This is a genomic window from Thermonema sp. (assembly GCF_026003375.1).
Lineage (GTDB): Bacteria > Bacteroidota > Bacteroidia > Cytophagales > Thermonemataceae > Thermonema > Thermonema rossianum.
Genome location: NZ_BPHD01000001.1, coordinates 1 through 57,671, shown reverse-complemented (window position 1 = coordinate 57,671; position 57,671 = coordinate 1). Strand labels below are relative to the sequence as shown.

The window sequence follows — 57,671 nt, the reverse complement described above, 5'->3', positions numbered from 1 at the left end:
GTAGCCCCGTAGAACACCAGCGTAGCAGCCGGCTTCATTGTTTTTAACAGCAGGTTAAAACCATCGCCCCCGGCGCTGTCAATAATCACGTCGAAGCCGCCGGACATCTTTAAAAGCGCTTTGTGCCATCCTTCTTGTTTGTAGTTCACCCCGCCGGCTACGCCCAAGCTTTTCATCTTTTCAATTTTGGCATCGCTACCCGAAGTAACATACACCTCTGCACCCAAGGCAAGGGCAAACTGGCAGGCAAACTGTGCCACGCCCCCGCCAATGCCCGTTACCAACACGCGATGCCCTTTTTGCACTCCTCCTTTGCGACGCACCGCCCTGTAGGCTGTCAATCCGGCTAAGGGCAAAGCAGCAGCTTCTTCGTGGTTGAGGTGTGCAGGCTTGGGGTGCAAACGGTCAACGGGCACACACACATATTCAGCCAAAGTGCCATCGGAAGGCATGCCCAAAATGGTATATCGCTCCGATTGATATTCAGGATGGTCGCCCCAATTTTGATTAGGGTTAATCACCACCTCTTTTCCTATCCATGCTTCATCCTGTGGGCTGCCCACTGCTTCCACCGTACCACAAGCATCCGAGCCCAAAATGCAATCATAGGTCATGCCCGGATAAAGCGCCACACGAATCCATTGGTCGCGGTGGTTGAGCGCGGCAGCCGCTACTTTTACCAAAGCTTCACCTGCTTTGGGCATAGGCTTGGGGCGCTCGGTAAAAACAATGTCTTTCTTTTCGGAAGATAAAAAAATGGCTTTCATGCTTGATTAATTTGTTTTTTCGAAAAGTTAAGAAAAATAAACGTCTATCATGAAAGAGATGAGGCTAAGAGCGGAAGCCTTTGTTTGTTGTTTTATGCTTGCCGGGCAACGGCACACCCACCGCCCGGTATATCTCCTGCCTGCTTAGCAGGCGCACCTCGCCGGCTTCCTTCATTTGCAGACGGGACAAAGACAAACTGCCGACGGCTGCCCGCACCAAGCGAAGCGTAGGGAAGCCCACGGCGGCGGTCATACGGCGCACCTGCCGGTTTTTGCCTTCATGCAAGCCAATAGACAACCACGAAGTAGGCACCGACTTGCGAAAGCGTATGGGGGGCACACGTTCGGGCAAGTCCGGTGCTTCGATGCGCGCCACACGGGCAGGCAGCGTTTGATAAGGCTTGCCTTTCAAGCGAATGCTTACCCCCTGTTTTAACTGCTCAATAGCTTCGTCCGTTACGATGCCTTCCACCTGTACCCAATACGTTTTCTCTACCTTGAAGCGGGGCGAGAGCAAACGGCTCTTCAAAAAGTTGTCGTTGGTAAGCAACAGCAGCCCTTCGCTGTCTTTATCCAGGCGTCCGACCGGGTAAACATCCGGCGGAAAGTCATACAGGCATGCCAAGGTGAGATCTCCCTCCTGCTCGACTGTGAATTGGCTAAGCACCCCGTATGGCTTGTACACCACAAAATAATAGAACTGCCCCCGGCTATTCTTCATCCGCTTCAATGTCTTTTATTACCTCTTCGAAGTCATCGGTTGCCTTCAGGACTTCCCAAGTGTGATCTGAAAGCAAGCGTGCCGTGGCGCAGTAGGCTTCGTAAGGGATGCTTTTGCCCCACTCTTCCGGCGCAATCAAGGATAAAACATATTGCTCACCGCTGCGACGGTACAGATGATATTCCTTGCCTACGATGGGCTCGAAGCCCATTTCTGCAGTATAAATCAATTCCGATATACGTTTGCGCACTTGCAAGGCTTTGGCTTGGCGCAACAGCACTTCTACCTGCTCATAGATTTGCTGCATCTGCCGTTCGGTTTGGTCATACATAGCCGCCAAGGCACGCCCTTTCAGCTTGCCTTTGTCTTCGGGCTTGATGACCACCCCACCCCGTGTATGGGCATAAGGCAAGGTACCCGGTCTGTCTGTGATATGGTCGGGATTGATGGGATTGACAAACTCCTCCCCTTCTGTTTTTTTCTTTTGCTTTGCCATGAAAACCACTCCTTTATTCAACATTCAAAACAGCTGTAAAGATACAATGGTTTAGCTACAAACAGAGAAAAGTACGGGCATTTGCCTGCTGCAAGCTTGTAAAAACCACCACCCAAGTTTAACTTTAGTTAAGTTGCCGCTGATAATCAAAGCATTAAAACTCTTTACGCCATGAAAAAAAGCCTGCTGTATATGTGGCTGCTCGTGATTTGCAGCCCCCAAGTCTTTGCCCAAAAGGCATATGAGGAATTTATCGATAAAGCATATGCCCATGCAACAGAAGAGCGCTACGATTCTGCCATTTTTTACATGGAACGGGCACTGCCCCTGCTCAAACAAGATACCGATGCCTCGCCGGAGGTGCTCATTGAAGCCTACCACAAACTCGGGGAATTTTACTACCTGCTAAAAGAGTACGAAAAAGCCATTGAGGTCTTAGAGGAAGGCTTGCAAGCATGCCATCAACACCTCGGGGAGTACACAATCGATTGCGCCGTACTGAGTGAAAATACCGGCTATTTGTATTGCAACCTTTTGTTGTATGAGTCGGCATTGCCCCCATTGCTGCACAGCCTTGAATCATATGCACGGCTCTATGGCAAAAGCAATTATGAGTACCTGAGCACAAGCCTCTATACCATACAAGGCGCGCTGAAGTCCGGCAATTTCGACTTGGCGAAGACTCTGGTGCAAGAAGCAGATTCTCTACTGCAAGGCATTACCATGGAGTCATGGAATAGCGAGCCCGAAGTGCTCTATAAACTGCAAATTAACCAACAGATAGCGCAGGCCATATTGTATGAAGCAGAAGGGCAGTATGAGCGGGCACAGGAAATATATCCTAAATTGGCAAGCCGGGTGTATAATTTGTATCAATCCCCCTATGAATATGCTTTGTCTATTAAAACAGACTATACCCTTGCCAGGGACCGGACGGGGCGCTACATAGCCTCGCCGGCGGTGGCGCCTGCCAATCTTGTCTCTTGGCATTTAATGGCTGCGCTGATACAACAAGATTTCCCCGCCAATCCCCCCGTCGCCCTGGGCGAGGTGTACTTAAACCTGAGTGAGTGGTATGCCAGTGAAGATATCAACAACGCAACACAAGCCGCCTTGTACGAAGAAAAAGCAGTTGTTGTTTTTCGCGCCAACCCACCCAGTCACTCTTACGCTTACTTTCTTGCCCGCAAAGGCTCCAATTACCGGAAACAAGGGAACTATGAACTTGCACTAAAATACACGCAACAAGCTTTAAAGGTATCCGAAGCAAGCATGCCCTTGGACCGCCCCAACCCAAAAGAAATCCAAAAAGCCGAAATGAAAGTGCTGGAAACGGGGATTCCATTGATGGGCAAAAACGCCAGATACTTTCTTCGGAAAAAAGAAAACTTCAGCTCCTACGAGGGCTTCTATTATAAAACGCACCTCGACATACTCATGGAACTTTACCATACCGGCATAGAAGCGGGAAATAATGATATAGCCCTGCACAGCATAAAAGAAGCGACTCGTTTCACTGCAAAATATTATGGCAAACAACATCCCAAATACGCCGACTGCTTATATGAGCAAAGTGTCTTGCTTTACTTCCTTCTGAATCAGCAGAAGAAAAAAGCCATCCGGCTTGCCAAACAAGCACTCAAGGTCTATGAAAGAGCCTACAACCTCAGCCCGGAGGCACCAAGGTTTGTTTCCGATAATGACTACTTGAACGTATTGAGACAGCTTGCCATTTACATGCATAATGAAGAGCGGCAACAGGCAATGATAGAATACCGGAAACGTATTTTGGACTTTTATGAGCAACACCAAGAGCAAAGCGGCTGGAACAACAATATAGCAATACCGGAAAGCTACTTGGAATTGGCAAAGGTTTACCTCGAAAACGGCGAGCTGCCAGCCGCCAAAAAGTACGCCCTGAATGTCATAGAATACCTCAATAAACACCCTTTAAAAGGTGAAGACACCCCCACCCCGGACTATTACTATGTCACCCCATACCTTCTGTTGGGCAACATACACACTCAAGAGCAGGACTATGAAGCAAGCTTCCGGTGCTATCAAAAGGCAATTACACTTTTAGACTCGCTCAACACTCCGGAATCGAAATATGTGGAAGTGCTGTTGAAAGCAGGCGAAAATTTTCTGGCATGGGGCAAGCCCGACGAAGCCGGACGCTGTTATGCTTCCGCCTATCAAATCATTGAAGAAGAAATAGGAACCGGCAGCTACGACTATGCGAACTACTGTTATCATATGGGCTTGTGGCACCAAGCAAAGGGCGAATACCGCAAATCAGAAGAGTTTTTGCAAAAGGCAAAAAAGCTCACAAAGCAGTTAAATGTCAAAGATATTCATGAGTTGCAACGAAAAATAGAAGAAGCGATGGGCACCAACCGGCGCCTGTCGAGCGCCTCTCAAAACTAAAAGCAAAGAGGGATTTGCTGCCGCTTCCTCACTCATTCAGGAGGAGCGGCAGCATCCTAAAAACAAAGTTCATTCAGGCAGGTTTTACGCATGGATGACTCCGGACCCCAGCAGCTCATTGCCTTCATACCATGCCACAAACTGCCCGGGCGTGATACCACGCACCGGTTTTTCGAAAGTAACATACAAGCCCTCTTCGCGCATGTGCAGCTGTGCGGGCATCAAAGGCTGGCGATAGCGAATGCGCGCCATATAGCTTCGCGACTCGCCCGGCTGCATGCGCAAGTCTTCACGCAGCCAATGCACCTCATCGGCGCGTACAAATAAGCCTTTGCGGTGCAAACCCGGATGGTCGTCGCCTTGCCCTACATATACGATGTTCTTTTCCGTATCAACAGAGAGTACAAACAAAGGCTTTTCCTTTCCGCCTATACCCAAACCCTTGCGCTGCCCTACGGTGAAGTAGTGGGCGCCTATGTGCTCACCTACAGGCTCGCCCATCTCTTCTGAGAAGACATAAGGGGCACAAAGGACATCAAGCGCAGTTGCTTGTCCGTTGGTGGCAAACGCAGGGGCACCGGCCGGAATTTCTATCACCTTGCCTTTTTTAGGTTGAAGTTTTTGCTGAAGGAACTCCGGCAGTTTTATTTTTCCGACAAAGCACAAGCCCTGCGAGTCTTTTTTCTTGGCAGTTACGAACCCTTCCCGTTCGGCAATGGCGCGCACTTCTTTCTTTTGCAGATGCCCAATGGGAAACAAAGCCTTACTTAGCTGTTCCTGATTGAGCTGACACAAGAAGTAGCTTTGGTCCTTGTTGGGATCGGCCCCCGCCAGCAGGCGATAGATGGTTTTTCCGTCTTTTTCGATGCTATCTTTTTGACAATAGTGCCCTGTTGCCACAAAATCGGCGCCCAGCCGCATGGCAGCTTGAAGAAAAACATCGAACTTGATTTCCCGGTTACACAACACATCGGGATTGGGCGTGCGCCCCCGCTCATACTCGGCAAACATATAATCCACGATGCGCTTTTTATACTCGGCACTCAGGTCTATCACATGGAAAGGAATGCCCAAAGCTTCGGCAACCAACAAAGCGTCGTTGCTGTCTTCTACCCAAGGGCACTCGTCGTGCAGGGTTACGCTCTCGTCATGCCAGTTGCGCATGAACATACCAATGACTTCATGCCCTTCTTGCGCAAGCAAGTAAGCCGCCACACTGGAATCTACACCGCCCGACATGCCCACTACGATTCTTGCCATAGTTCTTTCTGATGATGGTTTATGGTGGTTCTACAATGCAAAAATACCATTTTAAAACGTCCTGTATAAAATAACTGTTCCCGTTGCTTAGCCGGGCAGAAAAAAAAATAGGGCTGCCTCTTGGAAGCAGCCCTATGGTTCATACTTAATCAATACCTTATGAATCGGCTTTTTCTTGTTTGCGGATAGAGAGCTCCAATTCGTCTCCTTCTCCTTTATAGTCTGCCACTAAGGTATCGCCTTCTTCTATTTCGCCTTTCAGTATTTCCTCAGCAATAGGATCTTCCAGGTATTTCTGAATGGCTCGTTTCAACGGGCGTGCCCCATATTGCGGGTCGTAGCCTTTTTCGCTGAGGAAGTCTTTGGCAGCTTCGGTAAGCTCTATGTGGTATCCCAGCTCTTCGATACGCTTGAAGACATCCTTCAATACAATATCGATGATTTGATGGATGTGCTCTCTTTCCAAAGAGTTGAACACAATCACATCATCCAGGCGGTTCAAGAACTCAGGCGAGAAGGCTTTCTTCAAGGCACTTTGAATGGTGGACTTCATGATTTCGTCCATGCTTTCGGCTTTTGCCTTGGTAGTAAAGCCAATGCCTGTACCGAAATCTTTCAGGTCACGCACCCCAATGTTGGAAGTCATGATGATGATGGTGTTTTTGAAATCCACACGGCGTCCCAAGCCGTCGGTGAGCACCCCGTCATCGAGTACTTGCAACAAGATGTTAAATACATCGGGGTGTGCTTTTTCGATTTCATCGAGCAGCACTACCGAATAGGGCTTGCGGCGTACCTGTTCGGTCAACTGACCACCTTCTTCATAGCCCACATAGCCGGGAGGCGCACCAATCAAACGGCTTACCGAGAATTTCTCCATGTATTCGCTCATGTCGATGCGGATGAGCGCATCTTCACGGTCGAAGAGATATTCGGCCAAAGCCTTGGCTAATTCGGTTTTACCTACCCCGGTAGGACCCAAGAAGATGAACGAACCGATAGGACGTTTGGGGTCTTTCAAGCCTACACGCGTACGGCGGATGGCACGCACCAGCTTGTCTATAGCCGCATCTTGCCCTACGACTCGTTTTTTCAATTCATCAGCCATATGCAACAACTTCTGGCTTTCGGCTTGTGCCACACGGGTCACCGGGATGCCCGTCATCATCGCTACCACCTCGGCCACATGCTCTTCGGTTACGGTGTAGCGCTTGCGCTTGGCTTCTTCTTCCCAAGCAATCTTGGCTTTTTCAAGCTGCTGAATCAGCTTTTTCTCTTTGTCGCGCAGTTGAGCCGCCTCTTCATATTTTTGGCTTTTCACCACGCGGTTTTTCTCTTCTTTTACCTTTTCTATCTCTTCTTCCAACTTCAAAATGTGCTCGGGCACGTGAATGTTGGTGATATGCACCCGTGCACCTACCTCATCGAGCACGTCAATGGCTTTGTCAGGCAGGAAGCGGTCGGTAATGTAGCGATCCGACAACTTCACACATGCCTCTATTGCCTCGGGCGTATAAATCACGTTGTGATGCTCTTCGTAGTGCTCTTTGATATTGTTCAATATCTGCAAGGTCTCTTCCGGCGTGGGCGGGTCAACCATTACCACTTGGAAACGACGCGCCAAGGCACCGTCTTTTTCAATGTATTGGCGGTATTCATCCAAGGTAGTTGCGCCGATGCATTGGATGTCGCCCCGTGCCAGCGCGGGCTTGAACATGTTCGAAGCGTCGAGCGAACCTGAGGCACCACCGGCACCAACAATGGTATGCAATTCGTCGATGAACAAAATCACATCGGGCGATTTTTCCAGTTCGTTCATGACGGCTTTCATGCGCTCTTCGAACTGGCCACGGTATTTGGTGCCTGCCACCAGCGAAGCCAGGTCCAGTGTTACGATACGCTTATTGAAAAGCACACGCGACACTTTGCGCTGCACGATGCGCAAAGCCAAGCCTTCGGCAATGGCTGTCTTACCTACCCCGGGCTCACCAATAAGCAAGGGGTTGTTCTTTTTGCGGCGGCTGAGTATTTGTGCCACACGCTCTATTTCCTTTTCCCGCCCAATGATGGGGTCCAGCTTGCCTTGTTCGGCCATTTTGGTCAGGTCGCGCCCAAAGTTATCCAATACGGGGGTTTTGGATTTTTCCCCGCCTTTGGACTCGCGCCCTCCGCCAAACATGCGGCTTTCTTCATCAGGATCATCCGATTCCAAGGATGCCTTGGGTTGATTTTGGTATTCAAGCATTTCTCTTACTATCTCATAAGTGACGTTGAACTGATGCAGCACCTGGCTTGCCAAGGTGTCTTCATCGCGCAAAATAGACAACAGCAGATGCTCGGTGCCTATAATGTTGGTTTTAAAAATTTTGGCTTCGAGATAAGTGATTTTCAACACCTTCTCCGAAGCACGGGTAAAGGGAATATTGGCAATATTCTTCACGTTGTTTACTGCGGTACCACGGGTAGCCCGTTCGATGGTAGCACGCAGCTCGTCCAACGGAACACCCAGTTTTTTCAATATGCTAATGGCTACGCCTTCGCCTTCACGAATCAAACCCAGCAACAGGTGTTCCGTGCCTATATAGTCGTGCCCCAAGCGCAATGCTTCTTCGCGGCTTAGGGAAATGACCTCTTTTACTCGATTTGAAAATTTTGCTTCCATGTGCTTGTCCTCCGGAACAATTTAATGTTGTAATATACGTTTTCACGTCCAATTTATCAAATTAAAAAGCTACTCTTTCGCTGAGCGGTAGCTGCACCCCTTGCCGCAGGTACAACCTGGCGGCGGGTCCCATACAAAAGAGTACATCTAATATACTTAAATTTGGTACAAATTTAGCACCAAAGTTTTGCGTATAAGGCTCACAAGTGATGTTTAAATGCTGTTTTTTCTTGGGATGCAACACATTTCTCATATCAACGAGTTCTAAATCAGTAACTTGCTGCCCATCATAATAGGCTGTGCTGTATGTAAAACGATTGGGCAGCTGTAAAAGTTTGAGACAAGTTGTCAGAATTTCCTGCTGCAGCTGCAGCAAAGTTGTCATGGGTTTCTCCAAAATTGTCAGTATTTCGGGGGCAAAGTATTCAAAGAAAGGGGCTTTTCTATAGGCTGCCTCTATGGCACGTATATGGTCTTTTTGCCATGCGTGGCGGTTGTCTATTTCTATAGTATGCAAAGGGCGCTTCCACGGTTTACACACCGGCACCGACAAGCTCCACACACCTTTATCGGTCAGTATCTCACAGCGGTTACGGTAAGATTGTTTTTCATAATGAGCATGAATATCCAGCAGCACCTCTTCTGCCTGCATGTACAACACCCAAAACGCAACGGACGGAAAATAATGCGGTTCAATAAGGACTCTTTTCATAAAGGCACAATCATCTGATTTACAAAGGCAAATTTCTTCTTTTTGAGGCTACCTTGCAAATTTAGCTTCAAGTTATTTGTATTTATTCTAAATAAACATTTACTTTGTGGCGTTATCTAAAACAAGTCTAAATTAAAACAACAATATCTATGAGAAAGATTCTCCTTGCTGCAAGCATCGCATTTTTGGGGTTGAGCGCCTGCAAAAAAGACGATGAGAAGTCTCCTTTGCAAGTTCCCTCCACTTATGAGTCGGCCAATTACGACGCCAATGTGGCTGCCGAAAAAGCCATCTTGGAAGACTTGGCTGCCCTGAAAGCAGCCATCAAAGCTGCTTCGGAAAGCAACCCCTTAGATGAAGCAAGCTTAAAAGCTATTTATGAAGGAAGTGATTTACAGGCGGCTACCTCTGCTTACTACAACACACAGGTGCTCAGCTACTTGAAAGAAGTGGCAGATGCCAGCACGGGGGGCGCCTACGACATGAAAACAGAGGGCAAAGCCCAAAACGGCAAAGGCGGCTTCTTCGGTGGACGTCTGTTTGAAGAAGGTGGTTTGGAATTGATAGAGCTGATTGAAAAAGGTCTGTTTGAAGCAGCACTCTACAATCATGCCTACAGCATCACCCAAAAAACCGAACTGACTGCTGCCGATATTGACCGTCTGGTAGCCATTTTTGGCGCCCATCCTTCTTTCCCCAATAGCAGTGACGGAAGCAAACACGAGCATCCTGACAGCTATGCTGCCAAGTACGCTGCCAAGCGTGACAAAAACGACGGCAATGGTTTCTATACCAACATTAAAAATGCTTTGTTAACTGCCCAAGCGGCCGTAAAAGCAGGCAAAGCGTATGATGCAGAGTTGCGTGCAGCCCTGAAAATTTATTTGACCAACTGGGAAAAATCTTGTGCAGCCACTGTCATCAACTACCTGTACAGCGCGCAAAGCAAGCTGACTGCCACCAATCCTTCGGACAGTGACTTGGCAAGTGCCCTTCACTCTTATGCCGAAGCAGTTGGTTTCTTGCACGGATGGCGCCAATTGCCTCAAGATGCACGCACCATTACCGACGCGCAAATTGATGAAATATTGAACATATTGAAAGCACCTGCACAGGGCGAAGCTTCGGCTTACCTCTTTGTAACCGACACCTTTAACCAGGTAGGCAAGCTGACCGAAGCCATCAACAAAGTAAAAGAAGTATATGGCTTCACCGATGCAGACTTGGAAGACTTCAAAAAAGACTGGGTGGCAGAGCAAGGCAGATAGTTTTCTCCGCTCTTTTTCACCGCTTGCCAAAGGCGTGCTTTATAGCATGCCTTTGGTGCATTTTGATTTTACATATCTTTTCTTTGCTTTAAAGACAAATAAAACGACCTGCTCATGAAAAAGTTTCCCCAACAAATAAGCCTCGCAATCATAGTGCTTGCCTGCTTGCTTGGACTTACTGCCTGCAATTCGAAAAAAGAGAACAGTCCGCAGAATTTTGACCGGCGGGGCTTGCTGGAAAATGTAGCCAACAATTTGATAAGCCCTGCTTTTGACAGCCTGCATAGCGAAGCCACAGCGTTGCAAGCCGCTACACAAAACTTTGTGAATGCGCCCTCGCTTGGCACACTCGAAGCCTTGCAAACGCAATGGATACAAACCTACACCACGTGGCAGTCTGCCAACATGTATAACTTCGAATTTCTGATTGAGCCCAATACACTCGATAAAAGTTTATTCGAAGAGATAGGCGCATTTCCGGTAGATAGTGCACTGATTGAGCAATACATCAGTCAAGGGGATTACAGCTTTGCCAACTTCAACCGGGATACACGTGGCTTTTTGGCAATGGACTACCTGCTCTTTCGCACCGACGGCAACCAACAAGCCATTGTTGATGCTTTTACCAATGACAACAAGCGTGGCTTGTACTTAAAAGCAGTAGCAGACCACCTGCTGGCTAAGATAGAGCAGAGCCGTAACCGATGGCTCGAAGCCAAAGCCTCGTTCATTGCCAACGACGGCACGGATGCCGGCAGTTCTCTTACTCTCCTGTTCAATCAATTCAACCTGGGCTATGAACGCATCAAAAACTTCAAACTGGGCATTCCATTGGGAAAAAGAGCCCCACAAACCTCACCCGCACCTATGTACGTAGAGGCATACTACAGCGGCATATCGCTGGATATGATTCGTGCCAACATGAAAGCCATAGAGAATATTTGGCGGGGCGTAGGCGCTGACGGGCAAGACGGCTTGGGCTTTCAGGACTACCTGCTGGCTGTACCGGGCGGCAAAGAGTTGTCGGACAATACCGAAGCGCAACTGTCAATTATTTATCAAAAGCTGGATGCACTGGACAGGCAAACAAGACTCTCCACACTCATCGACACACAGTATCAAGCTGTAGAAGCGCTCCACAACGAAATGCTCAAGCATACGCGCTATTTCAAAAGTGACATGAGTTCCTTGTTGGGGCTGTATATCACCTACGACAGTGGCGACGGCGATTAAAATGCCTTTTCAGTATTTTCATTTCTTTAAAGGGCAACCTTCCTCCGGCTTGCCCTTTTCTTTTTAGTTTATTTCGAACCCAATGGCTATTTTTTTGTTCTCTAAAAAGAGAAAGCAAAAAAACGCACAAAAGTGCCGGATTCAATGGAAAACAAACGCTCTTTTGTAGAAAAAATAAGCCAAAGGCGCGAACCACTCAGTTTCATGCTATGGTTGGGACTCATTGGCATTTCCATCATGTTCGTATTTCTTAGCGCCATTTTTTTGAAATACCGCCTTGCCCTGCCGACGCTTCCTTTTGAAGTACCACGCCTGTTGGGCATAAGCACCTTCGTTATTCTTTGCAGCAGCCTTACACTGCAACAGGCATACAAGGCCTTTTTACAAGATGCTTATTTTGCCTATCGCTATCTGCTGGGCACCACCTTTTTGCTGGCAATGGCTTTTGGCGTCTGTCAATGGATGGGCTGGGAAAGTCTTTACCAACAAAACCTTGAACTCATGCGCAGCACGCCCCTGCATAGCCTGTTCTTTGTGATGGTGTTGCTGCATTTGGCACATGTGGGCATAGGTGGCTTGGTCTTGCTTTATTTTTTTGGCATTTCACTGCTTAAACTCAACTACGTGGACGCCTTTATTTACGCCATGAATCCCCCCAACCGCCTTTTTCTGCGCTTATTGGTGGTCTATTGGCATTTTATAGGGGGAATTTGGCTTTACCTTTACATCTTTTTTCAGTTTATGTAAAAAGGCAAAGCAACAAGGAACTTTTCTTATCAAGAAATTCTTACTATATTTGCCATATAAGCAAACAGTTTACATGTTTCACCCTAAAAATCAATTATCACTATGGAAAAAGTATTGGAAAACAATATCGGACTGGCAAACGAAGCAACTACGGCTGTTATTGAAAAACTGAACACACTACTTGCCACTTATCAAGTTTATTACCAAAACCTGCGTGGCTTTCATTGGAACATAGAAGGCGAAAACTTCTTCACTTTACATGCCAAGTTTGAAGAGCTTTACACCGGCGCACAGGCGATGATTGATACCATTGCCGAGCGCATTTTGACATTGGGCGGCACTCCGCTCCACACTTTTGCCGATTATATGGAACATGCTACCATTCAAGCAGCTAAAAATGTGCGCAGTGACAAAGAGTCTGTATCTACGCTCATTGAAAACATACAGGCTTTGGTAGCTCTTGAACGGGAAACACTTAAAGCAGCTGAAGAAGCCGAAGACGAAGGGACCATCGACATGTTGGCCGGCGACATCAAAGCCAAAGAAAAAGACTTGTGGATGCTGCGTGCTTTCCTCAAACGGCAGTGAGCATTTACTTATTCCTTTCGGCTTATGCAGAAGAGAAGCTCACCGGCAGCTTCTCTTTTTTTCATTCTACAAGGTGCTAAATAGACAAAAAAACAAAAGCCACCCCATGAAAGGTGGCTTTTTGTGGACCCTGCTGGGCTCGAACCAGCGACCCCCTGATTATGAGTCAGGTGCTCTAACCAGCTGAGCTAAGGGTCCGCATCGCACTTCGTTGCGCGATTTCGATTGCAATTTTACGCATTCCTGTCTGAACTTGCAACAATAGCAGCAAAAAAATAATGCCCTATGCATTTAAAAAGCGGTATATCAAGCGTTTAAAGCGCGAAAAAATAGATATAAGCCGGCATGGCTATATATTAGCAAATACAAGCATTGTTTTAGATATTTGCAAGACACAAATAAAAGAAAACGGACGTGCAACTACCTTCGTATTTACTTTTTGACTTGGGCGGGGTGATTATCAATATCGATTTTGAACGCAGCATGCAAGCTTTTTATCCCCTCCTGCTGCCCGAATACCAACCACAGCTGCAATCGTGGAATGATTTGGCGCAACGCCCTTTCTTTCATGATTACGAATGTGGCCAAATAGATACGCCTACTTTTTATTCGCATCTAAAACAGTATATGCGTCCGGGGGTTTCTATTGAAGAAATAGAAAATGCCTGGATGGCTCTGCTGCTCGACATCCCTGCCGGGCGTGTACGGTTGTTGCAAAGATTGCGCACCGCCGGCTACCGCCTGATGCTGTTGAGCAACACCAATCCTGCGCATATCGAACGTATAGAAGCGATGTTCAACCGGCTTCATGCCACTTCTTTTTACAAGCTGTTCGACGACTTGTTTTTCTCCTATGAAATAGGCTACACCAAGCCGGACAGCCGGGCATTTCAATATGTGCTCGATAAAAGCAAGGCGCAAGCAAATGACATCCTTTTTATTGATGATAGCGCAGCCAATACAGAAGCGGCAGCCCAAGTGGGCATGCATACTTATCTTGTACCACAAAACCAATTGGATATAGCCAAGTTTTCAGCCTATGAAATACAGAAATCGTAAGACAAAAGGAAGCATACATTTGCTTTTGTTTGTACTGACATTTATTACTACCACCATTGCCGGCGCTGAATGGATACATGGCAAGCCGCTCATCGACTGGAGCAAAGGCAGTCTGGCCGAATGGGTCAATAGCCGCACCATTGGCAGCGGCTTGCATTATTCGCTTCCTCTGTTGCTGGCGCTTAGCTTTCATGAGTTCGGGCATTATTTCACCGCCCGGCATTATCATATCCGGGTTACACTCCCTTACTATCTCCCTTTTTGGTTTTTCGACTTCAGCAGCAGTATTGGCACCATGGGTGCTTTTATCCGGATAAAAGAGCGCATGCGAAGCCGCAAGCAGTTCTTCGATGTGGGCATTGCCGGTCCATTGGCCGGTTTTGTCGTGGGCTTGGGCATTTTGTACTATGGCTACACGCACCTCCCCCCCCGCTCTTATGTGCTGGAAATACACCCGGAATATAAGACCATGCCGGGCTACCAAGTGTATGGTGACGACTACAGCAAGTATGCCTACCAAGCCGACAGCAGCGGAACGCCCAAGTTGCTGGTGAGCTTACAGAAGCCTTTGTTGTTCATGTTGGCAGAGCACTATTGGGTAGAAGACAATAGCCGCATTCCGGATCCAAGAGAAATGATGCATTATCCTTACCTTCTGGCTGCCTACATCGTCATGCTCTTCACGGCACTTAATTTGGTACCCATCGGCCAACTCGACGGCGGCCATATCCTGTATGGGCTGCTAGGACCCAAAGTATTCAACCGCATAGCACTCATTCTGTTTTATGGCTTTTTGTATTATGCAGGTCTGGGGCTGGTCAGCCCTTATACTCCCTTTCCTCGTTTATTTGTTCACTTGGGCTTGTACGTTTATTTCCTGTATTTATGCTTCTACTCAGCTGCACCCTTGCCAAGTCACAGGCTCACACTGGCTCTGTCGGTGGTATTTCTGCAATTTGCTACTCTTTGGCTTTTTCCAAAAGCCCAAGGCTATAACGGATGGTTGGTTTTCATTTTTATTTTAGGGCGCTTTTTGGGGATTTACCACCCCACGGCACGCGTAGAAGCCCCCATAGGCACAGGAAGGCAGCTGCTGGGCTGGCTTAGCCTGCTGATTCTGGTATTGTGTTTTTTGCCCGCCCCTTTCCAAATAGAAGTAATTGGTTCATAAGATGACACACCCGCTTGTTTATTGGTTACGCCGCACCGTTGGCTGGTTATTTGTGCCTTTGTATGGCCTCGCAGTATGGCTACGCCATCAATTATATGACCGGCATTTATTGAAAAGCAAAAAAGCACCGGTTCCTACTTTGTGTATTGGCAACCTTACGGTGGGTGGTACAGGAAAAACACCTCATACAGAATACTTTATAGAAACATTCAGCCGGCAGTACCGGGTAGGGGTGGTAAGCCGGGGATATAAGCGCCAAAGCCGGGGGATAGTAGTAGCCCATGCCGCCACCACGGCCGAAGAGATAGGTGACGAGCCTTATCAAATTTGGATGAAATATCAAAAAAAAATAAGCGGATTGAGTGTGGGCAGCCGGCGGGTGCAAGCCATCCGGGCACTGCTCCGGGCACATCCGGAAACCGGGCTCGTCATACTTGACGATGCCTTTCAACATCGCGCCCTTAAAGCCGATGTGTATGTACTTTTGTGTGATTATTATCGTCCCTTTTACAAAGATTATTTACTTCCGGCTGGCAATCTGCGCGACTTGCGCAGTCAAGCCGAAAGGGCTCACCTCGTGGTTGTCAGCAAGTGTCCGGCTCAGCTTTCAGTGCAAGAACAAACATACATAAAACAACAGATAGGACGCTATGCCCCCGGTAAGCCGGTGTTTTTTTCTACCTATGCTTATGGTCCGGCAAGGGCTATCTGGCAAACAGACCTTCCGTGTGGTCCCCCGGTAGTCCTTCTCTCGGGCATTGCCACGCCCGGGCTTTTCGAGAAAGCAGCAATAGATTGTGGCTTCTTGGTAAAAGAGCATATCGCCTTCCCCGACCATCATCATTACGATGAAGCGGCACTCCGGAAAGTGCTTCACAGCTTAAAAAAGCATGGGACGACCTCGTTGCTTACCACAGAAAAAGATTTTGCCAAAATCAAGAATCTACCTTTATGGAAACAAGAACTGCAGGGCACCGGCTGCTATTACCTCCCGCTCGAAATACGCTGGCTTGGCACCTCCCCTGTTGAGCCGGTGCGGCAGCTACTTCAATTGACGTAGCTGTTCTTCCAAATGACGTTTTTCTTGCTCCAGTTTTTCAATCTGCCGGCGATATACTCCTATTTGCTGCTGAATTTCGTCAGACACAAAAGGCGAGTCTTGCTCCCCTGTCAGATCGCAATCAACCAAGTGTGCCCAATACACCCCAAACAGTTCGCCTAAGCGCATCAAAATGGCCAAGTTGGGCTCAGTGACACCTTTTTCATAATTGCCGATGATGCTTTTCTTTTTTCCGATTCGGTTGGCGAGCTCTTCTTGTGTCCAACCTTTTCTTTTTCTCAAAAAGCGAATGTTTTTGCCTAAATAAAACATACGTTTTCCCATTTTAACAGTGATGTTACTCCCAAAAATTGCCGAGTAGTTTTAAAAGATTGTTTTTTTACTTATTTTCCAATAAATTTGGATGCCAGTTATTACTTTATGAGGTTAAAAGAAATCATTATTAATACTGCATATTTTATGGTTTATTTAGTATGCAAATGTAAAAAAATATTTGTCAATTAAAAATAGTGCTGAAAGCGCACCATTACGAAACTTATTCACCTTATGCAAAAACGTCTTGATAACATACCTCCCAAACGTTACGAAGTAGATCCCGGCTATGCCTTATGGGTACGCGCACTGCTGGAAAGCGGTGACCAAAAAGATATTGCAGACAGGCTTGGCCTACAGTACGTTTACGTAAAGCAGGTGCTTGGGGGAAACAGAAACAAGCCTATTCGTAGCACCAATGCCATCCGCATTATAGAGGAGGCAGAGAATTTGATTTTACAGAGGCTGGATCTTATATTGAAAGAAAAAAGAGAAATCATAGAGCGCATATTGACGCGCCGTTCTCTGCAACTGAGTTATGCTATGAATGGAGCTGCCAAACACCCCAAAACTGCCGAGGAAAAGCTCGACAACATTTATACGTTGCTTCGAGCCATCAATCACGACATGAAGTCGCCGCTCAATTCATTTGCGGCATTCATTCAACTTGTGGAGCATCTCGACGAAATCAAAGCTTTGGTTCCCCCAAGCATGCTGCATGAAATGCAGCACAACATACAGTACCTGGTAGAGCTGTGGAATGCACTCAATGACTGGCTCACCAAAATGGTGAAGGAAGAGAGTATAGAAAGCGTTTTTTCACTCCACGAAGCCATTACACACAGCATTCAGCTATTAAGCGCAATGGCTGAGCACAAAAGTATTCAAATAGAGTACCGGGCAAGCCCGGAAGACATAGAGCTGCGCTCCGATATACACATTACTAAATTTGTCATCAGAAACTTGCTGCATAACGCCATCAAGTTCACACCGGAAGGTGGGAAGGTATATGTGCAAAGCGGTTTGGCAACGCCCGGCAAGGCGGCAGTTAGTGTTAAGGATGAAGGCAGCGGCATTTCAGAAGAAGTGCTTCCTACGCTTTTTGATTTAAGTATCAAGAAAAGTACTTATGGTACCAAAAACGAAAAAGGCACGGGGATTGGCCTGGCACTTTGTAAAAAAATGCTCAATGAAATAGGTGGCGATGTTGAACTGGTTGAAAGCTCGCCGAAAGGCAGTGTATTCACAGCTTTTTTCCCGCTAAATCATGGATAGTATGAAAGACAGTACTTACATGCAAAATAAAGAACGGGGCCCCCTATGGGTGCCCCGTTTCTGTTCTGAAATAATCTTTTTATTAACGGCGTCCAATAGGATCGGCTTTGCCGTCAGGGTCATTCTTCACGTAGCCGTCGATATACACTTTCCCGTTGTTCACCAACATGATGCCGGCAATATGAGGCGTAGCCATAGAAGTTCCGCTTAAGGTAGCGTATCCACCACCTTTGTAAGTCGAATAGATAGATACGCCGGGCGCACATACATCAATAGGCGGATTGGCATAGTTCGAGAAGCTGGCATAACGATCCCGGCTGTCCATTGCCGATACGGTCAATACCTTACCGCCATTCGAGGAGTTGTAATAGTTCACGCGGGCAGGTGAATAGTAGTTAGAGTTAGCGGCATCGTTGCCGGCTGCCACTGCTACATACACCCCTTTGGAAGCCAAGTTTTTCACGGCATTGTCAATGGAGGTAGAAGCACCACCGCCCAAGCTCATGTTCACTACATCGCCTTGCAATACTACCCCGGCAGTATAGTCCACACCGTTGATGATAGTTGCATTAGAGCTTTGTCCACTGGCACCAAACACACGCACTGACACCACGGTAGCACCGGCAGCCACCCCTACTACACCATAAGAGTTGTTTTTGGCGGCGATGGTACCTGCCACGTGGGTGCCGTGTCCGTTGGCATCATCGGCAGAGCCACCTACAAAAGAGCGGCTGTATTGAGTGTTCACGTTCAAGTCGGGGTGGTCCAAATCAATGCCCGAGTCAATGACGAAAGCCCAACGAGACAGCCCGGTAGACTCTACCGCACCACCTACACGGGTGATTCCCCAAGGTGTGCTTTGTGCCGCATTCGTGCTTTCTTTTACCTCTACGGGCTCCAAGAAAACCGGACGGTCAGGCTCTACGATAGCCACGCGGCTGTCTTGGCGCAAGATGCGCAACTCCTCGGCAGAAAGCTGGTCGGCAAAGCCCAAGAACACATGTCCATACACGTTGTCGAGGGTCGATTTGTCGCGTTGAATGCCCACCTCTGCCAGCAAGCGGCTTACTTCTTCACGCGCCAACTCTTCTACGCGGCGAGCATACTCCAGCTTGCCTTCACGACGGGCGGGCGCTGCCGGAATGCGGCTACGGAAAGTGGCAGCTGCCTCGTCTTTAAAGACTACAATGTAGCGCCCTTCGTAGGCATCGCCACTCTCCACTACTTGTTGAACATCGGGGGTGGCAGCAGGCGTCATGGTTTCCTCCTGCTGTTTGCAGCCTGTTAAGCAAGAAGCTGCCAAAAATGCAGCCAAGCCGGCCGCGGTGAAAAGGTTACGCTTGTTCATAAGAACGTAATTTTTGGTTAAACTTTTAATAAGCATGATGTACCGTAGTACGCTGCAATCTTATAAAAAGTTTCGCTATCAAGCAATATTTTTTTACAAAAATTTTACAAAACCACAAAAACACACAATATATTATAACCTTTATACAAAAAATTAAAGTAAAAAGTCTTTAACCCCTTGTGCAGCCGTGTAGGCGGTCGTCCATGCCGCTTGAAAGTTAAAACCACCGGTGATGCCATCTATGTCGAGTACTTCGCCGGCAAAAAACAGCCCCGGCAGCTTCTTACTCATCATGCTCTTGGCAGATATTTCGCGCAAATCCACTCCTCCACAAGTCACAAACTCTTCTTTAAAAGTCGTTTTTCCAACTATTTCGTACTCATCGGCACAAAGCACATGCAGCAAGGCATTTAACTGCCTGCCCGACAACTCTTTCCATGTAACATCTTGTGATAACTTTGCCCTTTGACACAAATACTCCCAAAGGCGTTTGGGCAGTTGCACCGGTGTGTTTTTCAGTTTTTTCCCGGGAAAAGATGTAGTTAACTCCTGCAACCGGGCTTCGGTAGCAGGATGCGAGGCACCGGTCCAATTGATTCGCACTTTCGTTCGATAATTGACCTCATGCAACAGCCGTGCTCCCCACGCAGACAAGCGCAATACGGCGGGACCACTCACCCCCCAGTGCGTAATCAAGAGTGGTCCTGTTTCCGTCATCTTCCACCGGGGCAGGCTTACCATGGCTACCGGCACACTAATGCCCTGCAGCGCCCTCAAGGACTCATCTCCTATGTTGAAAGAAAACAAAGACGGAACCGGCGGTACAATGGACAAGCCAAGTGTTTCGAGCCATGCATAATGCTTGGGCTTGTTGCCGCCCCCCGTAGTCACTACCACCGCTGCCGCCTGCAGCACTTCCCCGGAAGCAAGCGCAACCGCCCACTGTCCGTCGTTTTGCGGCTCGAGCGCCACCACTTCGGCACGCGTGCGTATCTGCACGCCTGCTTTTTGTGCCGCCTGCATCAGGCATTGCACAATGGTTTCAGAGCTATCGGAAACAGGGAAAACCCGCCCGTCGGCTTCTGTTTTGAGCGCCACTCCACGATGCGAAAACCAATCATAGGCTTCCCGTGCGCCAAATTCGTAGAACAGCTTGCGCAAAAAACGCCCACCCCGGGGATAGTGCCGGTACAGCTGCTCTATGTCATAGCAGGCAGGCAGCACATTGCAGCGCCCGCCTCCCGAAATACGCACCTTGCTTAACAGTTTGGGGCTTTTTTCAAGAATGGTCACGGGCAAGCCGGACTCTGCAATATGGATAGCCGCAAAGAAACCGGCGGCGCCTCCCCCGACAACAAGCACTTGTTTGTTCATCTGTTTTTAAAGGCAAACTTAAGCATTTGTTAAGAGAGACATTGCCCGGCGGCTGCTTTCTGTGAAACTTCGTACCTTTGCAGCCGAGCTGTCAAGCCTTTGCTTTATGAATATTCAGGAAAAAGATATTCTGCACAAACTAAGCCCCAAGCGCACCTTCATTCCTTTATTGATTGGTTTACTTGCAGCAGTGGCTATTTTTTACTGGACGTATGAGCCTTCGCAGTGGCAATATTTTCGCGAGGCTTCCTTGCCGGCCCTGTTGGGCGCCATCATGGTGTTGCTCATACGCGATGGCGGTTACACTGCCCGCATTCGTTATTTGTCTCAGAAAGAACTTAGTTGGCAAGGAAGCCTTTACAGCATCTTGCTTTGGGAATTTGCTTCGGCGGTCACGCCCTCGGTAGTGGGCGGAACAGCCGTTGCCATTTTTATACTCAACCGCGAAGGCATTCGCTTCGGCAAAGCCCTTGCCTATGTATTGCTTACAGCAGTGCTCGACAATGCCTTTTTTATTCTTGCGGCTCCGCTTTCTATCTGGTTTTCCAAGGGTGAAGTGTTTGTAGGCAGCTTCAACGAAACCATGCGCTGGACTTTTCTGCTAAGCTATGCGCTCATAGCCCTATACACTTTCTTCATGGCATTCGGGCTATTGGCGCGTCCACGTTTGGTGAAATGGCTGCTCATGAAAGCTACCACCTTCCGGTGGTTCAAGCGCTGGCGCAAGGCAGCCTATCAAACAGGCAATGACATTATCCTTGCTTCACGGGAAATCAAAGGAAAACCCTGGCGTTACTGGCTACAAGCAGCCGGCTTCACCCTGTTCATCTGGATTGCCCGCTATGCCACTCTCAACTTTTTAATGGAAACGTTCATTGACTTGTCGTTTCAAGACCATTTGCTTGTTTTCGGCAGACAGGTTGTGCTCTGGATCAGCATGCTCATATCACCCACGCCCGGCAGCACCGGCACTGCCGAGTATTTCTTCACAGAACTATACTCCGAATTTTTGGGCAGCTTCAGTGGCACGGTAGGCATCCTCTGGCGCCTGCTTACCTACTATCCTTATCTGCTCATAGGCATCTTTATTTTGCCCATGTGGTTACGTCGCACCCAACAGAAACTAAAAACGCACAAGTAGTTTTTTTAAAAAAACGGTAAAGCTATGAAGTTGAAAGACAGAATGGAAGTGATACAAGGCGATATTACACGCCTGAAAGCAGATGCCATTGTCAATGCAGCCAACCCTTCTTTGATGGGCGGTGGTGGCGTGGATGGGGCCATTCACCGCGCCGGCGGTCCTCAAATTTTGGAGGAGTGCAAAGAAATTATAAAAAAGATCGGACAGCTCGACACAGGGAAGGCGGTCATTACCACCGGCGGCAACCTGCCTGCCTCATATGTCATTCACACGGTAGGTCCGGTATGGCATGGAGGCACCCAAGACGAGGCACAACTGTTGGCGCAAGCCTACACCAACAGCTTGCAGCTGGCTTCCGAACACCACTTGCGCACCGTGGCTTTTCCCAATATCAGTACAGGTGTTTACGGCTACCCCAAGCGCGAAGCTGCACAGGTGGCACTTCAGGCAGTCACAGACTACCTAAGACAGCATACACTACCTGAAAAGGTTATATTCTGCTGCTTCGACGATGAAAATTACCGTCTCTATCAGGAAGCCGTGCAGGCATTAGAAGAGTAAAAAAGAAAGAGGAAATCAGCGGGCGGGGTTGAATCATTGTCAAAAAAAAGCTTACTTAAAGGTTGATAAAAAATGGAAAACACCTATGCAAGCAACCTCTTATGTGATGATGATTCGCCCTGCCCGATTCGGTCCCAACCCACAGACCATCGAGCAGGAAATGCTTGACATGGATGCCCTGAACTTAGATGCCATCCATGAGCAAGCATTGAAAGAATTCGACGGCCTGGTGCAACTGCTTCGTGAACATGATATCAACGTACTTGTGTTTGAAGACGTAAAAGAAGACCCTTCGCCCGACGCCTTATTTCCAAGCGACTGGGTGTCGTTCCACAGCAATGGCAGCGCGGTGCTTTACCCGCTGGAAGCCCCCAACCGGCGCAAAGAGCGTCGAAAAGACATTCTGGAGCATCTCAAGAAGCAATTTATTTTGCGAAATATTATAGACCTCACCCATCACGAAGCCAAAGGGCGCTTCCTTGAGGGCACCGGCAGCATGGCGCTCGACCGCACCCAAAAAGTAGCGTATGCCTGCCTTTCACCTTGTACCCACCCGCAGGTATTGAGCAACTTCGGCAGCCTGCTACAATACCGCACGGTCACGTTCCAAGCGGTAGATGCCCACAAAAAACCGGTACGGCACACCGACGCCATCATGAGCATCGGCACCAAATACGTCATTTTTTGCATGGATGCCGTCACTTTGGATTTCGACCGGGAAGTATTGCGCCAAGAATTCAAGAAATCTCAAAAAGAAGTAATAGAGGTGAGCCATGAGCAAGTAGGCAGCTATTGCTGCAATGTGCTGGAAGTTATGAGCAACACCGGCATTCACTACCTGATCATGTCGTCCCGGGCATATAAAACCTTGACTGACGAACAAAAACACCGCTTGGAGCGCTACGCCAAGATTTTGCACACACCGCTTGACACCATAGAGCAGTATGGCAAAGGCAGCGTCCGTTCCATGCTCACAGAGATTCACCTGCCAACGCTCTAAAGCAATGGTAAGTTTTTAGGGAAAAATGCTGTTTGGTCAAAAGGCTTTCCCTATTTTTGCCAAAACAAAATCAGAAAGACACCATGGCCACCCAAACCGAAGATAAGTTACTCAACATAGCCCTTCAATTAGGTTTGCTCGAGGAAGAGTATCACCGCATTGTAGAGATATTAGGACGCAAGCCCAACTTCACGGAACTGAGCTGCTATGCTGCCATGTGGTCGGAGCACTGCTCCTACAAGAACTCTATTGTGTGGCTGAAGAAACTTCCCAAAGACTCGCCCCGCATGCTGGCAAAAGCCGGTGAGGAAAATGCCGGCTTGGTAGATATTGGCGGCGGCTGGGCGGTCAGCTTCAAAATAGAATCGCACAACCACCCCTCTGCCATTGAGCCTTACCAAGGCGCTGCCACCGGTGTGGGCGGCATCAACCGTGATGTGTTCTCTATGGGGGCACGCCCCATAGCACAGCTCAACTCATTACGTTTTGGCGATATCAGCACCCCCAAAACCCAACGTCTGTTGCGTGGTGTGGTCAAGGGCATTGGCGACTACGGCAACGCTTTCGGCATACCTACGGTAGGAGGCGAAATCTTTTTCGACAAATGCTATCAAACCAATCCGTTGGTCAATGCCTTCTCGGCCGGCGTCGTGCGCACCGACCGTGTAGCCAAAGCCATTGCCAAGGGCAAAGGCAACCCCGTTTACATTTTTGGCTCTGCCACAGGGCGTGACGGCATTCATGGGGCTTCTTTTGCCTCCAAAGAAATTACCAAAGACTCGGAAAAGGACCTGCCTGCTGTGCAGGTAGGCGACCCTTTCATGGAAAAACTATTACTGGAAGCCACGCTGGAAGCCATTGCCACCGGTCATGTGATAGGGGTGCAAGATATGGGGGCGGCCGGCGTGATTTGCTCCACGGCCGAAATGAGTGCCCGCGGCGAGAGTGGCATGGATATTCACTTGGACAAAGTGCCCACCCGACAAGAAGGCATGCAGCCCTTCGAAATCCTGATTTCCGAATCGCAAGAGCGTATGCTCATGGTGGTAAAAAAGGGCAAAGAGAAAGAAATAGAAAAAATATTTGACAAGTGGGACGTGGCCTATGCCAAAATAGGCGAAGTAACCGACAGCAAAGAGCTGCGCTTCTTCATGAAAGGCGATGTGGTCGCTAAAATGCCCGCTGAAAGTCTGGTGTTGGGTGGCGGCGCCCCGGTTTATTATCGCGAATACAAAGAGCCCGCTTATTTTCAAGAGTACAAGAAGTTTCATATATCGCAAGTCAAAGAGCCGCGTAACCTGAAAAAAGTAGCGCGTTTCTTACTGCAGCAACCCAATATTGCCTCGAAGCGCTGGGTATATGAGCAGTACGATTCGATGGTAGGCACTGCCAACCAATCGACCAATGCTCCTTCGGATGCAGCGGTAGTGGCTGTCAAAGAAACCGACAAGTCTATTGTCATTACGGTCGATTGCAACAGCCGCTATGTGCATGCCGACCCCGAGCAAGGCACAGCCATTGCCGTAGCCGAAGCCGCACGCAACATTGTTTGTTCAGGCGGCGAGCCCATTGCCATTACCAACTGCCTCAACTTTGGCAACCCTTATAACCCGGAAGTGTACTGGCAGTTTGTGCATGCTATCTTGGGCATGAAAAAAGCCTGTGAGCGCTTTGAAACCCCCGTCACGGGTGGCAACGTCAGCTTCTATAACCAATCGGAAGAGGGACCTGTATTCCCCACACCGACCATCGGCATGCTGGGGCTGCTTGAAAACCGCGCGTGGCAAATGACCTTAGACTTCAAAAAAGCCGGTGACTTGATTTATCTCATAGGCTCGCCCAAAAACTGTATTTCCTCTTCGGAATACCTCTATGCTTATCATGGCGTAGAGGCCTCGCCTGCCCCCTTCTTCCATTTAGATGAAGAGTGGGCAGTGCAGCAGGTAATCAAACAATTGATTCGCGCCGGCTTGCTGCGCTCTGCCCATGATGTTTCCGACGGTGGCTTGTTCGTTACCTTGGCTGAGTCGGCTATGCCGCGAGGCTTGGGCTTCCGCATTCGCACCGACAAACGCTTCCGCCGCGATGCTTATCTCTTCGGCGAAAGCCAAAGCCGCGTGGTAGTTAGCGTGAAGCCAACTCATCAAAAGAAATTTGAAAAATTTATGGAGGGCAAAGGGGTTGAATACAGACTTATAGGTGAGGTAATCAAGGAGCACTTCATCGTGGATAAAGACAAGTGGATGGAAGTGCACGAAGCGCAAGAATTATACGAAGGAGCGCTGCCCCGGTACATGGAGCAGGGCTAAGTACAACTCCTATACTTTTCACACGGCAGCGGGCAATTATGCCCGCTTTTTTCATTTCTATTTGCCTGAGTTTTCTGAAAAACCCTTCGGGGGGGGGGGTGTGCCCTGCACTGCAAACTAAGCGAAAGCCATGCAAAGCAAAAGGCAAAACAAAGTATGCAATGGCAAGAAAAAAATAGTGCATCCATGCCTGTAAGACACGAATGCACGAAATAGATTGAAGACACCTAACAAGTATCTCTCGAGGTAGCGGGCGGATTCGAACCGCCGTACGGGGTTTTGCAGACCCCTGCCTAACCGCTCGGCCACGCCACCATTGCTTGCCTTTGCGACTGCAAACATAGCGAGTGGAAATAAAAAATCAAAACTTTTTTCTCACTTTTTTGTAACTATCAATGGTAGTATTCTATGTTTCAAATCATTACACATTTACCCCGATAAAAAAACAATTCAAGGCTTGCACGGTATGAAAAGGCTTTCTATATTTGCATCGTCAATCAACGACAAGCCGGAGCGGTAGTTCAGTTGGTTAGAACGCCGGCCTGTCACGCCGGAGGCCGCGGGTTCGAGTCCCGTCCGTTCCGCTCAAAAGGGAAGCTTCGCGAAGCTTCCCTTTTATTTTTTCATCCTTCTTGCCTTGCATTGCCCCATTTGAACGCTTAGCTTATAAGCCGCCATATCTCTACCACCCCTTCCTCCCTCAACCTTCAAAAAAAGCAATCATTTTTTTAACACAAAACCACTTGACTAACAAGTAGTAACAACTGAACGGTAAAAAATTTTTTAAAAAATATTTGCACGATTCATAAAGCTTGTGCTATATTTGCATCGTCAATCAAGGACAAAAGGCAAGCGCGAGTAGCTCAGTTGGTAGAGCGCAACCTTGCCAAGGTTGAGGTCGCGGGTTCGAATCCCGTCTCGCGCTCCAAGTAAAAGTAACCTGCTTAGTATGTTTACTAAGTGGGTTTTTTGATTAAGTCGCGTTTAGTTCAAGCGCGAGTAGCTCAGTTGGTAGAGCATCAGCTTCCCAAGCTGAGGGCCGCGGGTTCGAATCCCGTCTCGCGCTCTTGTATCCATCACCAAGCCTGCAGGCAAACAAGCAGGCTTGTTTTTTTATTGTGCCTCAAAACGAAGCGTGCCCTTATTCAGGCATCTGTGTAGAAGATTCTTTTGACACGGCTTCCTATGCCCGTCAACACTTCGTAAGGGATGGTTTCCAAGCGTCTGCTCAGCTCATTCAGTTGGCTTAGGTTTTCGAAAACCACCACCCTGTCCCCTTCTTTGGCTTCCGGAATATCACTTATATCAATCATGCACATGTCCATACATATGTTGCCTACAACCGGAGCGGCTTTTCCATGCACATACACTACCCCCTTGCCATTGGACAATGCCCTGCGGAAGCCATCGGCATAGCCGATATTGATGGTAGCAATGCGCATGGCTTTTCGGGCTACAAAACGACGCCCATACCCCACGCTCTCGCCCGGCTGAATGTGCTTGACCTGTGCAATATTGGTACTTAAGCGAGCAGCCAACTCTAACTCTTCCTGCAATGTGCCGGAAGGGTCTATGCCATACAAAGCAATTCCCAAGCGCACCATGTCGTACTGCGCCTCCGGGAAGCGGGCTATGCCCGCCGAATTCAAGATATGACGAAGGAAGGGGTAGTTCAGCGCTTGTTGAAAATAGCTGCAGGCCTCTTCGAAGAGTTGCAACTGACGGCGGGTAAAGGCATCTTGTCCGGCTTCGTCGGCAGCTGCCAGATGACTGAAAACCGAACGCACCTTCAATATCTGTTGCCCTGCCAAGTACTGAGCCAGTGCCTTCCATTCGTCTTGTTCAAATCCCAAACGCCGCATGCCGGTATCTATTTTAATATGCACCGGATAGTTGTTTTCGCCCCGGGCTTCTATGAGGCGCTGAAAGCTCTCCAATACGTGGTAATTGTACAATTCAGGTTCCAGGCGGTATTCTAGCAAAGCCTCAAAGGCACCGGGTTCAGGATTCATGACCATGATAGGCAAGGTGATGCCCTGCTGCCGCAAACGGATGCCTTCATCGGTGTAAGCCACGGCCAGATAATCGGCACGCAAAAAAGAAAGCATACGGGCTACTTCTTCTATGCCACTACCATAAGCAAAGGCTTTGACCATCACCATCAAGCGTGTGGCAGGGTGCAGGCGGCGGCGCACACAATGATAGTTGTGCATGAGCTTGTCGAGATTCACTTCCAACACGGTGCGGTGCAGGTGTTGTTCTAACCGTTGCACCAGCTGTTCAAAAGCAAATTTCCGTGCCCCCTTTATCAGGATATGACTGTGGTGCAGCTGTTCCAGCAAGTCGCTGTTCAACAAAGCCTGTGTAGAAGGCAAACAGTGCACCTCCGGCAGGCTCGAGAAAAAGGAAGTGTGCAAACACATGCCCTCACCCACCCCAATAAAAGTGTGTACGCCGGCACTTTCGAGCATCTCTGCAATCCGGTGGTAGAGCACGGCATGGGGCAAGCCCGTTTCCAGCATATCGGAAAGAATCACCACTTTGCGGCGCTCTTGTGCCTGCTGTTGCAAGACCGACAAAGCCACATGCAAGCTTTCGATGTCATTGCTGTAGGAATCGTCTATCAGGATGTTGTGGCGTATGCCTTGTTTCATTTCCATGCGCATGGAAAGGGGGCGCAGGCGCTGCACCCGCGCTTCAATAACCTGCGGGCTATATCCCATGTAAAGCATAAAGGCAACAGCCGAAAGAGCATTTTCTATGGAAGCCTCGTCTATAAAAGGAAGGAACAAGCGAAAGCCGTAGTCTTGATAGCAAACAGACAACAGCACCCCTTGGCTCCGCTCTTCCAATAGCTTGTAGCGCACATTTGCAGTAGCTTGTGTTCCCCACGACAGCCGGTACACCTCTTGCGGCAGGCTTTCCCATGCTTTGGGGTACAGCTCTTCCAGCTTTTTGGGGTAGATAAGGCAACGGGCATGAGTAAATAACTTCAACTTTTCCCGCAATTTCGCCGGCCGGTTGGGAAAGCCACGGTCATGAGCCGCCCCCAGGTTGGTTAAAATGCCAATTGTAGGACGAATGACAGCCGCAAGGCGCTCCATTTCGCCACTTTGCGAAATGCCGGCTTCAAACAAAGCCAGCTGATGATAGGGCTGCATTTGCCAAACAGACAAAGGCACGCCTATTTGCGAGTTAAAACTTTTAGGACTGCGCACAATGGAGTACTCTTGTGCCAACAAAGCAAACAACCACTCTTTTACTATGGTCTTGCCGTTGCTGCCCGTAATGCCTACGACCGGAATGGCAAAGCGGCTACGGTGCGCCGCTGCCAGCGCCTGCAGAGCAGCCACGGTATCACGCACCTGCCACACATTCACATCGGCATAGTCATACGTCCACTCTTTTTGCACAACAAAATGGCGCACGCCTTTCGCATAGGCTTCCGGGATGAAACGGTGCCCGTCATAATGTTTACCGGGAATGGCAAAAAAAACTGTATTGGCTGCTTTTTGAATACTACGGGTATCGGTAAGCAGCTGTTGGACAGCTGCGCCGGGCAAGCCAAGCTTGGCCGGTGATACCAAAAGCGGTTCAAATACTTTGTGTACCTCGGCAGAGGTCCACTCTATCATCGTGTGGTTTTTACCGGTAAGTGTATTCACAGACTATGCAAGTTATGGTGTAGATGTCTTATTGGAACAAGAAGTTAGGGAATATCTGCCCGTAGAACAAAGGTATTATATTTTTACGGCAGGCACTTGTTTGTGTCATTATCTGTTGCCTTTGTTAGCAGCAGCTCACAGGCGTCGTACAAACCACAAGCAATTTATTGCCAATATTTTCGATAAATTTCATATTCTTTCACGAAAAAAAACAAAACGCTGCTTTTACCCCCACCCCATCAATCAACACATATCAGGCGCTCTTGCAGTTTTTGTTGTTATTTACTTAGTTTATGCAAGAGTTATTTCGTATATTATCGAAGCAAAATTAAATAAGTATTTTTTTATGACAATTTTAGAGGTAAAGCCTCAAGACAAGCGGCCGGTCAAATTATTTTTAGACGCGCACAAGCTCATCAATCAACAAGACCCCAACTGGATTTGTCCTTTGGACAAGGACATAGAAGCAGTATTCGACCCCAAGCAAAACCCGGCACATATCCACGGAGAGTGCACACGCTGGGTGCTTTTAGATGACACGGGCAAGCCCATAGGGCGGGTCGCTGCTTTTGTCAATGAACACACCAAATGGCTAAGCAACAAACAAGCCACGGGCGGTTTAGGCTTTTTTGACTGCATTGACAACCAAGAGGCTGCCAATTGTCTGTTCGACACCTGCCGCCGGTGGCTCGAAGCCCGGGGCATACAGGCCATGGATGGGCCTATTAACTTCGGCGAACGGGACCGCTGGTGGGGACTTTTGGTAGAAGGCTTTCATCCGCCCAATTATCAGCAAAACTACAATCCCCCCTACTACCGACGATTGTTTGAAGCTTACGGCTTTCAGAATTATTTTGAACAGTACACCTATGGCCGCCCGGTAGGCAGCGTAAACGACGCCTTGCATGCGCGTGCCAACCGCATTTTTTCCAACGAAGCCTACCGCTTCGAAAAGCTCAACAAAAAGAAACTCGACAGTTATGTACACGCGTTTACGCAAGTGTATAATCAATCTTTTGCCGTGATTGAAGACGTACCCCCCCTTAGCGAGGCAGAGACCTACACCCTGATGCGCAGCATCATGCCCATCATAGACGAGCGCCTGGTGTGGTTTGCTTTTTACCGGGATACCCCCATTGGCATGATGGTGATGCTGCCCGAAGTGAATGAGCTGTTCAAGCACTTACATGGCAAGTTCAACTTCTGGGCAAAACTCAAGTTTATGTATTACAAAATGAATATGCGCCGCTATTGTAAGCGCATGACCGGCCTGGTATTCGGCATAGTGCCCCGCTTTCAAGGACGGGGCATCGATGCGGCACTCATCTCCTGCATTGAATCAGAAGCCTTAAAACCAACTTTTCCTTATGAGTGGGTAGAATTGAACTGGATTGGCGATTTCAACCCACCCATGCGTCGTATTGTGGAAGACATGGACTTCAAGGTGCATAAAAAACACATCACCTATCGTAAAATTTTTGACCCCAATATTCCATTCGAACGCCATCCAATTCGTACTTTTGAACGTCGAAATTCCTCAAACAAAAAATAAAAAGCGAAATTATGTCTTTATTAGTTGTTGGTTCTGTTGCTTTCGATGCCATAGAAACCCCTTTTGGCAAGACCGATAAAATCATCGGTGGGGCAGCTACTTATATCTCTCTTTCAGCTTCTTTCTTTCATCGTCCCATCAAGTTGGTATCGGTGGTAGGCGGCGATTTTCCCAAAGACAAAATAGCCATGCTTCAGCAGCGCGGCGTAGCAACCGAAGGCTTGCAAGTCAAAGAAAATGAAAAGTCGTTTTTCTGGGCAGGGCGCTACCATATCGACATGAACTCGCGCGACACACTCACCACCGAGCTGAATGTGCTGGCCGACTTTCAGCCTGTTGTGCCTGACAGTTATCAAGACTGCGAGTATGTGATGCTGGGCAACCTGTCGCCGGTGGTTCAGCGGCAAGTCATAGAGCAGTTGAAAAAGCGCCCCAAGCTTATTGTTATGGACACCATGAATTTCTGGATGGAAACCGCCTGGGATGAATTGCAAAAAACGCTTAAGCTGGTGGACGTGCTGTCCATCAACGATGAAGAAGCCCGCCAAATGACTCAAGAATACTCATTGGTGAAGGCAGCGAAAAAAATTCTCTCCATGGGTCCTCATACGCTTATTATCAAAAAAGGCGAACATGGCGCCTTGCTCTTCCGCGAAAACCAAGTATTCTTTGCACCGGCACTTCCACTCGAAGAAGTGTTTGACCCCACGGGTGCCGGCGATACTTTTGCCGGCGGTTTCATCGGCTATCTGGCCGAAAGTGATGATATTTCTTTCGATAACATGAAGCGGGCTGTTATCTATGGTTCTGCCATGGCTTCTTTGTGTGTAGAGAAATTTGGCACCGAACGCCTCGAGCAACTCACGCCACAAGAAGTACAGGAACGTGTACAGGAGTTTATAGATTTGGTGCAGTTCGAAATAGAGTTGGAAAACTAAAAAAAACAAAAGCACGGAAGAGGCTATGGGCAACCACACACAAGCTTTGTATGCAGATGTCATTATTCCTCTGCCTCTTCCGCAGCTTTATACCTACCAAGTACCCGAAGAGCAGCGGGCGCGCTTGCAGGCAGGCTGCCGGGTGGTTGTGTCTTTCGGCAAGCAAAAAACGCTTACGGCCATTGTGCACCATCTGCACCACAAAGCACCGGAACACTATACGCCCAAGCCTATCTTGGAAGTACTGGACGACACCCCCACTGTCAATGAGCTGCAGCTGTCTCTTTTTTCTTGGATGGCAGATTATTACATGTGCACCCCGGGCGAGGTCATACAAGCCGCCCTTCCTTCTGCCCTTAAAATCAGCACGCAGTCTTTTATCAGTCTTGTGCCGGGCGTTCGCCCTGAATCGCATTCGCTCAGCGAAGAAGAGCACCGTATTGTAAAGCTTGTTCAAGAGCACGGCACCCTGCAGTATGAAGAGCTAAGCCGCAAAGTACGCAACGGCCGGCTCTATTCACTCTTAAAAGAGCTGCAAGACAAAGGACTGATAGATATTTTCGAAAAAGCCAAAGAACGCTATACGCCCAAACGGCAACGCAAAGTGCGGCTGGCCGAGCGCTGGCTGAACGACAAAGAAGCGCTCAACGATTTGCTGGTTTCTTTAGAAAAGAAAGCCCCACAGCAGTGGTACGCCTTGCTCAAATACATCGAGACCTCCGGTATTTTACGCGACTGGACACGCAACCAAGCCGGTGTAGAAAAACAGGCGCTGCATGCCAACGATGCCCGCATCAAGCCGGCAGCCATTCAGGCGCTGGTAAAAAAAGGGGTATTTGAAGAGTTTGAAGTAGAAGTTTCCCGCTTTGCTGCCATAGACCCTCACAAGCTACAGCCCCTCCCTGCCCTAAGCCCGGCTCAACAAGAAGCCTTCCGGCAAATCATGCATGCTTTTTTTGAAGAAAAGAAAGACATTGCCCTCTTACATGGCGTTACCGGCAGTGGCAAAACAGAAATTTATATTCATTTCATTCAACAGGCACTGGACAGTGGCTCACAGGTCTTGTATTTGCTGCCGGAAATAGCTTTGACCACGCAAATTGTGCAGCGCCTGCGCAAGATCTTTGGCGACAAGATGGGCGTTTATCATTCGCGCTTCTCCGACAATGAGCGCGTGGAAGTATGGCGGGGGGTGCAGTCGGGGCGTTTTAGCTTTGTGGTGGGTGTGCGCTCGGCCGTTTTCCTGCCCTTCGACAATCTGTCGCTCATCATCGTTGACGAAGAGCACGAAGCCTCCTACAAGCAACACGAGCCCGCACCGCGCTATCATGCCCGCGACGTAGCCATGATGCTGGGCAAGCTGCATTACGCCAAGGTGCTTTTGGGGTCGGCTACCCCTGCCTTAGAGACTTTTTACCATGCTCAACAAGGGCGCTATGGTTATGTGTCTTTGCAACAACGCTACGGCAATGCCCGCCTGCCCCGCGTCATCATCAGCGACTTACGCGCCGCACAAAAGAAAAACCGGTTGCGGTATTCCTTCGCCCCCGAATTGTATGAAGCCATTCACCGGCGGCTCGAACGGCAGGAGCAAGTCATCTTATTTCAAAACCGGAGGGGCTATGCTCCCTATTTGTGCTGTGAAGATTGCGGTTGGATTCCCAAATGCCGCTTCTGCAATGTAAGCCTTACCTACCATATGCATGAGCGTCTGTTGCGCTGCCATTATTGCGGGCACCAACAAGGAGCAAAAGGCACCTGCCGGGCTTGTGGCTCCAGCCGGGTGAAGAATGTGGGCATCGGCACTGAAAAGATAGAAGACGAGCTCAAACTGCTGTTTCCCGAAGCCCGGGTGGCGCGCATGGACTTAGACACCACACGGGGCAAAGACGCCTACCAAAAACTGATTGACCGTTTCGAAGCCCACGACATCGATATACTGGTAGGCACGCAAATGCTTACTAAAGGGCTGGACTTTGAAAAAGTAACACTTGTGGGCATCGTAGATGCCGACCAACTGCTTTACTTTCCTGATTTCCGGGCTCATGAGCGCGCCTATCAATTGCTTACACAAGTGAGTGGACGCGCCGGCAGGAAAGAAGCAGCCGGTGAGGTAATTATTCAAAGCCGCCACCCCGAACACCCCGTGCTGCTGGACGTGCAGCAACAAGCCTATGAGCAGTTGGTAAACAGAGAGCTGCAAGAACGGCGTACCTACAACTACCCCCCTTTTGTGCGCCTTATCGGGCTGCAAGTAAAACATACCAAAGAAGAGCTCGCCCATGCGGCCGCTCATGACTTGGTAGAACTGCTGCAGAAAAAGCTGGGCAAAGCCCGTGTATTGGGTCCCGACGTCCCATTGGTCGATAAAGTCAGAAACTACTACCTGCGCAACATATTGGTAAAGATAGAACGGCAGGGTATCAACCTTTCTGCCGTCAAGAAGTACATAGCCTACTGCATACAGCAGCTGACACTTCAAAAAGACTACCGGCGGGTGGTGGTAGTAGTTGATGTGGACCCCGCTTAAAAGTGACTATAGCAATTTTGCCGAAGCCTGAATCCAACGCTCGGGCACTTCGCCTTCCAAAGCGCGCAAATAATCTTTATAAGAGCAAGGCAAATAGTGTGGCTCGGTAAATATATCATTCCGGCTATAGGGCACTTCCACCCACCACATATCTGTGGTTTGCTGTTTGTAGAAGTGCAGCTCATAGGCATGCTTGCCTTTGCCAATAGGCACACGATAGTGCAAAAAGTCATCGTTTTGGAAGTCCACAGGGCGCCGGCGATAGAAGCCGTCAATAAAATACCAAGTCATGGTTGCCAACAAAAAGGCTGTTTGTCCCGAGGGGTCTTTTTGCGGATTGAACTCATAGAAGCCCACCGAACGGTTGAGCGGGCTTAAGCCGGCAAACCAAGCCAAGTGGCAAGCTTCTTCACCGCTAAGACCGAACAGATGTCCCGCTCCGTGCCCCGGCGCTGCCAGAGTACTCATGGCTTTCAAGTCGAAGGCTACCAGATGGGCAGCACGAATAAATGGTTCTACTTCCAGCCAGTCGTTACGCATTTGTCCGAGGCTCAATAGCGAAAAATTCAGTTTTTCGAGTGCTTCCAGTGTTTTGGCGCCATTCAAATAGGCCTGATGCCCCAATTGTACAAAATCGAAAATGTAATTGGGTTGATGCATCAACACTTTATAAAGGTGCTGTTTGCAGGGTGCTTCTTTTTCTTCGCCCAAATCTACCACGGCATCTATGTTGGCAAGGGTAATCATTTGCTCGACCCTTTCGAAAGCACGGAACTGACCATACAGCAAATCGTGGGTGCCGCCCACTATCAACGGCAGTGTATTCATGCGCAGCAGCTGCTCGCAGACCATCTGCAGGTGGGTATAGGTGTCATCGAGTGTGTCGCCGGGAATCAAATTGCCCAAATCCACTATGCGGTACTCGCTACGATGGGCTTTCAAGCGATAAAAGTACTTACGCCATGTGTCTGCTGCCTGTTGTATGCCTTCACTGCCGGCGCAGCCACCTCTGTACTCTCCCACGCCTATAATCGCTATGTCGCTTTGTTCTACTTGGTGGTGGTCCGGGTGCTCCCGTCCATGAATATGTAACTTATGAAAGAGGTCGTCGAATTCATAGGTGTGCTGCAGCAGTACCCCGGGCACGGGCGTGCACCACAAAGAAGGTTCGAAGTTGATAGGTTGCATAACGGACTTGGTTGGTTTTCCTTTCTGAATATATAAAAAACATCCCTTGTACCCAAGGCACAAGGGATGCAACAAGAGGCAACAGCTTGTATTTTATCAGCTTCCGAAGTCGTCGTAGCGTACGTTCTCTTCGGGCACACCCAAGTCACGCAACATGTTGGTAACGGCTGCCAGCATGGGGGGCGGACCGCAGAGGTAGTATTCCACTTCGTCCGGCTCAGGGTGGTCTTTCAAGTATTGCTCATACAACACCTGATGGATGAAGCCCACAAAACCTTCGCCTTCCGGGTCATCTATGTTTTTCTTCACCTTCCAGTTGTCTTCGGGCAGCGGTTCGGAAAGCGCCACATAGAAGCGGAAGTTGGGAAACTCTTTTTCTATCTTACGGAAGTGGTCAATATAGAAGAGCTCGCGACGCGAACGCCCACCATACCAGTAAGATACTTTGCGTTTGGTGCGCTCGGTATGGAACAAGTGGAAGATATGCGAGCGCAAGGGCGCCATACCGGCACCACCACCGATGTAAATCATTTCGCGGTCAGTGGGGTTGATGAAGAACTCACCATAAGGACCGGATACGGTTACCTTATCGCCGGGTTTGCGCGAGAAGATGTAAGAAGAGCATACACCGGGGTTCACATCCATGAAAGCCCCTTTCTTTCTATCCCATGGTGGGGTGGCAATACGCACGTTCAGCATGATGATGTTACCTTCTGCCGGGTGGTTCGCCATGGAATAAGCACGGAATTGCGGCTCTTTGTTGACCATTTTGAGCGACCACATGTTGTATTTGTCCCACTCGGGGCGGAACTTATCGGGTCCGGCAGGGTCATCCGGGTGCGGACGAATATCAATATCTTTGAAATCTACCACAATCGGGGGCACGTCTATCTGCACATAGCCGCCGGGTTTGAAGTCGAGGGTTTCACCTTCGGGCAGCTTCACCACAAATTCTTTAATGAAGGTAGCCACGTTGTAGTTCGACACCACTTCGCACTCCCACTTCTTGATACCGAAAATTTCTTCGGGAATGCGTATTTCCATGTCTTGGCGCACTTTTACCTGACAAGCCAGGCGGTAGTGCTCTTCGCGCTGTTTGCGGTTGATATGAGGCTCTTCGGTAGGCAGCAGATCCCCGCCTCCACTCAATACTTGGCACTTACACATGGCACACGTTCCCCCGCCGCCACAGGCAGAAGGCAAGAAGATTTTTTTCTCCGAAGTGGCCAGGGCGGTCAGCAACGACTGTCCGGGCGATACTTCCAAGGGATGCTCTTTGTCCCCGTTGATGATGATTTTCACTTTTCCTTGAGGCACCAGTTTGGACTGGGCAAACAGCAGCAAAAATACCAGTAGCAAAATAACCACTGTAAATGCTGCAACGGAAGCGACAATAACAGCTATAGACATTATTGTTTCTTTTTAGGATGGTTTCAATACTGCGCAAATATATCAATAAATCGGATAGCTAATCAAGTGTAGATGCTTTTTGTTTGAAAACATTCCTCATTCGTGGCTTTTTATCTTCCATGCTTTCACGGTTCTGTCGTCGCCGGCAGAAAGAATCAAGTTTTTGTATTTCATCCAAATCAGGGTATTCACCGAGGAATTGTGCCCTTGATAACGTTGCCTGTCAATGACTTTCAAGAGGCGCAGGGTGTCGCCGTCCCACCACTTAATGGTTTTGTCCATGCTGCCGGTTACAAAATCGCCCCCTTGATGATGGAAAGCCAACGTATTCAGTGTGTAATAATGAGCCGGTATTTCCTGCTTTAAAGCAAAATCTGCGGTTGCATCCCATACTTTCAAACGGGCATCACGCCCACCGCTGAGCAGATAAGTGCCGGCAGGATGAAAGCGCAGGGTAAAGATAGAAGCGCTGTGGGCTTCAAAGCGTTGTTTTAGCTGTAGGCTTGCTTTATCGAGTAAAAACATCACGCCTTCGCTGCCCCCTACGGCAACGACTGACTGTTGGGGGTGCACGGCGATGCTGCGCAGACGGTCTTGCGAAAGTCGTATTTTTTCAACGCAACGGAAGGTTTCACTGTTCACCACAAAAAGCACGCCTTCTTCGCCTGCCACCAACAGATGGTGTTCATCGAGCGGTTGTATATCGAAGAAACGCTTTTTGCTTAACGCCAGTGATGCAATTTCCTTTTTTTGAGCCAGGTCAATCCAGTGCAAGCCTTCATGATTTTCGGCTACCACCAGTTGGCGGGCTTGTGGATGTACATACATGGCAAAGACGGGGTTTTGCACACGTGCCAGCATCACTGCCCGCTCATGATCATGCACATTCCACTGTGCCACGATGCCATCGCCGCCGGCAGAAAAAAAGACGCCATCGGCCTCTTCTGCCAGCGCATAAATACTGCTTTTGTGCCCTTCAAAGGTGTTCAATAAACGTACATCTAAACGCATAGCTGTTTTTCCGGCAATTTACGAATATTGCCGGGACTTGAGAGTGGAAGGCGCCAAGCCAAAATGTGCAGGCAGGCTGACTTCGGGGCAGTAGTGCAGAATAGCCACCCTTATCAAAGCCGCATGGTGAATGACATGCTCCAGATTGTAAACAAGCTCCCGGAATAGTGTGCTTGGCACCGTTATTTTCTCCACATCCGGCAGCACCAGCGCTTTCAGCTGCAAGGGCTTGTCTTCCGTGATGCCCATCAGATGGGTGCGTATGTTTTCGATGGCTGCCAGAGCCATCTGCCGGTCCTCTTCTATATGCTTTTGTCTTTCGCGCAAGTCGTAGTCTATATTTCCTTCAGAGACTTGTTTTATCAGACATTCAAAGAACTCAATCATATGACGCACATGCATGCCCACGCTGTTGCCTTCCAAGAGCGGAAGTGACTGCCCGTAAAACCCGGAAGGCAGTTGTTTCAACACCGCCGACAATTCCTGCAGTGTTTCGGCAATCAACAAAGGCAAATGCTGCGGTAAAGGCGATTTTACCATAGATCAAAACATTCGTTTCAGTGAACAAAATTTTATTTCTTCATTAAATTAAGCATTTAATTTTTTAATCTTGAAACATTGACCCGGATAAATACTTTTACCATGTCGCTTAATATCCAACTTTTATCGCCTACGCCAAAATCCCGGCGGTTGATTTCCAGGTAACCGTCGAAGGTCTTTCCGTCAAATTTAAAAGGCACGGTTACCTGACGCGTCACGTCTTTGATGGTCAGGTAGAAATAGCCGATGTAGTTGCCACTCTTGGCACGCTTGAAATCGTAGGACTTCATATAGATGCGCGGAAAACGCGCCGCATCGAAGTAGTCGGCAGAAAGCAAATGCTTGTCTCTGGTCCGGTTGTCGGTATTGATGGTGGCCACCCCCACACTCGCTTCTATTTTTCCCTTCAGTGTGGCGGGGTCGAAAGCAATGGATGCCTCCAAATCGTTCAGCGTGCCGTCCACATAAAAACCGGCGTTTTTTATCTTGAAGTGTATGCTGTAGTCTTCTACCTTCCAACCCGGCTGTGCCCATGCCCAAGCAGGCAGGCACAACAACAGGCAGTACAGTCCATATTTTTTGAATAGTGGTTTCATAGTTTTCAGTTTTTAGACAGCCGCTTGATGACAGCCACACTTACCATGGAAGCCTTGTAACGGAAACGGTCGTTGTCATTGCGGAGTGGGGCTTCGGTGGTGTATTCCACAAACAGATATTGATAAGCAGCCCTCAGACGCCACCGCCCGGCAATATCATAAGTTACGTAAAAGTTTGAATTTAAGGTGCCTATATCCCTGTCGCCCACCAATAAAATATTGAATGCCGTAGGGCTTGCACTGACAGGCACCGTTTGGTTGCTTCCTTGTGCGCGGTAAGCAGCATTGCGCCGGCCGCCCACGCTGAACCCGCCAAGGTCTATATTGAAGCCTACGCGCCATTTCTCAAGCGGGCGGGCTTCTATGAGCACAAAAGCATTGAGTGCACCCACCGAAGCGCTTTCGATATACAAGGAATCAATATTGGCGGCGTCCTGACGCAGGGAGGCATCCGCTGTTTCAAAGTAGCGTTCTTTCCCTGAAAAGAAAGTGGCACGCAAACCATAGCCTGCCTCCAGCCAAGAGGTGCCAAACAATGGATGCATTTTGAAAATTGCCGCATCCGCGCTCCATTGCTGCGCCCCTGCCGCAAGGGAAGCACTCCCCCACAGTTGCTTGTTCAAGTACTGCCCGTAGCTGCCATGTGTCCACAGCAAAGCCAAAACCATCAAGATGAGTATCCGTGTGTGTTTCATCGTTTTTTTGGTTCAATATCACGCAAAATATATTGACGGAAAGTCATGGAGCTGACATTTTTTTGATACTTTTGCAAAACAAAATTCTACAGACTCAAAAGCCCCATTCATCATGACGCATCGAATAGCTGTTTTTGCATCGGGCAGTGGAAGCAATGCCGAGCAGTTGATTCGCCATTTCAAAGAGCAAGCCGCCGACGTAGGCGAAGTAGCGCTCATCGTTTGCAACAAACCGGATGCTTCTGTGCTGGAACGTGCCAAAAAGTGGAACGTTCCTTTTTTGCTTATTGACCGTGAATTGCTTTATGAGCGAACCGACGAGCTGATCGCCATGCTCAAACAACACGAAATAGACTTTATCGTATTGGCAGGCTTTTTATGGCTCATTCCGCCGGCACTCATCGAAGCCTATCCGCAGCGCATCGTAAATATACACCCTGCCCTGCTGCCGCGCTATGGCGGCAAGGGCATGTATGGCATGCATGTGCACCGTGCAGTCATAGCCAACCGTGAGAAAGAGTCGGGCATTACCATTCACTATGTAAACGAGCACTACGACGAAGGGCAGCACATCTTTCAAGCACGCCTGCCCATTGCCGAAGGCACCACCCCGGAGCAGCTGGCCGAGCAAATTCATGCTTTGGAGCACCGGCACTACCCCCAAGTGGTAGAAGCGTTGTTGCGCCGCCTTCCTGCTGCTCATGCTTAGTATCGCACGTATTTCTAACTCTCAACGAAAAAAAGATAGATTGAACGCCATGGAACTCAAAAAGAAAGTTCAAACCGCCCTTATTTCCGTTTATCACAAAGAAGGCTTGGAAGACCTGCTGCGGCTGCTGCACCGGCAAGGCGTACAGCTTTATTCCACCGGTGGCACCTGCGCTTACATCGAATCACTGGGCTTGCCTGTGCAGAAGGTAGAAGACCTTACGGGCTATCCTTCTATTTTGGGGGGGCGCGTCAAAACTCTGCATCCCAAGGTGTTTGGTGGTATTTTGGCCCGCACCCATCTGGAAGCAGACCGCCAAGACCTGAACAAGCATGACATCCCCACCTTCGATATGGTGGTGGTGGACTTGTATCCCTTTGAAGCAACGGTTGCCTCCGGGGCAAGTGAAGCCGATATCATTGAAAAAATAGACATCGGCGGTATCTCGCTGATTCGGGCAGCTGCCAAAAACTTTCGCGACGTGGTCATCGTGCCCTCACAAGCACAATACGAGACCGTGTATCGCCTATTGCTTGAACAAGAGGGGCACACCACCCTGGAGCAGCGCAAACAACTGGCTACCATAGCCTTCGACATCAGCTCGCACTACGACACCGCCATTTTCCATTACTTCAACCGTTCTACACAAAACAGCGACAGCCTGAAGATAAGCATACGCGAAAGCAAGGCATTGCGCTATGGCGAAAACCCTCATCAAAAAGGCTTCTTCCACGGCAAGCTGCAAGACATGCTCGAGCAGCTGCATGGCAAAGAGCTCAGCTACAACAACTTGATTGACATAGACGCTGCCGTCCAGCTGGCTGCCGATTTTGCCCAAGACCCGCGCCCTTTCTTTGCCATCTTGAAACACAACAATGCCTGCGGCGCTGCTTACGGGCGCTCGGTTGCCGAAGCCTATGAGCGCGCCCTGGCCGGCGACCCTGTGTCGGCATTCGGTGGTGTGCTTATCTGCACCCACCCTATCGACTTAGCGGCAGCCGAAAAAATCAACGAGCTGTTTGTGGAGGTGCTCATAGCGCCGGCTTTCGAAGAAGAGGCGCTGCAACTGCTTAAAAGCAAGAAAAACCGTATTTTGCTCCGTCAAAAGCATCAAGAGCTGCCACAATGGCAAGTGCGCACCGTACTGAACGGCATCATACGCCAAGAGCGCGACGCACAAGTAGAAACCGCCGCTGACTTGAAAACAGTCACCCGGCTCCAACCCTCCGAGGCTGAAATCAAAGACCTGCTTTTCGCCAATAAGCTGGTAAAACACACCAAATCCAACGCCATCGTGCTTGCAAAAGACGAGCAGCTGTTGGCAAGCGGCGTAGGGCAAACCTCACGGGTAGATGCCCTCAAGCAAGCCATCGCCAAAGCCAACCACTTTGGCTTCGACTTGCAGGGGGCAGTGATGGCTTCGGATGCCTTCTTCCCCTTCCCCGACTGCGTGGAGATAGCCTGGCAGGCAGGCATCCGTGCCGTTATTCAGCCCGGCGGTTCTGTCCGCGATCAAGAATCCATTGACTTCTGTGATGCCCACAACATGAGCATGGTCTTTACGGGATACCGGCATTTCAAACACTAAAAAGCGGCCGCGAGGCGCTTTTTTTCGCCAAAGTGAGAGTGCCCTCTGCGGCACTCTTATTTTTTTACTAAATTTAGCCCTACTTTTTTGGCACTTTCTCGTAAAAGTGCTATTACCATTGCTTTTTTTTATATCTTTGACGCCTAAAATCACGCATTTAACTATGGGATTAAGAGACCTGTTTATTGCCGATATCGCCATTGACCTGGGCACCGCCAACACCCTGATTATTTACAAAGACAAAATTGTTGTAGATGAGCCTTCTATCATTGCCATCGACCGCCCTACCAATAAAGTGCTGGCTGTAGGACGCACAGCCATGCAGATGCACGAAAAGGCACACAGCAACATCAAGACCATACGCCCCCTAAAAGACGGCGTGATTGCCGACTTTACGGCTGCCGAGCTGATGATTCGCGGCATGATTAAGATGATAGACACGGGGCGGCGTTTGTTTCAGCCTTCTTATCGCATGGTGGTTTGCATTCCCTCCGGTGTAACGGAAGTAGAAAAGCGTGCAGTAAAGGACTCCTGCGAGCATGCCGGTGCCAAAGAGGTTTATATGATTCATGAGCCCATTGCCGCCGCCATTGGCATTGGCATTGACATAGAGCAGCCCGAAGGCTCCATGATTGTGGATATAGGCGGCGGAACCACCGAAATTGCAGTCATTGCCTTGTCCGGCATTGTGTGCGAGCAGTCCATACGTACGGCAGGTGACGTATTCACCCGCGACATTCTGGACTACATGCGCCGCCAACACAACCTGCTCATTGGTGAGCGCACCGCCGAGCAAATCAAAATAGAGGTAGGTTCGGCCTTGGCTGAACTGGACAACCCACCCGATGACTATGAAGTGCGTGGGCGTGACCTGATGACCGGCATTCCAAAAGTCATCAAAGTGAGTTATTCGGAAATTGCTTTCTGCCTGGATAAATCCATTATCAAAATCGAAGATGCCGTGCTGAAGGCGCTGGAAATGTCGCCGCCGGAGTTGTCTTCCGATATTTACAAAAACGGTATTCATTTGACCGGTGGCGGGGCGCTGTTGCGTGGCCTTGATAAGCGCCTGCACATGAAAACCAAGCTGCCGATTCATGTGGCAGAAGATCCCTTGCGTGCCGTGGTGCGCGGCACCGGCATTGCGCTTAAGAATCTTGAGCACTACCGTCCTGTATTGATGACCTCTTAAATAACAGCGGGGGGCCCGCTGCCCCTCATCAAGCTCTTGTGTTGCTATGCAAGCATTGTTTGCTTTTTTGTATCGTATTCGTGTCTTTTTATTGTTCCTACTTTTAGAAGCGATAGCTATTGTCTGGATGAGTCAAGGCAATAGCTATCATTCTTATGTATTGAGACAGTGGGCGCGTGAATTCAGCGGCTTTGTGCAAACACAGGTCGCCGGTGTGTATGCCTACTTTCATTTACGGGAAGACCACCAAGTACTTCTGCAGGAGAACAGCCGGCTGCGTCAAGACTTATGGCATGCCTATGCCCAACTCAACCACCTAAAAGCCCTCCGTCACACCCCTGCCGATAGTTTGTTGCGCGATCGTTACGAGCTGGTCGATGCCCAAGTAGTAGGCAATCAAACCCATTTAAGCAACAACTATTTTCTTATAAACAAGGGCAGCCAAGCCGGCATTGCACCGGGCATGGGCGTTATCGGCCCACAGGGCGTGGCAGGGAAAGTGGTAAAATGCAGCCCTCATTATTCGGTGGTACTTTCCCTCTTGAGTACCAACTTTGGTGTTTCTGCCTATCTGCCTCGTTTGGGGCATGAAAGCTATGTGCGCTGGGATGGTAAAAATGCACGCTATGCCGCTCTTAAAGACGTGCCCAAGCCGGTGAAGGTGGTCCGGGGCGACAGCGTGTTCACGTCCAACTTCAGCCGCCTTTTTCCGGAAGGTCTCTTGATAGGCATCGTCACGGAAGTGAAGGACATTCCGGGCAGCACCTACCGCGATGTGATGGTGAAGCTAAGCACCGATTTCCGGCAGTTGCGCTATGTGTATGTACTCAAAGAAACAGACAAAGAAGAAATAGACAGCCTCACCGAAGGTATCAACTTTTAGGCATTTATGGGAAACAATACCATCAAAGATATACTGCTGTTTACAGGCTTCCTTTTTTTTCAATGGTTCATAGGCAGCCGCCTGCTGTTGTTCGAACAGGCCGCCTGTTTTGCTTATGCCGGCTATTGGATATTGCTGGGGCACCGCCGCCCAATCGATACCCTATTGACCGGTTTTTTGATGGGTGTACTCATGGACTGGCACTATGAAACCAATGGCATTCACACAGCAGCTACTACCCTGCTGGCATTTATTCAACCGCAGGCGCTCCGGCTGCTGGCATCGAGTAGCGGTAATGAAACGGAAAGTATCGAACGCCTGAGTCCGCAACTTACCGGCACGCTCCCATTCTTGGCATATGCTCTTCTGCTGCTGTTTATCCATCATCTGGTGTTGTTTATGCTGGAAGGGGCAGGCAGTGAGTTGTCGTGGTGGTTCATTCTGTTGCGTGCTGCGGCAAGCACTTTCTTTACCGCAACGGTTGTTTACTTATTTGGGCGCATGGCTGCTTCTAAAACAGGCTGACGTATGCAATTAGAGGGACGGAAATATTTGTTTTATACGCTTTTTGTTTTGACAGGCTTGGTGTTTGCCGTGCGGCTTTTTTTTCTGCAACTGGTCGATGATTCTTACAAAGAAGCGGCCAACCGCAATGTGGTGGAACGTTTGATTGAACAGCCCCACCGGGGACTCATCTACGACCGCAACGGCAAGCTGATTGTGTACAACGAGCCGGTCTATGACCTCATGCTGATTCCTTATGACTTCAAGGGGGTGGATACCGCCTCTTTTTGCCGGCTTACCGGCTTATCGAAGGCGGAGTTGATCAAGCGTATTCGCAAAATACCCAACCCACGCAAAGGGGGCGTAATCATCCCTCAGCTGAGCCGCCGGGAATATGCACGCCTGCAAGAGCTTTTATCCGAATACAAAGGAATATATGTGCAGGCGCGCTCGGTGCGTGTGTACCCTCATCAAAGCCTTGCCAATGCGTTGGGGTATATTGCCGAAATCAGCCCGCGGGAGCTGGAAAAAGACACCGCCGGTTACTATCAACAAGGGGACTACGTGGGCAAAAGCGGCATAGAGGCTTTTTATGAGCCGTACTTACGAGGCGAGAAAGGCATACGCTATGTAGTAAAAAACAACTTCAACCAAATTGTCGGCTCTTATAAAGAAGGGGCATTGGACAAGGCCCCTCGTGCCGGCAGCGAGCTGGTAGCTTCCATAGACTTGGATTTGCAAGCCTATGGCGAGTTGCTTATGAGCAACAAAACGGGCGCCATTGTGGCTATTGAACCGGCCACGGGCGAAGTGCTGGCTTTGATTTCAGCCCCTTCTTACGACCCTAACCTGCTCAGTGGTCCCAAGCTGTCGACCCACTTCGCCGAGCTGCTGCGCGACCCGCGCAAGCCCCTCTACAACCGGGCCATACAGTCACGCTATCCGCCGGGCTCCACTTTTAAAACCGTGCAGGCACTCATAGGGCTTCAAACCGGTGCCTTGCACCTTTACGATTACCTGCCTTGCAACCAAAGCTTGGTGGGCTGCCACGGGCACCCCTCGCCCACCAATGTAGTGAGCTCTATTCGCCACTCCTGCAACCCCTTTTACTACTTGGCTTTCCGCCGCGTGATACTTCAAGGCGGCGATGACTTTGAAACCATTGTTAAAAACTACAATCAATGGCGGCAATACGTGGAACGCTTCGGCTTTGGCAGGCGCCTGGGCATAGACATTGCCAACGAAGGCAAAGGCTACATCCCTGATGTAGGCTACTTCAACCGCATGTATGGCGAAGGGCGCTGGGGCTTCTCCAACATTTATTCTTTGAGTATAGGGCAAGGCGAAATAGGCGTTACTCCGCTCCAAATGGCCAACTTGGCCGCCATTATTGCCAACCGGGGCTACTACTACCCGCCGCACCTAATAAAAGAAGTGCGCGAGCTGGGCGGCCCCTTGCCTGCCTACAGGCAAAAACAAACCATTCCCGTCGATACGTCTTACTTTACCCCCATTATCGAGGGCATGGAAATGGCATTCAAAGCAGGGACCGTATCATGGCAGGCGCACTTGCCCCCGGACAAGCAGCACATAGTCATTTGCGGCAAGACGGGCACCGTGCAAAACCCCCACGGCGAAGACCACGCCACCTTCATAGCCTTTGCCCCCAAAGAAAAGCCCCAAATAGCCATTGCAGTGTATGTAGAAAATGCAGGTTTCGGTGGCGTATGGGCGGCAACCATCGCCAGCTTGATGATAGAAAAATATCTGACCGGCGAAGTAAGCCGTAAAGAGCTGGAAAAAACAACGATTCAAAAAACCTTTTCACCCAAAAAGCATCCATAACCGTGAGAAACCAAACGCTGCGATATATTGACTGGCTCACCGTATTTTTATATGCGGCCTTGGTACTCATAGGCTTGTTGAGTATCTACTCGGCGGTATATGCCCCACAGGACCCCAAACCTATTTACTCACTCACGCATGCAGCCGGCAAGCAGCTGCTATGGATTGGGGGCACTTTGCTCATTATCACGGTTATTTTTTTTATGGATTACCGTTTGTTCGAGTCTTTGGGGTACATAGCCTATGGCGTGGGGGTGCTGCTGCTGGCACTGGTATTGGTCTTTGGTGTCAAAATTGGCGGGGCAAGGGCATGGTTCGACTTCGGGGGCATTCGCCTGCAGCCGGCTGAGTTTGCGAAAGTGTTCACCTCCTTGGCTTTAGCCAAATATCTGAGCAACAAAGAGGTGAGGCTTAACCGCTGGCGCGACCTGTTGATTGCCTTCGGCATCATAGGATTGCCGGCGCTGCTCATCTTGTTGCAGCCGGATGCCGGCTCCACACTCGTCTTTGCTGCCTTTGTGTTGGTTATGTTTCGCGAGGGGCTTTCGCCGCTCTTTCTCATTATTCCCGCTTTGTTTGGGCTCACTTTTGTATTGGCACTGGTCATACAGCCCATCAGTTACCTTTTGTTTGCTTTTTTGGTTTTGGCCGCACTACTCATCGCCCTGTTGAGCTACCTCAACAAAGGCTTTTCTTTTAAGCTGCTTTTGGTGGTTGGCATTCCCACGCTTATTCTTATGGGCTTTGCCACCAGTGTTGACACCATCTTTCAGTCAGACAAGATATTGAAGCCGCACCAAAAAGAACGTATTTTGGTATTGATTGACGAAAACATTGACAAAGAGGCGCGGCGCTCACGTTACAACCTGCAGCAGTCGAAAATAGCCATTGGATCCGGGGGTTTTGCCGGCAAAGGCTACCTGCAAGGTACCCAAACCAAGTTCAACTTCGTGCCGGAACAACAAACCGACTTCATATTTTGTACCATTGGCGAAGAGTTTGGATGGCTGGGCAGCATGACCCTCATCACCCTTTTTGTGGCACTCATGTCGCGCATCGTGTACATAGCCGAACGCCAAAAGCTGCGTTTTGCCCGCATCTATGGCTATTGTGTGGCTTCTATTCTGTTTATGCACTTTACCCTCAACCTCGCCATGACCATGGGCTTATTCCCGGTAGTAGGCATTCCCCTGCCATTTATTTCTTATGGTGGCTCTTCCTTGTGGGCTTTTAGTACGTTATTGTTTATCTTGCTTAAATTAGACGCTCATAGAAATCAAATCTTCTGGACATGAAACGACGCATACAAGCATCGCTCTGTTTTATTCTCACTCATTGGCTTTTGTCATTCTTCTTTTTTGCAAATACAAGCATTGCCCAACAACTGCCTTTTGGCAAAGGAAAAGCAGCTGCGGGGAAGCAGTACGTACTGGCTTTTTACAATGTAGAGAACCTGTTTGACATTTATAACGACCCCGCCACCCAAGACGATGACTTCACTCCCGGCGGACGCTTGCAGTGGACAAAAGAGCGTTATCAAACCAAACTGAAAAATATATCGACCATTATTTCCCGTATAGAAAGCTATGCTCCCGACATACTGGGGCTTTGTGAGATAGAAAACAAACAGGTGCTCGAAGACCTGCTAAACACCGACTACCTGCGGTTCAAAGACTATGGCATTGCCCATTATGACTCGCCCGATGAGCGGGGCATCGACGTGGCACTCTTATACAAGCGCTATGCTTTCAAGCCCTTGGTCACCAAGGCTTATCCGGTCAATATAGCCGGCGACAAGACACGCGACATACTGCTGGTTTCCGGCATATTGGGCGGCAAAGACACCCTGCATGTTTTGGTGTGTCATTTTCCATCCCGCAGTGGTGGTTTGGAAGCAAGTGCCCCCAAACGCATGGAAGCCGCCCGCACCGTGCGCTTAATCATAGAGGCGATTCGTGCCGGTGACCCCGATGCCAACATAGTAGTGATGGGCGACTTCAACGATGAGCCCACCGACGCCAGCATATGGGACGGCCTGAAGGCACGCCCCCACTCTTTCGACCTGGCAAGCGATGAGCTCTACAACGCCATGGGCGTGCTCGATTACCTGCAAGAAGGCAGCTATTGCTACCGGGGCAACTGGCAAATGCTCGACCAAATCATATTGTCGCCCCCCTTGGTGAACCCGGGCAACCGCCTGCATTACAAGATAGGCAGCGCCCGCATCTTCAACCCTGATTATATGCGTGAAAAAAACGGGGAATATCAGGGCTACCCGCTACGCACCTATGCCGGCGATAAGTATTTGGGCGGATACAGCGACCATTTCCCCGTGTACATTATTCTTGAACAAGTGCAAACGACTCCATGAAAATATACAAGTTCATACAGAAAGGCAGTGAACACCCCAACTATTGCGAAGACTTTTTGTTGGACCTCCCCCTGGGGCGCTCCTTTTATTTTGGCGCCGTCATCGACGGCTGCTCTTCGGGCTATGACAGCCAGTTCAGTGCTGCCCTTTATGGCAAACTGCTGCGAAAGGTGGTAAAAGCCATCCCCTTCGGCCAGGCAGAGCACCGGCAAACAGAGCAGTACGTGCGCGAAGTGATGACACAGTTTGTAAAGGAACTGAAGTCGATACAAAAACGGCTTCAACTGGAAATAAACGAACTGCTGGCCACTTTTGTATTGATGTTTTACAGCGAAGAGCTCCACGAAGCTTTTTTGCTGGTTTCCGGCAATGGCGTGCTGTGTATAGATGGCGAAATCACTGAAATAGAAGCGCAGTCAGAGATGGACTACCTGGCTTATCACTTGTCCCGCTTCTCTTTTGACAAGTGGTATGACCGCCACACCTACCGCTTAAAGATAGACAAACCGCAAGACATTACCATTTCTACCAATGGCATAGAAACCATTTCATCGCCTCAACTGGGCTTCGAAAGCGATGCCTTCGACATCATTCACTATTTGTTCATAGACAACACCTATGATTACATGCCTACCATGCTTCAGCGTAAATTTGCCCAACTGGCCGATGAATATCACTGTGTTCCTACGGACGATATTGCCATCATTCGTGCAAAATTTTAGATTAAGCCCCAAAAAACATTGAAACAGCACTCCCTATGACGCCCCCCATTACTTTCAACCCGGGACCCGCACAAGTCTATGGTTTTCTGCACGAGGCACTACAAGATGCCTACAGGCAGGGCATTTTGAGCTTGCCTCACCGCAGCAAAGACTTCGAAGCCATAGTGGTTCGTTGCCGGCAACTGATGCAACAAAAACTTGACCTGCCGTCCGGCTACCGTCTGTTGTTTCTGTCGTCGGCTACAGAAGCGTGGGAAGTCATCGCGCAGTCGCTCATACGAGCACACAGCACCCACCTGTTCAGCGGCGCTTTTGGCGAGCGTTGTTTTACCTACACCCGGCATCTGCACCCCCAAGCAACGGGCCTGTCTTTCGGCATTGACCAAGACCCGGGCACCCTGCTGGATGCCATCCCTGCCGAAAGCGAACTGATTGCGCTGACCCACAACGAAACATCGAACACAACCGCCCTGCCCACATCTTTTTTGGAAAAAGTGCGCCGCACTTTCCCCGAAGCGCTCATTTCGGTCGATGCCACCTCTTCGATGGGGGGCGTGTTGCTCCCCTGGCAGCAGGCAGACATATGGTATGCCTCGGTGCAAAAATGCTTTGGCCTGCCCGCCGGCCTGGGCGTAATGTGTTTGTCGCCCCAAGCGGTCGAGCGCGTGCGGCAAATTGGCGAGCGGGGGCGCTATAACAGCCTCTCCTACCTGCTTGAGAAAATGGAAAACAACCAAACCACCTACACCCCCAATGTGCTGAATATATACTTGCTGATGCGTGTGCTCGAGTACATTCCGCATATTGTGGAAATTGACCTGCGGCTGCGCCAACGGGCTAAAGAGTGGTACCGATTTTTGGAAGAGCACCCCCAATGGCAACCGCTGGTGCAACGGGCAGACAACCGTTCGGTAAGTGTGTTGGGCGTGCAGGGCTCGCCGCAGCAAATACAAGCCTTCAAACAACATGCACTTGCACAGGGCATACACATAGGCAACGGATACGGACCATGGAAAGCCGGCAGCTTCCGTATTGCCAATTTTCCGGCTATTCCCGACGCCCATTTTCAGCAGCTATCAGAAGTTTTTTCTACCTTTCAAACAGCTTAAACCAACCTTTCATCCTCAAAACACGAATACAACAGCTATGGAACACATTCACTGGAAAGATGTAGTCACCGTCTCTTTGGTTCTGTTCTCTGTCATTGACATCTTAGGTTCAATTCCCATCATCATTGACCTGCGCAAAAAAGCCGGCGAGCTGCATGCCGCCAAAGCCACCCTCGTAGCCGGCTTGATTATGGTCGTATTCCTCTATTACGGCGATATTTTGTTGCACTTCCTGGGCGTGGACATTCAGTCGTTCTCCATTGCCGGTTCCATCATCATCTTTTTAATAGGCATGGAGATGGTGCTGGGGGCGCATTTCTTCAAAGACACCGGCGATGCCAAGACGTCGGCTATAGTGCCTTTGGCTTTTCCGCTGATTGCCGGAGCCGGCACCATGACCACCCTCATCTCCTTACGTGCCGAATATGAACGGGTAGTCATTCTCATAGGTATTGTTGTGAACCTTGTGTTGGTATATATCGTGCTGAAAGCCTCGGGATGGCTCGAAAAGCGCCTGGGCATAGCCGGTGCCAACATTCTCCGGAAAGTATTTGGTATATTGCTCTTAGCCATTGCCATCAAAATATTCAAAAGCAACATACATTACTTTATTCCCGCACAAGCCTCTTAAAACACATGTCACCACAAGGAATCATAGAAATTTACACCGACGGGGCGTCTTTGGGCAACCCGGGTCCCGGGGGCTACGGCATCGTGATGCGCTATAAGCAGCACGAGAAGGAGCTGGCCAAGGGCTTCCGTCTTACCACCAACAACCGCATGGAACTGCTGGCTGTCATCGATGCCCTCAAGCAAATCAAAGGCAGCGGCTGGCAAGTGGTTGTTTACTCCGACTCGCAATATATAGTCAATGCCATAGAAAAAGGGTGGTTAAAGAAATGGCAACAGCGCGGGTTCAAAAATACCGCCAATGCCGACCTGTGGAAGCAGCTGCTGCCCCTCTTGCAAAAGCACCGGGTGCGCTTTGTGTGGGTCAAAGGGCATGCAGGCCACCCCGAAAACGAGCGCTGCGACCACCTGGCCGTGCAGGCTGCCCGCAACAGCAGCCTCCATATAGACCAAGCCTATGAAGACAGCCTCAATAACCAAAATGCTTAAAAGCGGATACCAATATACACTATGGAACTGTTGATATTTTACGCCTTATTCACCTTGCTCACTTCATTCCTTTGCTCTTTGCTGGAAGCTTCTCTTTTGAGCGTTCCCGAATCATTCGTAGAAATGAAGCTGCAAGAAGGCAAAGCCTATGCCCGTCATCTGAAAGCCATGAAAACGGACATAGACCGCCCCTTGGCTGCCATTCTTTCGCTCAACACCATTGCCAACACCATTGGGGCATCCGGTGTGGGCGTGCAAGCCAATGTGCTCTTTCCCGAGGTGTCGCCCCTTATTTTTTCGGGCGGCCTCACCATCGCCATCCTCGTGTTTTCGGAAATCATACCCAAAACCATCGGCGCCAGCTATGCACAGCACATAGCCGCTTTTGCCGTGGGAGCCATCCGTGTCATTACCTTGCTCATGTCGCCGCTGGTCTGGATGAGCGGTTTCATTACCCGCCTGCTCAAACGCAACAAACAACAAAGTGTATTTAGCCGGGCAGAGTTTTTTGCCATGACACAGGTGGGCGCCAAAGAAGGCATTTTCCGTAAGGAAGAATTTCAAATTATCAAAAACCTGCTACATCTCAACAGCATTCGCGTGTCCGACATCATGACCCCACGCACGGTGATGGTGGCTGCCGACGAAAGCACTTCCATTCAAGACTTTTACAACAAACACCCCAAGCTGCGCTTCTCGCGCATTCCCGTCTTTCATGAAAACATAGACAACATCACCGGTTATGTATTGAAAACCGAAATGCTCGAACACCTCATCCGGCAAAAAGGCAATGAACCTTTGGCTTCGCTGAAAAGGGAGATCATTTTCATCCATGATACGCTAACCTTACCGGAGATATTTAACAAATTTATGCAAGAGCGGGAACACATCGCCATCGTAGTGGACGAGTACGGCGGTGTGGCCGGCCTTGTTACCATGGAGGATTGCGTAGAGACCCTCCTGGGCACCGAAATCATGGACGAGCTGGACAACATAGAAGACCTTCAGCAGTGGGCACGCAAAAGCTGGGAGCAGCGTGCCGCCCGTTTCGGTATCCGGGACACTACGCCCCCACCACCTGAAACCTAAAAAACAACTGTATCATGGACAACTCAATGAAGGAAAAAAAGAAAGCCCTGCGCAAGAAGCTCGAAGAGGCCATGTTGGAAGTGCTTGCCCAAGAAAACGACTACATAGCCGGGCAGTTGAAAGAAGAAGTAAAAGCCGCTGCCAAACGGCTGACCAAGCACTATGCCAAAGAGCATGAAAAACTTACGGCGCTGCAAGAAGAAGCCATACGCGAAGCCAAAGAGAAGCTGTATGAGCAGGCCCGGCAAAAAGTAAAAGAAGATACGGAAGCACAGGAAATCAATATGGAAATCACCTTCGACCTGGAAGAGCTGATAGCCAAAAAGCTGCCTCACTTAAAAGACTTTATAGAAGAAGCCTTCCGCCGGCCCGGGCACAAACAAACAAGACCTACCCACCCGGTAGAAGAGCTGCGTCAGCTGCAGGAAGAACTGCAAAATACCCTGCAAGAAGTTCTTATAGGCATTTTTCAAACCGCCAAAAAACCACAGACGAATGACTCCAAACCAACCGATGAGAAAGGAGCCCCCACCGGCGATTAAATGCCGCATTCAAACGGCTTTGCCCGAGCATTTGGACCTGCTCGTTGCCTTTCAGCAGGCAATGGCAAAGGAAAGCGAAGGCATGGAGCTTTTGCAAAAAACACTGTATGAAGGCATCAAAGCCGTTTTGGAGAACCCTGCCAAAGGCAAATACTACATTGCCCTGCACGGCGACGAGGTCGTGGGCTGCATGATGCACACCTATGAATGGAGCGACTGGCGCAATGCCTACGTTATATGGATTCAATCGGTGTATGTAAAGCCCGAATACCGCCGGCGCGGGGTGTTCCGCCAGTTCTATGCCTTCACCCAAAAGCAAGTGGCCGAAAGTAGCCAGTTCTGCGGCATACGCCTCTATGTAGAACAAAACAACGAAGCAGCCATAGCCACCTACCGTTCGTTGGGCATGGACGACGGGCACTACCGCCTGTTCGAGTGGATGCCCTGAGACCGCACCTATAAGCAGACTATGGGCACTGCCCTTAGCGCACACACAAGCATCCGGCTCAAACGAAACAAAGCAAAGCGCAACCTGTCATCTCGAACCTCACGTAAGCTTGTCATCTTGAACGAGCGCAACGAGTGAAAGAGCTCAATCCCGCCAAACCACAAGAAGCAAAAGAGATTTCTCGCTTACGCTCGAAATGACAAAGGGGGATGCTCGAAATAACAAAAGAGAAAACAACAAGCGAAAGACACAAAGAGGCTTGGTAGAAGAAAAGCGGCATAACAAAGAAAGGACGGCAACACATAAGCACAGCTTGTCATCTCGAACAAGCGAAGTGAGTGAGCGATCTCAATCCCGCCAAACCACAAAAAGCGAAAAAGATTTCTCGCTTGCGCTCGAAATGACAAAGGAAAGAAGAGCCCGAAAGGACAAAAAATAAAAAGGAAGAACCACAGCGGCTCTTCCTTTTATCTTTTTATGCAAGCGGCACTTATACCGACGCCTTCAATACGCCCAGCTCCTGCCCCACTTCCACAAAAGCGCGAATAGCTTTGTCGAGGTGCTCTTGCTCGTGGGCTGCCGACAACTGCACGCGGATGCGCGCCTGCCCTTTGGGCACCACCGGATAGAAGAAGCCTATCACATAAATGCCTTTATCCAGCAGGCGGTCAGCAAACTTTTGCGCCAACACGGCATCGTAGAGCATGATAGGCACGATGGGGTGTTCGCCCGGCTTGATGTCGAAGCCGGCTTCGGTCATCTTTTGACGGAAGTAGCGGGTGTTGCGCTCCAGCTTGTCGCGCAGCTCGGTGGTCTCGCTCAGCAAATCGAACACGGCAATGGAAGCACCCACGATGGCCGGCGCCAAAGCATTGGAAAACAGATAGGGGCGCGAACGCTGCCGCAGCATTTCGATGATTTCTTTGCGTCCGGAAGTAAAGCCGCCGGAAGCCCCGCCCAAGGCTTTGCCCAGGGTGCCGGTGATGATATCGATACGCCCCATTACGTTGCGGTACTCATGGGTGCCGCGTCCGGTCTTGCCCATGAAACCGGTGGCATGGCATTCGTCTATCATCACCAGGGCATCGTATTTTTCTGCCAGGTCACATATTTTATCCAATTGAGCGATGGTGCCATCCATAGAGAAAACGCCGTCGGTAACGATGATACGGAAGCGGGCGCTTTGGGCTTCCTGCAGCTTGGCTTCGAGGTCGGCCATGTCATTGTGTTTGTAGCGGAAACGCTGCGCCTTGCACAAGCGCACGCCATCGATGATGGAGGCGTGGTTCAGCTCGTCGGAAATGATGGCATCTTCGGGACCAAAGAGCGGCTCGAACACCCCACCGTTGGCATCGAAAGCGGCGGCATAGAGTATGGTGTCTTCGGTGCCCAAGAAAGTCGATATTTTTTCTTCCAACTCTTTGTGTATGTCTTGCGTGCCACAAATAAACCGCACCGAAGACATGCCGAAGCCATGGGTGTCGATGGCGCGCTTGGCGGCTTCTATCACCTTGGGATGCGACGAAAGCCCCAGGTAGTTGTTGGCACAGAAGTTCAGCACCTTGCGCCCGTCTTTCAGGGTGATTTCGGCTCCTTGGGGCGAGCTGATGATGCGCTCTTCTTTGAAGAGGCCTGCCTCGCGAATCGATTGCAGTTCTTTTTGCAGATGTTCTTGTATTTTTCCGTACATGGTTTATGGTTCGGTTTATGTTGAAGATGCAACAAGCGGGAAACGGCGGCGCAGACGGTTGAAAAGAAACTTCTTTTGGGCATCGAAGCTCTGCGGGCTCATCTCCTGCCACAGCGCCTGCCACTCGTTCCAGAGCTCCGGCATGTGCTGCTTCAAAGCCGCCACGTCTATTTTCTTCTTTTGCAGAAACTCTTCCAAGCTTAGCTGCTGCGCCTCTGCCATGAAATTACTCAATTTTTACTTTATAAAATGCTAACTTTGCACAAACTTAAAGAAATTTTTAAGACAACCTATCTCCTATGGCACAAGATAATATACTCGTCATTGGCGCAGCCGGGCAATTGGGCACCGAACTGGTGGCCGGCTTACAGGACATCTACGGCGAAGCCCACGTGGTGGCTTCCGACGTGCGCGACCCCGACGAAAGACGCAAGCAGTTGTTCCCGCTCTTCGAAAAGCTGGACGTGCTCAACACCAAAGCCCTTGCCGAGGTGATTCAAAAGTATAAGATTACGCAGATTTACCATCTGGCCGCCATGCTGTCGGCAACGGGGGAAAAACACCCCAAGCATGCCTGGCAGCTGAACATGCAAGGCTTGCTCAATGTGCTGGATGCCGCCATAGAGTTCAATATTGCCAAAGTGTATTGGCCCAGCTCCATTGCCGTTTTTGGTCCTACTACCCCCCGCCAAAACACACCGCAGCACTGCTCCATGGAACCTACCACCGTGTATGGCATCAGCAAGCAAGCCGGCGAAAACTGGTGCCAATATTATTTTCAGCGCTGGGGCGTGGACGTGCGCAGCCTGCGCTACCCGGGGCTCATCGGCTATAAGTCCATGCCCGGGGGCGGCACTACCGACTATGCCGTGGAAATTTACCACAAAGCCCTCTTCCAAAAACATTACGTTTGCTTTTTGAAGGAAGACACCTACCTGCCCATGATGTATATGGAAGATGCCGTGCGTGCCACCCTCGAACTGATGCATGCCGATACGGATAAAATCAAAGTGCGCACCAGCTACAACCTGCACGGCATGAGTTTCTGCCCGCGCGAAATTGCCGCTTCCATTCAAAAACACATTCCCGACTTCACCATAGAATACCAACCCGACTTCCGCCAAGCCATTGCCGACTCGTGGCCACAAAGCATCGACGACAGCGCCGCGCGCCAAGACTGGGGCTGGCAACCGGCCTACGACCTGGACCGTATGACCGAAGTCATGCTCAGTAACATCAAGATAGGCATGGAAAAAGGCGAAATTATTTGAGTGCAGGCAAGAAATGGCACCCCGGAAGCTGCCCCCGGTAAGTGGCAGCTTTTATTGGTTATGGGGCAAAAAATTTGTGCCGCCCAAACGAAAACCCTTTCTTTGCAGCAGCAAACAACTAAAAAGAAACGGGGCATGGAATCTTTTTTCATTGAACACTTTGGCATCACCTCCGAACAGTTTCGTTGGTTTGTGTTGCCTGCCATGATTTTTTTGGCGCGGGTCAGCGATGTGTCCATTGCCACCGTGCGCATTATGTTTGTGATGAACGGTAAGCGGGGCACCGCCACTTTTTTGGGCTTCTTCGAGTCGCTCATATGGCTGCTGGCCATAGGGCAAATTTTTCAATACATAGACAACCCCATTTCTTATGTAGCCTATGCGGGGGGCTATGCCACCGGCACCTTTGTGGGCATGCTCATCGAAGGCAAGCTGGCAGTGGGCAAGCTCATTGTGCGGGCTATTTTGCCGGAACTGAGCGCCGAGCTGTTGGCAGCACTCAGCAGCGAAGGGTTCGGTTATACGCTGGTGGATGCCCGCGGCAGCCGCGGCAATGTAAAAATCCTTTTTTCAGTGGTAGAACGCAAACGCCTGCCCCGTTTCATTAACCGGCTGTGCCACTACCACCCCAAAGCCTTCTATACGGTAGAACAGGTGCGCGCCGCACAGGAAGGCATCTTTCCCACCACGGCAAGCCACAGCCCGGTGGTCAGCATCTTGCGTGGGCTCACCAAACGGAAATAGTTTTATGAGTGTTTCTTTTTTTACCACAGAGGGGCACAGAGAGGCACAGAGTATAATTCTTTCCTCTGTGGCGCTCCGTGTCCTCCGTGGTGAGTGTTCCTTTTTCTTTACCACAGAGAGACACAGAGAGGCACTGAGTATAATTCTTTATAATTCTTTTCTCTGTGCTACTCCGTGACCTCTGTGGTGAGTGTTATCTTTTCTTTACCACAGAGAGACACAGAGGGGC

At 49.6% G+C, this 57,671-nt stretch carries 51 protein-coding genes and 5 tRNA genes (1 of these 56 running past the window's edge); 36 read left to right on the top strand and 20 right to left on the bottom strand.

The window, feature by feature from the left end; genetic code table 11:
* The 3 genes from QVE43_RS00280 to QVE43_RS00270 form a co-directional block, all read right to left on the bottom strand.
* Positions 1-767, bottom strand: the 5' portion of a protein-coding gene (locus QVE43_RS00280) for a zinc-binding dehydrogenase (RefSeq protein ID WP_288003668.1). It extends 229 nt beyond the left edge of the window; only the first 767 of its 996 coding nucleotides appear in the window; its start codon is at positions 765-767; its stop codon lies off the left edge, out of view.
* Positions 768-831: 64 nt separating this feature from the next.
* Positions 832-1,488: a pseudouridine synthase gene (locus tag QVE43_RS00275; protein ID WP_288003666.1), complete on the bottom strand. Its 657-nt coding sequence runs from the start codon at positions 1,486-1,488 to the stop codon at positions 832-834.
* Positions 1,478-1,984, bottom strand: a complete 507-nt coding sequence (locus QVE43_RS00270; RefSeq protein WP_051633218.1) for a DUF2452 domain-containing protein — start codon at positions 1,982-1,984, stop codon at positions 1,478-1,480. The genes QVE43_RS00275 and QVE43_RS00270 overlap by 11 nt, the downstream gene beginning before the upstream one ends.
* 171 nt (positions 1,985-2,155) lie before the next feature.
* Between QVE43_RS00270 and QVE43_RS00265 the strand changes: the two genes are divergently transcribed.
* Entirely contained in the window at positions 2,156-4,411 is a 2,256-nt protein-coding gene (locus tag QVE43_RS00265) for a tetratricopeptide repeat protein (protein ID WP_288003664.1), read from the top strand.
* An 84-nt stretch (positions 4,412-4,495) separates the two neighbouring features.
* On the opposite strand, the gene mnmA is transcribed toward QVE43_RS00265, so the two are convergent.
* From mnmA to QVE43_RS00250, 3 genes are all read right to left on the bottom strand, one after another.
* Entirely contained in the window at positions 4,496-5,671 is a 1,176-nt protein-coding gene (gene mnmA / locus QVE43_RS00260; protein WP_288003661.1) for a tRNA 2-thiouridine(34) synthase MnmA, read from the bottom strand.
* A 157-nt stretch (positions 5,672-5,828) separates the two neighbouring features.
* Positions 5,829-8,333, bottom strand: a complete 2,505-nt coding sequence (locus QVE43_RS00255) for an ATP-dependent Clp protease ATP-binding subunit (RefSeq protein WP_288003659.1) — start codon at positions 8,331-8,333, stop codon at positions 5,829-5,831.
* Positions 8,334-8,394: 61 nt separating this feature from the next.
* On the bottom strand, positions 8,395-9,045 hold the full coding sequence (locus QVE43_RS00250) for a WbqC family protein (RefSeq protein ID WP_288003657.1): 651 nt from the start codon (positions 9,043-9,045) through the stop codon (positions 8,395-8,397).
* Positions 9,046-9,194: 149 nt separating this feature from the next.
* Here QVE43_RS00250 and QVE43_RS00245 point away from each other — a divergent pair, with 149 nt between their 5' ends.
* The 4 genes from QVE43_RS00245 (at position 9,195) to QVE43_RS00230 (ending at position 12,881) form a co-directional block, all read left to right on the top strand.
* A complete protein-coding gene (locus tag QVE43_RS00245) occupies positions 9,195-10,313 on the top strand; it encodes a hypothetical protein (protein ID WP_288003655.1) in 1,119 nt (372 codons plus the stop codon).
* A 114-nt stretch (positions 10,314-10,427) separates the two neighbouring features.
* On the top strand, positions 10,428-11,546 hold the full coding sequence (locus QVE43_RS00240) for an imelysin family protein (protein WP_288003653.1): 1,119 nt from the start codon (positions 10,428-10,430) through the stop codon (positions 11,544-11,546).
* 144 nt (positions 11,547-11,690) lie between these two features.
* Entirely contained in the window at positions 11,691-12,293 is a 603-nt protein-coding gene (locus tag QVE43_RS00235) for a cytochrome c oxidase subunit 3 (protein ID WP_288003651.1), read from the top strand.
* A gap of 102 nt (positions 12,294-12,395) precedes the next feature.
* Positions 12,396-12,881: a Dps family protein gene (locus tag QVE43_RS00230; protein ID WP_038030686.1), complete on the top strand. Its 486-nt coding sequence runs from the start codon at positions 12,396-12,398 to the stop codon at positions 12,879-12,881.
* A gap of 124 nt (positions 12,882-13,005) precedes the next feature.
* Here QVE43_RS00230 and QVE43_RS00225 read toward each other — a convergent pair.
* Positions 13,006-13,079, bottom strand: a tRNA-Ile gene (locus tag QVE43_RS00225).
* Between the two features lie 216 nt (positions 13,080-13,295).
* Between QVE43_RS00225 and QVE43_RS00220 the strand changes: the two genes are divergently transcribed.
* Genes QVE43_RS00220 through lpxK form a run of 3 tightly spaced genes read left to right on the top strand, consistent with a single transcriptional unit; the run spans position 13,296 to position 16,171 of the window.
* Positions 13,296-13,940 (top strand): HAD family phosphatase, encoded by a 645-nt coding sequence (locus QVE43_RS00220; protein WP_071837462.1) that lies wholly within the window; start codon positions 13,296-13,298, stop codon positions 13,938-13,940.
* Positions 13,921-15,111, top strand: a complete 1,191-nt coding sequence (locus QVE43_RS00215; protein WP_288003646.1) for a site-2 protease family protein — start codon at positions 13,921-13,923, stop codon at positions 15,109-15,111. The genes QVE43_RS00220 and QVE43_RS00215 overlap by 20 nt, the downstream gene beginning before the upstream one ends.
* Before the next feature lies 1 nt (position 15,112).
* On the top strand, positions 15,113-16,171 hold the full coding sequence (lpxK, locus tag QVE43_RS00210; protein WP_288003644.1) for a tetraacyldisaccharide 4'-kinase: 1,059 nt from the start codon (positions 15,113-15,115) through the stop codon (positions 16,169-16,171).
* Here lpxK and QVE43_RS00205 read toward each other — a convergent pair.
* A complete protein-coding gene (locus QVE43_RS00205; RefSeq protein ID WP_288004792.1) occupies positions 16,154-16,483 on the bottom strand; it encodes a helix-turn-helix domain-containing protein in 330 nt (109 codons plus the stop codon). The genes lpxK and QVE43_RS00205 overlap by 18 nt on opposite strands.
* A gap of 234 nt (positions 16,484-16,717) precedes the next feature.
* Between QVE43_RS00205 and QVE43_RS00200 the strand changes: the two genes are divergently transcribed.
* Positions 16,718-17,758 carry a sensor histidine kinase KdpD gene (locus QVE43_RS00200; protein WP_288003642.1) on the top strand — a complete coding sequence of 347 codons (1,041 nt, stop codon included), beginning with the start codon at positions 16,718-16,720 and terminating at the stop codon, positions 17,756-17,758.
* 82 nt (positions 17,759-17,840) lie between these two features.
* On the opposite strand, the gene QVE43_RS00195 is transcribed toward QVE43_RS00200, so the two are convergent.
* Both QVE43_RS00195 and QVE43_RS00190 read right to left on the bottom strand, forming a co-directional pair.
* A complete protein-coding gene (locus QVE43_RS00195) occupies positions 17,841-19,106 on the bottom strand; it encodes a S8 family peptidase (RefSeq protein ID WP_288003640.1) in 1,266 nt (421 codons plus the stop codon).
* Between the two features lie 153 nt (positions 19,107-19,259).
* Positions 19,260-20,480, bottom strand: coding sequence for an NAD(P)/FAD-dependent oxidoreductase (locus QVE43_RS00190; protein ID WP_288003638.1), 1,221 nt, complete (start codon positions 20,478-20,480; stop codon positions 19,260-19,262).
* Between the two features lie 106 nt (positions 20,481-20,586).
* On the opposite strand from QVE43_RS00190, the gene QVE43_RS00185 reads away from it, so the two are divergent.
* From QVE43_RS00185 to purL, 4 genes are all read left to right on the top strand, one after another.
* Complete coding sequence (locus tag QVE43_RS00185) at positions 20,587-21,621, top strand: lysylphosphatidylglycerol synthase transmembrane domain-containing protein (protein ID WP_038030678.1); 1,035 nt, start codon at positions 20,587-20,589, stop codon at positions 21,619-21,621.
* A 24-nt stretch (positions 21,622-21,645) separates the two neighbouring features.
* Complete coding sequence (locus tag QVE43_RS00180; RefSeq protein WP_288003636.1) at positions 21,646-22,182, top strand: O-acetyl-ADP-ribose deacetylase; 537 nt, start codon at positions 21,646-21,648, stop codon at positions 22,180-22,182.
* An 85-nt stretch (positions 22,183-22,267) separates the two neighbouring features.
* A complete protein-coding gene (gene ctlX / locus QVE43_RS00175; protein WP_288003634.1) occupies positions 22,268-23,182 on the top strand; it encodes a citrulline utilization hydrolase CtlX in 915 nt (304 codons plus the stop codon).
* An 83-nt stretch (positions 23,183-23,265) separates the two neighbouring features.
* Positions 23,266-25,491 carry a phosphoribosylformylglycinamidine synthase subunit PurL gene (gene purL, locus QVE43_RS00170; RefSeq protein WP_288003632.1) on the top strand — a complete coding sequence of 742 codons (2,226 nt, stop codon included), beginning with the start codon at positions 23,266-23,268 and terminating at the stop codon, positions 25,489-25,491.
* Positions 25,492-25,735: 244 nt separating this feature from the next.
* On the opposite strand, the gene QVE43_RS00165 is transcribed toward purL, so the two are convergent.
* Positions 25,736-25,806, bottom strand: a tRNA-Cys gene (locus QVE43_RS00165).
* A 195-nt stretch (positions 25,807-26,001) separates the two neighbouring features.
* Here QVE43_RS00165 and QVE43_RS00160 point away from each other — a divergent pair.
* The 3 genes from QVE43_RS00160 (at position 26,002) to QVE43_RS00150 (ending at position 26,557) form a co-directional block, all read left to right on the top strand.
* Positions 26,002-26,075: transfer RNA gene (locus QVE43_RS00160), tRNA-Asp, on the top strand.
* Positions 26,076-26,343: 268 nt separating this feature from the next.
* Positions 26,344-26,419, top strand: a tRNA-Gly gene (locus QVE43_RS00155).
* A gap of 65 nt (positions 26,420-26,484) precedes the next feature.
* A tRNA-Gly gene (locus QVE43_RS00150) sits at positions 26,485-26,557 on the top strand.
* 79 nt (positions 26,558-26,636) lie between these two features.
* Here QVE43_RS00150 and QVE43_RS00145 read toward each other — a convergent pair.
* Entirely contained in the window at positions 26,637-29,156 is a 2,520-nt protein-coding gene (locus QVE43_RS00145; RefSeq protein ID WP_288003630.1) for a bifunctional UDP-N-acetylmuramoyl-tripeptide:D-alanyl-D-alanine ligase/alanine racemase, read from the bottom strand.
* A gap of 346 nt (positions 29,157-29,502) precedes the next feature.
* Here QVE43_RS00145 and QVE43_RS00140 point away from each other — a divergent pair, with 346 nt between their 5' ends.
* The 3 genes from QVE43_RS00140 to priA are packed head-to-tail and all read left to right on the top strand — an operon-like array spanning position 29,503 to position 34,176.
* Positions 29,503-30,708, top strand: coding sequence for a hypothetical protein (locus QVE43_RS00140; RefSeq protein WP_288003628.1), 1,206 nt, complete (start codon positions 29,503-29,505; stop codon positions 30,706-30,708).
* An 11-nt stretch (positions 30,709-30,719) separates the two neighbouring features.
* Positions 30,720-31,646, top strand: coding sequence for a PfkB family carbohydrate kinase (locus QVE43_RS00135; RefSeq protein WP_288003626.1), 927 nt, complete (start codon positions 30,720-30,722; stop codon positions 31,644-31,646).
* Positions 31,647-31,671: 25 nt separating this feature from the next.
* Positions 31,672-34,176, top strand: a complete 2,505-nt coding sequence (priA, locus tag QVE43_RS00130) for a primosomal protein N' (RefSeq protein WP_288003624.1) — start codon at positions 31,672-31,674, stop codon at positions 34,174-34,176.
* Positions 34,177-34,182: 6 nt separating this feature from the next.
* Here the strand turns inward: priA and QVE43_RS00125 are convergent, their stop codons facing one another.
* The 6 genes from QVE43_RS00125 to QVE43_RS00100 form a co-directional block, all read right to left on the bottom strand.
* The gene (locus QVE43_RS00125; protein ID WP_288003622.1) at positions 34,183-35,364 is read right to left on the bottom strand and encodes a formimidoylglutamase; all 1,182 of its coding nucleotides are present in this window, start codon (positions 35,362-35,364) and stop codon (positions 34,183-34,185) included.
* A gap of 96 nt (positions 35,365-35,460) precedes the next feature.
* Positions 35,461-36,774, bottom strand: coding sequence for an NADH:ubiquinone reductase (Na(+)-transporting) subunit F (nqrF, locus tag QVE43_RS00120; protein ID WP_288003620.1), 1,314 nt, complete (start codon positions 36,772-36,774; stop codon positions 35,461-35,463).
* A gap of 96 nt (positions 36,775-36,870) precedes the next feature.
* Positions 36,871-37,785 (bottom strand): WD40 repeat domain-containing protein, encoded by a 915-nt coding sequence (locus QVE43_RS00115; RefSeq protein ID WP_288003618.1) that lies wholly within the window; start codon positions 37,783-37,785, stop codon positions 36,871-36,873.
* Between the two features lie 18 nt (positions 37,786-37,803).
* Positions 37,804-38,325, bottom strand: coding sequence for a hypothetical protein (locus tag QVE43_RS00110; RefSeq protein WP_288003616.1), 522 nt, complete (start codon positions 38,323-38,325; stop codon positions 37,804-37,806).
* 56 nt (positions 38,326-38,381) lie between these two features.
* Complete coding sequence (locus tag QVE43_RS00105) at positions 38,382-38,921, bottom strand: YceI family protein (protein WP_288003614.1); 540 nt, start codon at positions 38,919-38,921, stop codon at positions 38,382-38,384.
* A 5-nt stretch (positions 38,922-38,926) separates the two neighbouring features.
* Positions 38,927-39,616 carry a hypothetical protein gene (locus tag QVE43_RS00100; RefSeq protein ID WP_288003613.1) on the bottom strand — a complete coding sequence of 230 codons (690 nt, stop codon included), beginning with the start codon at positions 39,614-39,616 and terminating at the stop codon, positions 38,927-38,929.
* 112 nt (positions 39,617-39,728) lie between these two features.
* Between QVE43_RS00100 and purN the strand changes: the two genes are divergently transcribed.
* From purN to QVE43_RS00025, 15 genes are all read left to right on the top strand, one after another.
* Positions 39,729-40,325, top strand: coding sequence for a phosphoribosylglycinamide formyltransferase (purN, locus tag QVE43_RS00095; RefSeq protein WP_288003611.1), 597 nt, complete (start codon positions 39,729-39,731; stop codon positions 40,323-40,325).
* A 49-nt stretch (positions 40,326-40,374) separates the two neighbouring features.
* Positions 40,375-41,913 carry a bifunctional phosphoribosylaminoimidazolecarboxamide formyltransferase/IMP cyclohydrolase gene (purH, locus tag QVE43_RS00090; RefSeq protein WP_288003609.1) on the top strand — a complete coding sequence of 513 codons (1,539 nt, stop codon included), beginning with the start codon at positions 40,375-40,377 and terminating at the stop codon, positions 41,911-41,913.
* A gap of 163 nt (positions 41,914-42,076) precedes the next feature.
* Positions 42,077-43,105 (top strand): rod shape-determining protein, encoded by a 1,029-nt coding sequence (locus QVE43_RS00085; protein WP_038030839.1) that lies wholly within the window; start codon positions 42,077-42,079, stop codon positions 43,103-43,105.
* Between the two features lie 46 nt (positions 43,106-43,151).
* On the top strand, positions 43,152-43,988 hold the full coding sequence (mreC, locus tag QVE43_RS00080) for a rod shape-determining protein MreC (protein WP_288003607.1): 837 nt from the start codon (positions 43,152-43,154) through the stop codon (positions 43,986-43,988).
* A 6-nt stretch (positions 43,989-43,994) separates the two neighbouring features.
* Positions 43,995-44,513: a hypothetical protein gene (locus tag QVE43_RS00075; RefSeq protein WP_288003605.1), complete on the top strand. Its 519-nt coding sequence runs from the start codon at positions 43,995-43,997 to the stop codon at positions 44,511-44,513.
* A gap of 3 nt (positions 44,514-44,516) precedes the next feature.
* Positions 44,517-46,337, top strand: coding sequence for a penicillin-binding transpeptidase domain-containing protein (locus tag QVE43_RS00070; protein ID WP_288003603.1), 1,821 nt, complete (start codon positions 44,517-44,519; stop codon positions 46,335-46,337).
* A gap of 2 nt (positions 46,338-46,339) precedes the next feature.
* Positions 46,340-47,632 carry a rod shape-determining protein RodA gene (gene rodA / locus QVE43_RS00065; RefSeq protein WP_288003601.1) on the top strand — a complete coding sequence of 431 codons (1,293 nt, stop codon included), beginning with the start codon at positions 46,340-46,342 and terminating at the stop codon, positions 47,630-47,632.
* Positions 47,629-48,708 carry an endonuclease/exonuclease/phosphatase family protein gene (locus tag QVE43_RS00060; protein ID WP_288003599.1) on the top strand — a complete coding sequence of 360 codons (1,080 nt, stop codon included), beginning with the start codon at positions 47,629-47,631 and terminating at the stop codon, positions 48,706-48,708. The genes rodA and QVE43_RS00060 overlap by 4 nt, the downstream gene beginning before the upstream one ends.
* Entirely contained in the window at positions 48,705-49,430 is a 726-nt protein-coding gene (locus tag QVE43_RS00055; RefSeq protein ID WP_288003597.1) for a protein phosphatase 2C domain-containing protein, read from the top strand. Before QVE43_RS00060 ends, QVE43_RS00055 begins: the two co-directional genes overlap by 4 nt.
* A 35-nt stretch (positions 49,431-49,465) precedes the next feature.
* Positions 49,466-50,539: an aminotransferase class V-fold PLP-dependent enzyme gene (locus QVE43_RS00050; protein ID WP_288003595.1), complete on the top strand. Its 1,074-nt coding sequence runs from the start codon at positions 49,466-49,468 to the stop codon at positions 50,537-50,539.
* A gap of 37 nt (positions 50,540-50,576) precedes the next feature.
* Positions 50,577-51,170 (top strand): MarC family protein, encoded by a 594-nt coding sequence (locus tag QVE43_RS00045; protein ID WP_288003593.1) that lies wholly within the window; start codon positions 50,577-50,579, stop codon positions 51,168-51,170.
* Between the two features lie 20 nt (positions 51,171-51,190).
* Complete coding sequence (gene rnhA / locus QVE43_RS00040) at positions 51,191-51,658, top strand: ribonuclease HI (RefSeq protein WP_288004791.1); 468 nt, start codon at positions 51,191-51,193, stop codon at positions 51,656-51,658.
* 21 nt (positions 51,659-51,679) lie between these two features.
* Positions 51,680-52,747 carry a hemolysin family protein gene (locus tag QVE43_RS00035; protein WP_288003591.1) on the top strand — a complete coding sequence of 356 codons (1,068 nt, stop codon included), beginning with the start codon at positions 51,680-51,682 and terminating at the stop codon, positions 52,745-52,747.
* Positions 52,748-52,761: 14 nt separating this feature from the next.
* Complete coding sequence (locus tag QVE43_RS00030) at positions 52,762-53,289, top strand: hypothetical protein (protein ID WP_288003589.1); 528 nt, start codon at positions 52,762-52,764, stop codon at positions 53,287-53,289.
* A complete protein-coding gene (locus tag QVE43_RS00025; protein ID WP_288003588.1) occupies positions 53,261-53,737 on the top strand; it encodes a GNAT family N-acetyltransferase in 477 nt (158 codons plus the stop codon). The genes QVE43_RS00030 and QVE43_RS00025 overlap by 29 nt, the downstream gene beginning before the upstream one ends.
* A gap of 490 nt (positions 53,738-54,227) precedes the next feature.
* Here the strand turns inward: QVE43_RS00025 and kbl are convergent, their stop codons facing one another.
* A complete protein-coding gene (kbl, locus tag QVE43_RS00020; RefSeq protein ID WP_288003586.1) occupies positions 54,228-55,427 on the bottom strand; it encodes a glycine C-acetyltransferase in 1,200 nt (399 codons plus the stop codon).
* A 15-nt stretch (positions 55,428-55,442) separates the two neighbouring features.
* Positions 55,443-55,649 (bottom strand): hypothetical protein, encoded by a 207-nt coding sequence (locus QVE43_RS00015; RefSeq protein ID WP_288003584.1) that lies wholly within the window; start codon positions 55,647-55,649, stop codon positions 55,443-55,445.
* A gap of 77 nt (positions 55,650-55,726) precedes the next feature.
* Between QVE43_RS00015 and QVE43_RS00010 the strand changes: the two genes are divergently transcribed.
* A complete protein-coding gene (locus tag QVE43_RS00010; protein WP_288003583.1) occupies positions 55,727-56,698 on the top strand; it encodes an NAD-dependent epimerase/dehydratase family protein in 972 nt (323 codons plus the stop codon).
* A 135-nt stretch (positions 56,699-56,833) separates the two neighbouring features.
* On the top strand, positions 56,834-57,442 hold the full coding sequence (locus QVE43_RS00005; RefSeq protein WP_288003582.1) for a DUF2179 domain-containing protein: 609 nt from the start codon (positions 56,834-56,836) through the stop codon (positions 57,440-57,442).
* Positions 57,443-57,671: the final 229 nt, after the last annotated feature.

Coding starts and splice junctions, on each gene's coding strand:
- QVE43_RS00070 (WP_288003603.1), top strand. CDS start 44,517: ATGCAATTAGAGGGACGGAAATATTTGTTTTATACGCTTTTTGTTTTG.
- QVE43_RS00190 (WP_288003638.1), bottom strand. CDS start 20,480: ATGAACAAACAAGTGCTTGTTGTCGGGGGAGGCGCCGCCGGTTTCTTT.
- QVE43_RS00235 (WP_288003651.1), top strand. CDS start 11,691: ATGGAAAACAAACGCTCTTTTGTAGAAAAAATAAGCCAAAGGCGCGAA.
- QVE43_RS00140 (WP_288003628.1), top strand. CDS start 29,503: ATGACAATTTTAGAGGTAAAGCCTCAAGACAAGCGGCCGGTCAAATTA.
- QVE43_RS00110 (WP_288003616.1), bottom strand. CDS start 38,325: ATGGTAAAATCGCCTTTACCGCAGCATTTGCCTTTGTTGATTGCCGAA.
- mnmA (WP_288003661.1), bottom strand. CDS start 5,671: ATGGCAAGAATCGTAGTGGGCATGTCGGGCGGTGTAGATTCCAGTGTG.
- QVE43_RS00240 (WP_288003653.1), top strand. CDS start 10,428: ATGAAAAAGTTTCCCCAACAAATAAGCCTCGCAATCATAGTGCTTGCC.
- QVE43_RS00185 (WP_038030678.1), top strand. CDS start 20,587: ATGAATATTCAGGAAAAAGATATTCTGCACAAACTAAGCCCCAAGCGC.
- QVE43_RS00250 (WP_288003657.1), bottom strand. CDS start 9,045: ATGAAAAGAGTCCTTATTGAACCGCATTATTTTCCGTCCGTTGCGTTT.
- QVE43_RS00035 (WP_288003591.1), top strand. CDS start 51,680: ATGGAACTGTTGATATTTTACGCCTTATTCACCTTGCTCACTTCATTC.
- QVE43_RS00075 (WP_288003605.1), top strand. CDS start 43,995: ATGGGAAACAATACCATCAAAGATATACTGCTGTTTACAGGCTTCCTT.
- QVE43_RS00270 (WP_051633218.1), bottom strand. CDS start 1,984: ATGGCAAAGCAAAAGAAAAAAACAGAAGGGGAGGAGTTTGTCAATCCC.
- QVE43_RS00005 (WP_288003582.1), top strand. CDS start 56,834: ATGGAATCTTTTTTCATTGAACACTTTGGCATCACCTCCGAACAGTTT.
- QVE43_RS00060 (WP_288003599.1), top strand. CDS start 47,629: ATGAAACGACGCATACAAGCATCGCTCTGTTTTATTCTCACTCATTGG.
- QVE43_RS00125 (WP_288003622.1), bottom strand. CDS start 35,364: ATGCAACCTATCAACTTCGAACCTTCTTTGTGGTGCACGCCCGTGCCC.
- QVE43_RS00105 (WP_288003614.1), bottom strand. CDS start 38,921: ATGAAACCACTATTCAAAAAATATGGACTGTACTGCCTGTTGTTGTGC.
- lpxK (WP_288003644.1), top strand. CDS start 15,113: ATGACACACCCGCTTGTTTATTGGTTACGCCGCACCGTTGGCTGGTTA.
- QVE43_RS00030 (WP_288003589.1), top strand. CDS start 52,762: ATGGACAACTCAATGAAGGAAAAAAAGAAAGCCCTGCGCAAGAAGCTC.
- QVE43_RS00115 (WP_288003618.1), bottom strand. CDS start 37,785: ATGCGTTTAGATGTACGTTTATTGAACACCTTTGAAGGGCACAAAAGC.
- mreC (WP_288003607.1), top strand. CDS start 43,152: ATGCAAGCATTGTTTGCTTTTTTGTATCGTATTCGTGTCTTTTTATTG.
- QVE43_RS00100 (WP_288003613.1), bottom strand. CDS start 39,616: ATGAAACACACACGGATACTCATCTTGATGGTTTTGGCTTTGCTGTGG.
- QVE43_RS00085 (WP_038030839.1), top strand. CDS start 42,077: ATGGGATTAAGAGACCTGTTTATTGCCGATATCGCCATTGACCTGGGC.
- QVE43_RS00055 (WP_288003597.1), top strand. CDS start 48,705: ATGAAAATATACAAGTTCATACAGAAAGGCAGTGAACACCCCAACTAT.
- purL (WP_288003632.1), top strand. CDS start 23,266: ATGGCCACCCAAACCGAAGATAAGTTACTCAACATAGCCCTTCAATTA.
- QVE43_RS00200 (WP_288003642.1), top strand. CDS start 16,718: ATGCAAAAACGTCTTGATAACATACCTCCCAAACGTTACGAAGTAGAT.
- QVE43_RS00010 (WP_288003583.1), top strand. CDS start 55,727: ATGGCACAAGATAATATACTCGTCATTGGCGCAGCCGGGCAATTGGGC.
- QVE43_RS00255 (WP_288003659.1), bottom strand. CDS start 8,333: ATGGAAGCAAAATTTTCAAATCGAGTAAAAGAGGTCATTTCCCTAAGC.
- QVE43_RS00195 (WP_288003640.1), bottom strand. CDS start 19,106: ATGAACAAGCGTAACCTTTTCACCGCGGCCGGCTTGGCTGCATTTTTG.
- purH (WP_288003609.1), top strand. CDS start 40,375: ATGGAACTCAAAAAGAAAGTTCAAACCGCCCTTATTTCCGTTTATCAC.
- ctlX (WP_288003634.1), top strand. CDS start 22,268: ATGCAAGCAACCTCTTATGTGATGATGATTCGCCCTGCCCGATTCGGT.
- QVE43_RS00275 (WP_288003666.1), bottom strand. CDS start 1,488: ATGAAGAATAGCCGGGGGCAGTTCTATTATTTTGTGGTGTACAAGCCA.
- QVE43_RS00045 (WP_288003593.1), top strand. CDS start 50,577: ATGGAACACATTCACTGGAAAGATGTAGTCACCGTCTCTTTGGTTCTG.
- QVE43_RS00025 (WP_288003588.1), top strand. CDS start 53,261: ATGAGAAAGGAGCCCCCACCGGCGATTAAATGCCGCATTCAAACGGCT.
- QVE43_RS00015 (WP_288003584.1), bottom strand. CDS start 55,649: ATGGCAGAGGCGCAGCAGCTAAGCTTGGAAGAGTTTCTGCAAAAGAAG.
- QVE43_RS00050 (WP_288003595.1), top strand. CDS start 49,466: ATGACGCCCCCCATTACTTTCAACCCGGGACCCGCACAAGTCTATGGT.
- QVE43_RS00180 (WP_288003636.1), top strand. CDS start 21,646: ATGAAGTTGAAAGACAGAATGGAAGTGATACAAGGCGATATTACACGC.
- QVE43_RS00265 (WP_288003664.1), top strand. CDS start 2,156: ATGAAAAAAAGCCTGCTGTATATGTGGCTGCTCGTGATTTGCAGCCCC.
- priA (WP_288003624.1), top strand. CDS start 31,672: ATGGGCAACCACACACAAGCTTTGTATGCAGATGTCATTATTCCTCTG.
- kbl (WP_288003586.1), bottom strand. CDS start 55,427: ATGTACGGAAAAATACAAGAACATCTGCAAAAAGAACTGCAATCGATT.
- QVE43_RS00230 (WP_038030686.1), top strand. CDS start 12,396: ATGGAAAAAGTATTGGAAAACAATATCGGACTGGCAAACGAAGCAACT.
- QVE43_RS00245 (WP_288003655.1), top strand. CDS start 9,195: ATGAGAAAGATTCTCCTTGCTGCAAGCATCGCATTTTTGGGGTTGAGC.
- purN (WP_288003611.1), top strand. CDS start 39,729: ATGACGCATCGAATAGCTGTTTTTGCATCGGGCAGTGGAAGCAATGCC.
- QVE43_RS00205 (WP_288004792.1), bottom strand. CDS start 16,483: ATGTTTTATTTAGGCAAAAACATTCGCTTTTTGAGAAAAAGAAAAGGT.
- QVE43_RS00135 (WP_288003626.1), top strand. CDS start 30,720: ATGTCTTTATTAGTTGTTGGTTCTGTTGCTTTCGATGCCATAGAAACC.
- nqrF (WP_288003620.1), bottom strand. CDS start 36,774: ATGTCTATAGCTGTTATTGTCGCTTCCGTTGCAGCATTTACAGTGGTT.
- QVE43_RS00215 (WP_288003646.1), top strand. CDS start 13,921: ATGAAATACAGAAATCGTAAGACAAAAGGAAGCATACATTTGCTTTTG.